The 57671-nt window shown below is 43.1% G+C and carries 60 protein-coding genes and 2 riboswitches; of the genes, 41 read left to right on the forward strand and 19 right to left on the reverse strand.

The genetic code is table 11. From position 1 onward, the window contains the following. The first annotated feature begins 141 nt into the window (after positions 1-141). The 3 genes from P855_RS0117840 to P855_RS0117850 are packed head-to-tail and all read left to right on the forward strand — an operon-like array spanning position 142 to position 3195. Positions 142-1245, forward strand: coding sequence for an MMPL family transporter (locus tag P855_RS0117840; protein WP_028784837.1), 1104 nt, complete (start codon positions 142-144; stop codon positions 1243-1245). After that, on the forward strand, positions 1235-2635 hold the full coding sequence (locus tag P855_RS0117845; protein WP_028784838.1) for an efflux RND transporter permease subunit: 1401 nt from the start codon (positions 1235-1237) through the stop codon (positions 2633-2635). The genes P855_RS0117840 and P855_RS0117845 overlap by 11 nt, the downstream gene beginning before the upstream one ends. Beyond that, the gene (locus tag P855_RS0117850) at positions 2632-3195 is read left to right on the forward strand and encodes a TetR/AcrR family transcriptional regulator (RefSeq protein WP_152526271.1); all 564 of its coding nucleotides are present in this window, start codon (positions 2632-2634) and stop codon (positions 3193-3195) included. The genes P855_RS0117845 and P855_RS0117850 overlap by 4 nt, the downstream gene beginning before the upstream one ends. A gap of 86 nt (positions 3196-3281) precedes the next feature. On the opposite strand, the gene P855_RS0117855 is transcribed toward P855_RS0117850, so the two are convergent. The 5 genes from P855_RS0117855 to ectA form a co-directional block, all read right to left on the reverse strand. After that, a complete protein-coding gene (locus tag P855_RS0117855) occupies positions 3282-4112 on the reverse strand; it encodes an STAS domain-containing protein (protein WP_028784840.1) in 831 nt (276 codons plus the stop codon). A 79-nt stretch (positions 4113-4191) separates the two neighbouring features. Then, the gene (gene pepT / locus P855_RS0117860) at positions 4192-5424 is read right to left on the reverse strand and encodes a peptidase T (protein WP_028784841.1); all 1233 of its coding nucleotides are present in this window, start codon (positions 5422-5424) and stop codon (positions 4192-4194) included. Between the two features lie 825 nt (positions 5425-6249). After that, on the reverse strand, positions 6250-6636 hold the full coding sequence (locus tag P855_RS0117870; RefSeq protein ID WP_028784842.1) for an ectoine synthase: 387 nt from the start codon (positions 6634-6636) through the stop codon (positions 6250-6252). A 28-nt stretch (positions 6637-6664) separates the two neighbouring features. Continuing rightward, a complete protein-coding gene (ectB, locus tag P855_RS0117875) occupies positions 6665-7942 on the reverse strand; it encodes a diaminobutyrate--2-oxoglutarate transaminase (protein WP_028784843.1) in 1278 nt (425 codons plus the stop codon). Between the two features lie 52 nt (positions 7943-7994). Next, positions 7995-8504: a diaminobutyrate acetyltransferase gene (gene ectA / locus P855_RS0117880; protein ID WP_028784844.1), complete on the reverse strand. Its 510-nt coding sequence runs from the start codon at positions 8502-8504 to the stop codon at positions 7995-7997. 445 nt (positions 8505-8949) lie between these two features. Here ectA and P855_RS0117885 point away from each other — a divergent pair, with 445 nt between their 5' ends. The 3 genes from P855_RS0117885 to P855_RS0117895 all read left to right on the forward strand — a co-directional run bounded on the left by P855_RS0117885 (position 8950) and on the right by P855_RS0117895 (position 11661). After that, a complete protein-coding gene (locus P855_RS0117885; RefSeq protein ID WP_028784845.1) occupies positions 8950-10290 on the forward strand; it encodes an MATE family efflux transporter in 1341 nt (446 codons plus the stop codon). 137 nt (positions 10291-10427) lie between these two features. Further along, the gene (locus tag P855_RS0117890) at positions 10428-11165 is read left to right on the forward strand and encodes a Cof-type HAD-IIB family hydrolase (RefSeq protein WP_037986462.1); all 738 of its coding nucleotides are present in this window, start codon (positions 10428-10430) and stop codon (positions 11163-11165) included. Positions 11166-11235: 70 nt separating this feature from the next. Beyond that, positions 11236-11661, forward strand: coding sequence for a universal stress protein (locus tag P855_RS0117895; protein ID WP_028784847.1), 426 nt, complete (start codon positions 11236-11238; stop codon positions 11659-11661). Positions 11662-11719: 58 nt separating this feature from the next. On the opposite strand, the gene P855_RS0117900 is transcribed toward P855_RS0117895, so the two are convergent. Continuing rightward, positions 11720-12211 carry a DinB family protein gene (locus P855_RS0117900; protein WP_419177285.1) on the reverse strand — a complete coding sequence of 164 codons (492 nt, stop codon included), beginning with the start codon at positions 12209-12211 and terminating at the stop codon, positions 11720-11722. Positions 12212-12329: 118 nt separating this feature from the next. Between P855_RS0117900 and P855_RS0117905 the strand changes: the two genes are divergently transcribed. Both P855_RS0117905 and P855_RS0117910 read left to right on the forward strand, forming a co-directional pair. Beyond that, a complete protein-coding gene (locus P855_RS0117905; protein ID WP_028784849.1) occupies positions 12330-13388 on the forward strand; it encodes a C45 family autoproteolytic acyltransferase/hydolase in 1059 nt (352 codons plus the stop codon). A 145-nt stretch (positions 13389-13533) separates the two neighbouring features. Further along, positions 13534-14841, forward strand: a complete 1308-nt coding sequence (locus tag P855_RS0117910; RefSeq protein ID WP_028784850.1) for a lysine N(6)-hydroxylase/L-ornithine N(5)-oxygenase family protein — start codon at positions 13534-13536, stop codon at positions 14839-14841. A gap of 121 nt (positions 14842-14962) precedes the next feature. On the opposite strand, the gene P855_RS0117915 is transcribed toward P855_RS0117910, so the two are convergent. Beyond that, the gene (locus P855_RS0117915; RefSeq protein ID WP_028784851.1) at positions 14963-16372 is read right to left on the reverse strand and encodes a Na+/H+ antiporter NhaC family protein; all 1410 of its coding nucleotides are present in this window, start codon (positions 16370-16372) and stop codon (positions 14963-14965) included. 143 nt (positions 16373-16515) lie between these two features. Continuing rightward, a riboswitch (SAM riboswitch) is annotated at positions 16516-16629 on the forward strand. Positions 16630-16833: 204 nt separating this feature from the next. Here P855_RS0117915 and msrA point away from each other — a divergent pair. The 4 genes from msrA to P855_RS0117935 all read left to right on the forward strand — a co-directional run bounded on the left by msrA (position 16834) and on the right by P855_RS0117935 (position 20742). Continuing rightward, positions 16834-17307, forward strand: a complete 474-nt coding sequence (msrA, locus tag P855_RS0117920) for a peptide-methionine (S)-S-oxide reductase MsrA (RefSeq protein WP_028784852.1) — start codon at positions 16834-16836, stop codon at positions 17305-17307. Between the two features lie 532 nt (positions 17308-17839). Next, positions 17840-18268: a hypothetical protein gene (locus tag P855_RS0117925; RefSeq protein WP_028784853.1), complete on the forward strand. Its 429-nt coding sequence runs from the start codon at positions 17840-17842 to the stop codon at positions 18266-18268. Between the two features lie 13 nt (positions 18269-18281). After that, entirely contained in the window at positions 18282-19193 is a 912-nt protein-coding gene (locus tag P855_RS0117930; RefSeq protein WP_028784854.1) for an HD-GYP domain-containing protein, read from the forward strand. Positions 19194-19320: 127 nt separating this feature from the next. Then, positions 19321-20742, forward strand: coding sequence for a hypothetical protein (locus tag P855_RS0117935; protein WP_028784855.1), 1422 nt, complete (start codon positions 19321-19323; stop codon positions 20740-20742). A 50-nt stretch (positions 20743-20792) separates the two neighbouring features. Here P855_RS0117935 and P855_RS0117940 read toward each other — a convergent pair whose 3' ends face one another. Then, positions 20793-21905 (reverse strand): methionine biosynthesis PLP-dependent protein, encoded by a 1113-nt coding sequence (locus P855_RS0117940; RefSeq protein ID WP_028784856.1) that lies wholly within the window; start codon positions 21903-21905, stop codon positions 20793-20795. A gap of 80 nt (positions 21906-21985) precedes the next feature. After that, a riboswitch (SAM riboswitch) is annotated at positions 21986-22094 on the reverse strand. A 113-nt stretch (positions 22095-22207) separates the two neighbouring features. Continuing rightward, positions 22208-22720, reverse strand: a complete 513-nt coding sequence (locus tag P855_RS0117945; protein ID WP_028784857.1) for a DUF3231 family protein — start codon at positions 22718-22720, stop codon at positions 22208-22210. 145 nt (positions 22721-22865) lie between these two features. On the opposite strand from P855_RS0117945, the gene P855_RS0117950 reads away from it, so the two are divergent. Both P855_RS0117950 and P855_RS0117955 read left to right on the forward strand, forming a co-directional pair. Further along, positions 22866-23336, forward strand: a complete 471-nt coding sequence (locus P855_RS0117950) for a DUF2188 domain-containing protein (RefSeq protein ID WP_028784858.1) — start codon at positions 22866-22868, stop codon at positions 23334-23336. Positions 23337-23533: 197 nt separating this feature from the next. Next, complete coding sequence (locus P855_RS0117955; protein ID WP_028784859.1) at positions 23534-24574, forward strand: M14 family metallopeptidase; 1041 nt, start codon at positions 23534-23536, stop codon at positions 24572-24574. 45 nt (positions 24575-24619) lie between these two features. Here P855_RS0117955 and P855_RS0117960 read toward each other — a convergent pair whose 3' ends face one another. Next, complete coding sequence (locus P855_RS0117960; RefSeq protein ID WP_037986466.1) at positions 24620-25606, reverse strand: acryloyl-CoA reductase; 987 nt, start codon at positions 25604-25606, stop codon at positions 24620-24622. A gap of 179 nt (positions 25607-25785) precedes the next feature. On the opposite strand from P855_RS0117960, the gene P855_RS21300 reads away from it, so the two are divergent. Genes P855_RS21300 through P855_RS0118020 form a run of 12 tightly spaced genes read left to right on the forward strand, consistent with a single transcriptional unit; the run spans position 25786 to position 35405 of the window. Then, entirely contained in the window at positions 25786-26040 is a 255-nt protein-coding gene (locus tag P855_RS21300; protein WP_235062684.1) for a hydrogenase maturation nickel metallochaperone HypA, read from the forward strand. Continuing rightward, a complete protein-coding gene (gene hypB, locus P855_RS0117970) occupies positions 26033-26716 on the forward strand; it encodes a hydrogenase nickel incorporation protein HypB (protein WP_235062678.1) in 684 nt (227 codons plus the stop codon). Before P855_RS21300 ends, hypB begins: the two co-directional genes overlap by 8 nt. After that, positions 26659-29001, forward strand: coding sequence for a carbamoyltransferase HypF (gene hypF / locus P855_RS21305; protein WP_161628834.1), 2343 nt, complete (start codon positions 26659-26661; stop codon positions 28999-29001). Before hypB ends, hypF begins: the two co-directional genes overlap by 58 nt. Continuing rightward, the gene (locus P855_RS0117980) at positions 28970-29188 is read left to right on the forward strand and encodes a HypC/HybG/HupF family hydrogenase formation chaperone (RefSeq protein WP_028784861.1); all 219 of its coding nucleotides are present in this window, start codon (positions 28970-28972) and stop codon (positions 29186-29188) included. Before hypF ends, P855_RS0117980 begins: the two co-directional genes overlap by 32 nt. After that, positions 29185-30303, forward strand: a complete 1119-nt coding sequence (gene hypD / locus P855_RS0117985; RefSeq protein WP_028784862.1) for a hydrogenase formation protein HypD — start codon at positions 29185-29187, stop codon at positions 30301-30303. Before P855_RS0117980 ends, hypD begins: the two co-directional genes overlap by 4 nt. Before the next feature lie 13 nt (positions 30304-30316). After that, the gene (hypE, locus tag P855_RS0117990; RefSeq protein ID WP_028784863.1) at positions 30317-31318 is read left to right on the forward strand and encodes a hydrogenase expression/formation protein HypE; all 1002 of its coding nucleotides are present in this window, start codon (positions 30317-30319) and stop codon (positions 31316-31318) included. A 22-nt stretch (positions 31319-31340) separates the two neighbouring features. After that, complete coding sequence (locus P855_RS0117995; protein ID WP_028784864.1) at positions 31341-31595, forward strand: hypothetical protein; 255 nt, start codon at positions 31341-31343, stop codon at positions 31593-31595. Positions 31596-31609: 14 nt separating this feature from the next. Next, positions 31610-32140: a cytochrome b5 domain-containing protein gene (locus P855_RS21905; protein ID WP_084315770.1), complete on the forward strand. Its 531-nt coding sequence runs from the start codon at positions 31610-31612 to the stop codon at positions 32138-32140. After that, positions 32137-33033 (forward strand): hydrogenase small subunit, encoded by an 897-nt coding sequence (locus P855_RS0118005; protein WP_028784866.1) that lies wholly within the window; start codon positions 32137-32139, stop codon positions 33031-33033. The genes P855_RS21905 and P855_RS0118005 overlap by 4 nt, the downstream gene beginning before the upstream one ends. A gap of 5 nt (positions 33034-33038) precedes the next feature. Continuing rightward, positions 33039-34448, forward strand: coding sequence for a nickel-dependent hydrogenase large subunit (locus P855_RS0118010; RefSeq protein WP_028784867.1), 1410 nt, complete (start codon positions 33039-33041; stop codon positions 34446-34448). Continuing rightward, the gene (locus P855_RS0118015) at positions 34448-34897 is read left to right on the forward strand and encodes a hydrogenase maturation protease (RefSeq protein WP_028784868.1); all 450 of its coding nucleotides are present in this window, start codon (positions 34448-34450) and stop codon (positions 34895-34897) included. Before P855_RS0118010 ends, P855_RS0118015 begins: the two co-directional genes overlap by 1 nt. A gap of 58 nt (positions 34898-34955) precedes the next feature. Then, positions 34956-35405: a ferritin-like domain-containing protein gene (locus P855_RS0118020; RefSeq protein ID WP_028784869.1), complete on the forward strand. Its 450-nt coding sequence runs from the start codon at positions 34956-34958 to the stop codon at positions 35403-35405. A gap of 112 nt (positions 35406-35517) precedes the next feature. Here the strand turns inward: P855_RS0118020 and P855_RS0118025 are convergent, their stop codons facing one another. Beyond that, on the reverse strand, positions 35518-36186 hold the full coding sequence (locus P855_RS0118025; RefSeq protein WP_028784870.1) for a peroxiredoxin: 669 nt from the start codon (positions 36184-36186) through the stop codon (positions 35518-35520). Between the two features lie 226 nt (positions 36187-36412). Here P855_RS0118025 and P855_RS0118030 point away from each other — a divergent pair, with 226 nt between their 5' ends. After that, a complete protein-coding gene (locus P855_RS0118030) occupies positions 36413-36613 on the forward strand; it encodes a YwbE family protein (protein ID WP_028784871.1) in 201 nt (66 codons plus the stop codon). A 146-nt stretch (positions 36614-36759) separates the two neighbouring features. Next, entirely contained in the window at positions 36760-37008 is a 249-nt protein-coding gene (locus tag P855_RS0118035) for a hypothetical protein (protein WP_028784872.1), read from the forward strand. Between the two features lie 478 nt (positions 37009-37486). Here P855_RS0118035 and P855_RS0118040 read toward each other — a convergent pair whose 3' ends face one another. Next, complete coding sequence (locus P855_RS0118040; RefSeq protein ID WP_028784873.1) at positions 37487-37720, reverse strand: hypothetical protein; 234 nt, start codon at positions 37718-37720, stop codon at positions 37487-37489. 472 nt (positions 37721-38192) lie between these two features. Between P855_RS0118040 and P855_RS0118045 the strand changes: the two genes are divergently transcribed. Continuing rightward, on the forward strand, positions 38193-38711 hold the full coding sequence (locus tag P855_RS0118045) for a GNAT family N-acetyltransferase (RefSeq protein ID WP_051353309.1): 519 nt from the start codon (positions 38193-38195) through the stop codon (positions 38709-38711). Between the two features lie 356 nt (positions 38712-39067). Here P855_RS0118045 and P855_RS0118050 read toward each other — a convergent pair whose 3' ends face one another. From P855_RS0118050 to P855_RS21910, 5 genes are all read right to left on the reverse strand, one after another. Continuing rightward, positions 39068-39982, reverse strand: a complete 915-nt coding sequence (locus P855_RS0118050; protein WP_028784875.1) for a ketopantoate reductase family protein — start codon at positions 39980-39982, stop codon at positions 39068-39070. A gap of 211 nt (positions 39983-40193) precedes the next feature. Next, positions 40194-41141, reverse strand: coding sequence for a D-alanyl-D-alanine carboxypeptidase family protein (locus P855_RS21610; protein WP_051353310.1), 948 nt, complete (start codon positions 41139-41141; stop codon positions 40194-40196). Positions 41142-41440: 299 nt separating this feature from the next. Further along, positions 41441-41746 (reverse strand): hypothetical protein, encoded by a 306-nt coding sequence (locus P855_RS0118060; RefSeq protein ID WP_028784876.1) that lies wholly within the window; start codon positions 41744-41746, stop codon positions 41441-41443. A gap of 163 nt (positions 41747-41909) precedes the next feature. After that, complete coding sequence (gene mreBH, locus P855_RS0118065; RefSeq protein WP_028784877.1) at positions 41910-42917, reverse strand: rod-share determining protein MreBH; 1008 nt, start codon at positions 42915-42917, stop codon at positions 41910-41912. A gap of 147 nt (positions 42918-43064) precedes the next feature. Next, entirely contained in the window at positions 43065-43196 is a 132-nt protein-coding gene (locus tag P855_RS21910) for a YflJ family protein (RefSeq protein ID WP_084315755.1), read from the reverse strand. A gap of 179 nt (positions 43197-43375) precedes the next feature. Here P855_RS21910 and P855_RS0118075 point away from each other — a divergent pair, with 179 nt between their 5' ends. The 9 genes from P855_RS0118075 (at position 43376) to P855_RS0118115 (ending at position 52107) form a co-directional block, all read left to right on the forward strand. Beyond that, positions 43376-44122 carry a YkgJ family cysteine cluster protein gene (locus tag P855_RS0118075; protein ID WP_028784878.1) on the forward strand — a complete coding sequence of 249 codons (747 nt, stop codon included), beginning with the start codon at positions 43376-43378 and terminating at the stop codon, positions 44120-44122. Further along, complete coding sequence (locus P855_RS0118080) at positions 44109-44747, forward strand: MOSC domain-containing protein (protein WP_028784879.1); 639 nt, start codon at positions 44109-44111, stop codon at positions 44745-44747. Before P855_RS0118075 ends, P855_RS0118080 begins: the two co-directional genes overlap by 14 nt. Positions 44748-45003: 256 nt before the next feature. Next, positions 45004-45774, forward strand: coding sequence for a CAP domain-containing protein (locus P855_RS0118085; RefSeq protein WP_028784880.1), 771 nt, complete (start codon positions 45004-45006; stop codon positions 45772-45774). A gap of 693 nt (positions 45775-46467) precedes the next feature. After that, positions 46468-46839, forward strand: a complete 372-nt coding sequence (locus P855_RS0118090; RefSeq protein WP_028784881.1) for a DUF1992 domain-containing protein — start codon at positions 46468-46470, stop codon at positions 46837-46839. A 119-nt stretch (positions 46840-46958) separates the two neighbouring features. Further along, positions 46959-47681, forward strand: a complete 723-nt coding sequence (locus P855_RS0118095) for an ABC transporter ATP-binding protein (RefSeq protein ID WP_028784882.1) — start codon at positions 46959-46961, stop codon at positions 47679-47681. Then, positions 47678-48700: an ABC transporter permease gene (locus P855_RS0118100; RefSeq protein ID WP_028784883.1), complete on the forward strand. Its 1023-nt coding sequence runs from the start codon at positions 47678-47680 to the stop codon at positions 48698-48700. Before P855_RS0118095 ends, P855_RS0118100 begins: the two co-directional genes overlap by 4 nt. 30 nt (positions 48701-48730) lie before the next feature. Further along, entirely contained in the window at positions 48731-49399 is a 669-nt protein-coding gene (locus P855_RS0118105; protein WP_028784884.1) for a TetR/AcrR family transcriptional regulator, read from the forward strand. 22 nt (positions 49400-49421) lie between these two features. Further along, complete coding sequence (locus P855_RS0118110) at positions 49422-50087, forward strand: SOS response-associated peptidase (RefSeq protein ID WP_028784885.1); 666 nt, start codon at positions 49422-49424, stop codon at positions 50085-50087. Between the two features lie 190 nt (positions 50088-50277). Continuing rightward, on the forward strand, positions 50278-52107 hold the full coding sequence (locus P855_RS0118115; protein WP_051353311.1) for a putative bifunctional diguanylate cyclase/phosphodiesterase: 1830 nt from the start codon (positions 50278-50280) through the stop codon (positions 52105-52107). A 50-nt stretch (positions 52108-52157) separates the two neighbouring features. Here P855_RS0118115 and P855_RS0118120 read toward each other — a convergent pair whose 3' ends face one another. Continuing rightward, the gene (locus P855_RS0118120) at positions 52158-53528 is read right to left on the reverse strand and encodes an alanine/glycine:cation symporter family protein (RefSeq protein WP_028784887.1); all 1371 of its coding nucleotides are present in this window, start codon (positions 53526-53528) and stop codon (positions 52158-52160) included. Positions 53529-53708: 180 nt separating this feature from the next. Between P855_RS0118120 and P855_RS0118125 the strand changes: the two genes are divergently transcribed. From P855_RS0118125 to P855_RS0118135, 3 genes are read left to right on the forward strand one after another with little or no spacing between them, the layout of a single operon-like run. After that, positions 53709-54188: a low molecular weight protein-tyrosine-phosphatase gene (locus P855_RS0118125; protein ID WP_028784888.1), complete on the forward strand. Its 480-nt coding sequence runs from the start codon at positions 53709-53711 to the stop codon at positions 54186-54188. A 6-nt stretch (positions 54189-54194) separates the two neighbouring features. Further along, positions 54195-54524 (forward strand): YtxH domain-containing protein, encoded by a 330-nt coding sequence (locus P855_RS0118130; protein ID WP_028784889.1) that lies wholly within the window; start codon positions 54195-54197, stop codon positions 54522-54524. Positions 54525-54556: 32 nt separating this feature from the next. Beyond that, the gene (locus tag P855_RS0118135; protein ID WP_028784890.1) at positions 54557-55384 is read left to right on the forward strand and encodes a YihY/virulence factor BrkB family protein; all 828 of its coding nucleotides are present in this window, start codon (positions 54557-54559) and stop codon (positions 55382-55384) included. 287 nt (positions 55385-55671) lie between these two features. On the opposite strand, the gene P855_RS0118145 is transcribed toward P855_RS0118135, so the two are convergent. Then, entirely contained in the window at positions 55672-57609 is a 1938-nt protein-coding gene (locus tag P855_RS0118145) for a heavy metal translocating P-type ATPase (RefSeq protein ID WP_028784891.1), read from the reverse strand. Positions 57610-57671 lie beyond the last annotated feature (62 nt).

The following is a 57671-nucleotide window of genomic DNA, read 5'->3' on the forward strand; positions in this document are numbered from 1 at the left end:
ATTTTTAATGTTTACAAAAATCGTGCGATGCTATAGAATGAATGTTAGTAACAACTAACATATGTTAGACCGGTGAACTAGCCGGTTATATTTTTTTGATTATATGTAAGTTATCACTAACATTCAAAAGGGGCGAGAATCATGAGGGTCTTGAAATTTTTTTCACAGTTAATCACACGTCATCCGATGCGGGTTATTTTCGTTGCATTAGCAATTATAGTTTTATTGGCAGTCGGGGCTCAACGTGTAAATATGGCTACCGGAAATGAAACATTAGTACGTGCCGATACGAAAGTGTATGAGGACAATCAAAAGCTGGAAGAGGAGTTTGGTGGTGAATCGATAACCGTTGTGTATGAAGGAGATAACTTGCTTACTCCTGAAAACCTCCACCATATGAAAGGCCTTGAAGACCAGCTCAAATATAATGATGCGATTTTCAGTATATTGAGTCCGGTCACGTTGGTCGAAGAGATATCCAGCAAGCAACAGGATAATTATAAGCAGGGTGTAGAGGAAATCATTGATGGGTTAGATGAAATGGGAGCCAATGGGTTGAACAATTTGGAACAAGGATTGAGCCAGCAAACCGGGCAATTGGAAAATTCCCAAGCTGAACAGGAACAACAGAGGGAAGAGATGGCAAACCTTATTTCTATCAGTGAGAACATGAAAATGATGATCGATTATTCTGATACGATACAGGCAGGTCTGCCCGAAAAACAATCGACACTGGACCATATGATTTATAATGATGACGATCAGCTTAGAAGCTCTTTTGAAGAATTTGTCATTGATGAAAAGTATATGCTGATGATTATCAAGTTCGAAGGAAATGTGGATGATGTCAAAAAAAGCGATACTATAGCAACAATCAATAATTATATAAAAGAAAATACGAATGAGGATGCAGAAATAATGGTGTCTGGAAAGCCTGTTTTAGATAAATCCATTCGTACTTCCATGAAAGAAAGCATGCAGAAAATGCTGATGCTTTCTGTAGCATTCATGATCATTGTTCTTTCTGTTGTTTTTAAAGTAAGTTGGCGCTTACTACCTTTAGTGGTCATTCTAGTGGCTGTTATCGGAACTGTCGGTCTGATGGGCTGGCTCAATATTCCGATTACGATGGTGTCCATGGCTGTATTCCCTATTTTAATCGGATTGGGTATTGACTATGCTATCCAGTTCCACAGCCGTTACACCGAAGAATTAGGAGAAGGGGAGGATATTTATGAGGAATAAATTTTTAACAAATACATCAGAAAGAAGTGTGCTGCACACCATTACAAAGATGGTTCCTGCAGTAATGACTGCTTTGATAGCGACAGCGTTAGGTTTCATATCACTTTATACTTCGCCGGTTCCTATGATTCAGGATTTCGGTAAAATGTTGACCATTGGTATGATCGTCAGTTTCTTTATGGGAATACTTTTGCTGATTCCCATTTTATACACACGCGATCGTTTTTTTGTGAGCAGGAAAAAAAAGAAATCCAGGAGTAAAAAGGAAGGAAAGTTTGATGGGGTTCTTGATAAATTAACGAGAAAATTAATTAAATTAAGATGGCTCATCCTCATCCTGGCTATTGTAACAGCGGCATTAGGAATATGGGTGGATAAAGATGCGGGTGTCGAAACCGATGTTGAGAACTTTATGCCCCAGGATGACCCGGCGCTTGCGGATATTCATAAGCTGAGAGCCATCATTGGCACAACCGATCAAGTGTCCATCGTTTACCAGGGAGAGGATGTAATAAGCCCCGACACGATGGAATGGGTTGATGGTGTCAGTGCCTCGTTGGATGAGGAATTTTCAGAAGTTGTAGATACAAAATCAATCACTACTGCTGTCAAGCAGATGAATGAAGGGAAACTCCCGAAAAATGGAGACTGGGTATCGCATTTGAAAGATATGCCAGAGGAGCAGGTCAAACTGCTGATCAATGAAGAGCATACTCAGGGTGTAATCAATATAGGAATCAAGCATATGGAATCCGAACCATTGCAGGAATTCTTAAATGACTTAAAAACTTATTTAGAGGAAAACGAAGCTGCTGATGTAGAAACTACGATTACGGGAAAATCCGTTCTTGATGTTGAGATGATTTCTGCCTTGACTTCAGGAAGATACCAAATGACCTTATTAGGAATGGGGCTTGTCTTCTTAGGACTCCTGCTGATCTATCGCCATCCGGTAAAAGCGTTCATCCCTTTGATTCCAATCATTCTGATTGTTGGATGGTCCGGGGCGGCGATGTACTTTTTGGAGATCGATTACACCCCGTTGACGGCAACTCTGGGTGCGTTGATCATTGGTATTGGAACAGAATTTACGGTCCTTATCATGGAACGTTATTATGAAGAACGAAAAAAGGGCAACAATAGCGAAGCGGCTATCCGAATTTCCAACCGGAAAATCGGGAAGGCGATTTTCACTTCGGCCTTGACCACAATAGGCGGTTTCAGTGCCTTGCTTATATCCGACTTTGTGATTTTAAGTAATTTTGGTTTGATGACCTTGATCAATATCTCCCTGGCGCTGTTCAGTACTGTCGTTGTCATGCCTGCTATCTTGATTATTCTGGACCGTTTTGTGAAAATAAAGGAGAATAAGGAAGTACAAATGGGGTGAAGGGTTTGAGAGATAAAACCGATCAAATAGTAAAAGCAGCAGTTGCTGTATTTGTCAAAAAAGGGCTGCAGGCAACCACACAGGAGATAGCTAAGGAAGCGGATGTAGCCGAAGTGACGTTGTACCGCAAATTTGCTACCAAGCAAAACCTATTTATTACTGTCATTAAGCATGTACTTGAAAATCAGTTCAATTCCCATGTCATGAAGCTTGCTGACGAAGGGGATACCGAATATTTCTTTCAATCAATCATTGAAAATCGACTGGAGGTACTTTCGAAAAACACCCCATTGGTAAAAATGTTGATTTCAGAAAGTCTAATGGGAAATCTTACGGAAGAGATCGACCTTCCGAATATTATATTTACGAGTTTGAAACATGGCCTGGACCATCACTTTGACGGAGAATATGTTGATACAGAACTATGCGCGCGGCAGTTAGGTGGAATATTCCTGAGTCACATTGTGCTCCCGAATGAACAGCCTTTCCATACGCTCGATAGAATGGAGAAGGATAAGCTTGTTGAAAAGTACGTTCAATCATTGATGGCCTTACTATGAAATAAAAAGTCAGTATGCTTAGACATACTGACTTTTTCAGGTATTGGAATGGATGAACCTGCCTGGCAGGTGATTTTGCCGTACCTTTATTTTTGCCCCATCGCATTTGCTAATGATGACTTGATGGAAACATCATCGAATGCAATACCAAGCTGTATAGCTGTCTGAGCGATTTCCGGGCGCATACCGGAAATCGTCGGTTTGATACCTAGCAGCTGCAGGGACTGGATCAAGTTTGAAATTTGATGGGCGACAAGTGTATCAATCGTCGCTACGCCAGACAAGTCAATATATAACTGACCGATTCCTAACCTCGAACATTGGTGGAGCGTGTTTTCAAGAATTACTCCGGCCCGTTCACTATCAATTTCACCGATAAGCGGAAGCAATGCCCGTTTCTCATCGAGAGCGATGACAGGGGCGCTCAACTGCTGGATAATATCTTCTTTTGCTTTTAAAAGTTCTTTGGAGTTTTTATTTGAACCTTCCACAAATTGAAGGATAGCGTTATCGAAACCACGGATAATTAATTCGTTCCAATTATCAATTTCCTGTTGAGTGATATGTCCATCATATTCCTCGATGAATTTTTTCATATAAGCAATGTACTGCATCCGTACCCTCATGAATTCACGTATGACATAGTGGCTTGGTGTGGTTATGTGGTTTTCATCGCTTGATATGTCAGATGCCCACTCTTGAAAGGTTTCTTTCCACTGTTCTTCATCAAGGATGAAAATCTGGGTGAAGAACGGGTGGAACTGAAAATTTTGCTCTTTCAATTTTTCGGCGACTTCAGGTGTTCTTACAGCATAAATAGATGCTGGATCGTTTTCTTCTAATGTTTCGTACCATTCATCAGTCATTTGCTGTGCATGGTCAAGAAAATAGTCGCGTAATGCTTCATTTTTTGTCAATTTACACTCCCCCAAAAATCAATAATCTCCTTCTAGTTAATACCCGTTAGAGGAAAGCTTCACACTTGAATTTATCTCCTCAAGCCTGCTTTTCAAATAAGCCAGCTATTTCCACGATGACCTGAGTCGCTTTTTCCATATTTTCTACAGAAATGTATTCGTATTTCCCATGGAAATTTTCCCCGCCAGTAAAAATATTAGGTGTCGGAAGTCCCATATAGGAGAGCTGGGAGCCGTCGGTACCTCCCCGGATCGGTTTGACAAGCGGTTCTATTTCAAGATTTTTCATCGCTTGATAAGCAGTATCTACAATTTCTTTTACAGGTTTTATTTTTTCGCCCATATTATAATATTGGTCTTCCATCTCCAAAATAATTCGTTCTTTTCCATATTTATCCTTCATCTTTGCTGCAATACCCCGCAGTTTCTCTTTCTTGGCAACGAATTCTTCTTTATCAAAATCCCGGATAATATAAATCAGTTCTGTTTCTTCGACATTACCGTTCATAGAAATAAGGTGGTAGAATCCTTCATATTCTTCGGTAAACTCTGGGGCTTGCTCTGTTGGTAGGTGGTCATTGAACTCCATTGCCATTTTAGCGGAATTGACCATTTTTCCCTTTGCTGTACCAGGGTGTACGCTATTTCCTTTAAAAGTTAGACGGGCTCCTGCCGCGTTGAAGCTTTCATATTGAAGTTCACCGAGGGGCCCTCCATCTACTGTATAAGCGAAATCGGCATTAAACCGCCCCACATCAAACTTGTGGGGGCCACGGCCAATTTCTTCATCAGGTGTAAAAGCGACCCGGATATCACCGTGTTTGATTTCAGGGTGATTAAGCAGATATTCCATTGCTGTCATGATTTCGGTCACGCCCGCTTTATTATCAGCCCCAAGCAGTGTAGTACCGTCCGTGGTTATAAGCGTATGACCTGTATATCCAGTTAGTTCCGGAAATTCCTCCGGTGATAAAACGGTGTTATGTGCAGCATTCAAGGTTACTTCTTTGCCATCATAATTTTCTATAACCTGAGGGTTGACGTTTTTCCCTGTGAAATCAGTAGCTGTATCGATATGGGCAAGGAATCCAATAGCAGGGACCTGTTTATCGGTGTTCGAAGGCAGCGAGGCCATCACATAACCGTGTTCATCAATGGATACTTCGTGCATGCCGATTTCCTTCAAATCATCGACTAGCATGTTAGCGAGGCTAAGCTGCCCGGGAGTAGACGGGCACTCAGGGTTATTTTCATCTGATTGCGTATCTATTTTGACGTATCTCGTGAATCGATCGATTAGTATATCTTTCATTATGTAAGCCTCCATTGCTTTTTCATTCATTATATAGCATGAAAGTCATAGATATCCAGACAGAGCTTAAGACTGCCGAGAGTTCACCTTTTCAGTTAAAGCTCCCAATAGCTGAAGACTCAGTTTCAAGATACATTGTTTCCGTTACGATAGTAACGGTTTGGAGGGCCGGGAAATCACTCGCTTTCCATGGGCACGGTGAGCTTCCTCAGGCTCTGCCTTGCGGGATCTCACCATGTCCTATCCTCCCATTGGAGTCTCGCAATTTCCCGGCCCTCCTTACGTCTATAAGAGAAACGAAAACATTGGCAGGCAGAGTCATCCAAACATACTAATAGGTACAAAGAGGCCTTGTTTGGCGGTGAATTTGGAAGACATCTTCATGTATGGCAGGGGTTCGTTTCTCCCATCCTTCGGATGGGGTGGTAGGGAAACTGCGAGACTCCCGCGGGAGAAGGAGCTAGGCAAGATCCCACAGGGCGATAGCCCGAGGAAGCTTGCCAGGTCCCCCGCAGGAAAGAAATGAATGCATAATCGCCTTGGGAGACACGACACGCATAAGCAGAACAGCAAAAGGGAAGGGTTCTTTCTTCCCGTTGATGGACTGCTTATGTCGCGAGTGTCTAGGCGATGAAGCTGGAAAGCGAGTAGTTTCCAAACCACCCCTGACGCTTTTATGATAAAGAACCCCTTATCTTGAAACCAAGTCTTCCATAATCCGGCCATATTGTTGAATAAACCTTTTGAGAAAAAAGGTGGCTTCAATTCTGGAGATAAAATGAAAAAAGCTCCCAAGCTAGGTTGGGAGCTTTGATTTTCGAGCCATTAATCTTCTACTAGTGGGTAAACACCATTTTCGTCATGTGTTTCTTGTCCTGTGATCGGAGGGTTGAAGACGCATACCATGCGCATATCGGTTTTGGCACGAAGGTAATGTTCGTCATTTTGGTCCAACACATAGATGGTATCCTTCTCGATTGGCCAAACCTTTCCGTCTTTTATTGTTTCTACTTCGCCTTCGCCTTCAATGCAGTAGACAGATTCTAAATGGTTCTGGTACCAGATGTGTGTTTCTGTACCAGCTTTGATGATTGTATCATGGACGGAATAACCCATGTTGTCTTTTTTCAATACCAAGCGTCTGCTTTCCCAAGTATCTGCTTTTACGTGATTTTCTGAATCGATTACGTCTTGTAGTTTGACTGTTTTCATGTCTAATTCCTCCTGGCTTGTTGAAAGTTTAGTTAGTTACTGGTTCACTTACTAGTGCTTTTACACTTTCTTCTATGATGTCAAAGCCTTTTTGAAGACCTTCATCATCAATGTTCAATGGTGGGAACAATTTGAATACTTCGCTTTTCGGTCCGGAAGTTTCCATAATCAGACCGCGGTTGAAAGCTTCAGCTGCGACTTCATCGGCAAGACCTTCTTTTGCGCATTCGATACCGACCATCAGTCCACGACCGCAGAAAGTACCTTGCAGCTCTGGATATTTTTCCGTTAGTCCAACAAGGAAATCTTTGACTTTCTCCGATTTTTGCTGGATACCTTTCTCGAATTGCTCATCTTTCCAATAATCCAGCGCGGCAGAAGCTGTGATGAATGCATGGTTGAAGCCGCGGAATGTTCCGTTGTGTTCACCTGGAGCCCAGATATCAAGGTCAGGACGGAACAATGTGATAGCAAATGGAAGCCCGTAGCCGCTCAAAGATTTGGACAGGCATACGATGTCAGGTTTGATACCTGCTGGCTCGAAACTGAAGAAAGTTCCTGTACGACCGATACCTGCCTGCACATCATCGATGATCAACAGGATGTCCCATTTCTTACAGATTTCATCAACTTTTTTCAGCCATTCCATACGGGCAGCATTGATGCCGCCTTCGCCCTGGACAGTTTCAAGAATCATTGCAGCTGGTAAATCAACACCACTTCCGTTATCTTCCAGGAAGCGCTCTAAATAGTCAAGCGTATCCATGCTTTCGTCAACAAAGTTGTCGTATGGCATAGTAACCGTGTTATTCAATGGAATTCCGGCACCTTTACGCTTCATGGCATTGCCAGTAACGGATAGAGAACCAATTGTCATACCATGGAAACCGTTCGTGAAGCTGATGACATCTGTACGTCCAGTCACTTTACGAGCCAGTTTCAGCGCACTTTCTACCGTATTAGTCCCAGTTGGCCCAGGGAACATGATTTTGTAATCGAGGTCGCGTGGTTTCAAAATGACCTCATTGAACTTTTTCAGGAAGTTCGCTTTTTCAGTTGTAGCCATATCCAACGTATGGGTAGGACCGTCGCTCTTGATGTAATCCACCAGCTTATCCTGCATATGGTCATCATTGTGTCCGTAGTTTAGTGCACCGGCTCCGGAGAAGAAATCAATATATTCTTTTCCGTCTTCGTCCCACATCTTGTAACCCTTCGCTTTAGAAAAAACAGTAGGGAAGCCGCGGCAATAGCTGCGTACCTCAGATTCGTATTTTTCAAAGATATTCATATCAGTTTTAGTCATTGTTTTCCTCCTTGTTTTAGCATCAGTCTACTTGGTGATTATTTATGAAAAATTACTTTTTAAATGGGCCAATTCGGAAATTCAGTTCTTCTTCGTGACCGTCACCCGGGAACATTTCTTCGGTAAAACGCTCTGTCACTTTGCATTCGGTGTCGTGATCACGTGCTAGTCTTCGGAATAATGATTGAGATGCTTCATTTGATGGGGTGACTGTCGCTTCTAGGTAGCGTACTTCCCGGCATGCTTCCCGTGCTACGAGTTCATTGAGAAGTTTGGAAGCGACTCCTTTGCCACGCTGGGAGGAATCGACGCCAATCTGCCAGACAAACACCACATCAGGATGTTCAGGGGGGATAAACGCGGTAACAAATCCAACTAATTTTTCGTTTTCCTTGGCTATTACACAAGTATCAGAAAAAAACTCACTCATCATGAGATATTTATACGCTGAATTTTGATCAAGACTGGAATTATCTACTAATTCCCACATTGCTTTTCCATCATCTAGAGTTGGTTCGCTGAATGAAAGGGTAACTGTTCGTTCTTTGGTCGTTTGAGTGATGGTGGATTCTCCTTTCCATTTTTTATAATGGTGACCTTACATACTTGATAATATTAAATCGAGCATATTTTTTTATCAAACTAGCTTAATCATGCTGAATGATGTTTATTGTCGCTGAGTTATACTGAGCGTCACTTAAGCGTTAATTCTTTGAAAAATGCTTTAGTATTCTATAATTTTCTAAAAGTTTTAAAAAAAGCGAAAGTTGAACCCTTGATATGATAAGGTTTTCAAAGGTGGGAGAAAACTACTTTTTATTTTGATGTTTTTCTGGTCATCAAGCTCCTTCTCTGTATGAAAAACCTTTGATCATGCTGGTTATTAAGGCATTTCACCTAATGATGCATACAGACACACCAATGTTAAACCTTTCATACAACTGAAAAACTACAAACAGCAAATATTCAGAAACGATGATAAAGTAATAGTTGAAAGGAAGTTAGTTATGAAAAATCATCATAATTTCACGAATGGAAGTATAGGGAGACAGCTGGTTGCCTTTTCTGGTCCGATTATGTTGACCAATCTGCTGCAGGTATCCTATCAATTCATCGATAGCATGTGGGTCGGAAACCTTCTTGGCGGAAATGCATTGGGCGCCGTTGCTGTTGCAAGTACCGTGATATTTACCATGCTTTCATTCATCATAGGCCTTAATAATGCGACGCTGACGGTTTTATCCCAACAAAAGGGGAAGGATGACACGGAGGGGCTGAAGCAATATTTAAATGCTTTTGTAGTAGTTTTATTATTCATATCCACTGCCCTTGGTCTGCTTGGATTTATCCTGGCTGAACGTATCTTGTTGCTGCTTGGAACTCCCGATGCAATGATCCCTGGAGCAAAAGCTTACTTGCAGATCAATTCGATCGGCATTTTTTTCTTAATGGGGTATAACTTCATAGGGACAGTCATGCGAGCAATAGGGGACAGCAAGACCCCGCTGAGGTTTGTCATGGTGGCCGTTCTATTGAACGCTGTTCTTGACCCCATATTCATTTCCGTTTTCAACCTTGGTATTGACGGAGCGGCCTATGCTACTGTTGTTTCACAGGGAATATCTTTCTTATATGGCGTTTACATTGTTCTGAAACAGCAATTGGCTCCATTCACTGTTCCAACTATTCCAAATAAACAGGAGGTATCTGTAATCCTGCAATTAGGGATTCCTTCCGGTCTTCAAATGGCGGTTATATCAGCAGGGGTGGCTGCCATCATGAGTGTGGTTACAGCATTTGGGGAGGATATAGTAGCAGGTTTCAGTGCAGCTCAGCGTTTGGATAGTGTATTAATGTTGCCGCCAATGGCTTTGGCCACAGCTGTAAACAGTATGGCCGGACAGAATATTGGGGTGCAGAATTGGGATAGGGTACATAAAATAGCCCGCTATGGATTGTTATACACGTTGATAATTATGATAATTGTGGCTCTGGCATTAGTGTTGTTCGGAGAATATGGAATCAGATTATTCGTACAGGAAGAAGATTCTGTGGCGTTCGGCGGTAAATACCTCCGTATCGTAGCGTTCTTTTATCCGTTCCTCGGAATAAATTTTATTTTGAATGGAATCGTCCGGGCATCAGGTGCGATGTACCAGGTACTGGTGCTTAATATCATTTCATTCTGGGTTCTTCGTTACCCGTTGACCGCCCTATTTTCAAAGTTGTTTGGAGAGTCGGGAATTGCGCTGGGTATGGGGGTAAGCTTTATCGTCAGCAGTGTGGTGGCCATTCTTTATTATATTTACGGAAAATGGAGCAGTAAGCAGTTATTTGAGCAAGGATGAATTCTCTCGAAGAGGGGGATTCATCTTTTTTTTTAAAAGGTATTCTGGGGTGAATCCATCCTTCCTTTTCTGTTACTCTGTAAAAAGTTATGAAGTTATATTAAAATGAGGTCAGCAAATGAGAGGACGTGTTAGCTATGGATATAAAATTAATCGCACTAGATATGGATGGAACCCTGGTTAATGATGAAGGGCACGTATCAAAGGAGAATGAAAAAGCTATTCAGCGCGCTAAGGAACAAGGCATTCATGTTGTATTAAGCACTGGCCGGTCACTTCCGAACTGTCGCAGTATTGCTGAAGAACTTGGCCGCTCTTCCTATATTGTCACAGTTAATGGCGGGGAGATTTATGACCATAATTTTGACTTGGTTGATCGTCAGCCCCTCGATGCCAGCCTGGTTAAGCGGCTTTGGGAGTTAAAAGAGCAGCACGACACTATTTTCTGGTCGACCACCTCTGAAGGGATGTTCAATTCAGGACAGCCGTTCGATAGAGATATTGAAACATATGAATGGTTGAAGTTCGGTTTTGATATCGAAGACGATGAAGTGCGGCAGGTGATTTTTGATGAATTGATAAAGAATGAAGCATTGGAAGTAACCAACTCCAGCTTGACGAATATCGAGGTTAATGCTTCTGGTGTCAACAAAGCTGCTGCATTGAGGAAGGTCAGTAAATGGCTTGATCTGTCCATGCACGAGATGATGGCGGTGGGTGACAGTTTAAATGATATCGCAATGATCCGCGAGGCGGGCTTCGGTGTAGCGATGGGAAACGCTCAGGACATCGTCAAAGAAGAGGCGGATTGGGTGACATTGGCGAATACCGAGCATGGGGTCGCCCATGCAATTGAGCGAATTTTGAACGATTGACCAGAAAGCACGTTCATCCCTGGGAATGTGATATAATAAAAGTAGATTCCCAGGAAAGGGAGGGGTAAAAATGGTCAAGAAATACGTCGTTCCGGTAGATGGTTCCGAGCATTCTCTGCGTGCCCTTGATTATGCAGCTAAACTCGCCCGACAGAATGGTAATCGAATCCTACTCGTCAATGTACAACCGCTATTCGACACATATAACACCCATCGAGTGTTTACAAATGAAGAAATTGAAGCTCAGCAGGAAAAAGCTGCTAATGAAGCTATTGCTTTGGCGGATGACCATCTGAAAAGCGTTTCTGTCTCCGTAGAAACGAGAAAGATGGTCGGGAAAATAGCTCCAGCTATATGTGAAGCAGCGGATGAGGAAGAGGTCGAAGGAATCATCATGGGATCACGAGGAAGAGGCGCGTTGAGAGGTGCAATCCTGGGCAGTATCAGCTACAGCGTGCTCCATTCAGCAAAAGTTCCGGTAACTATAGTGCCATAATTTAAAATATAGAAGCTTAAGCCAGCCCTCTTTTGGGTTGGCTTTTTTTGTGGTGCGCCTATAGAACGTTTTTCACTTCTTTCATTTGTTGGAGATGACGGAGCTCATGATAGCCGATGAACTCGACCCATTGCTCCAAATTCATTTTTCCAAAACCAGGGTGCGGGAGGGCTCTTTTTCGAAGTTGTTCCTGGTCATAGTTTCGGATGAGAAATAATAACGAATCTCTTGTTTTGGCAAGGCTGTCGGTGGCTTCTTCGATAGATTCGAACTGGCCTTTCGGGCGCAGGAACTCTGGGGCATCCACTTTATGAGAGCGATCTACAGTACGTTCAACCGGCTTTTCCCTGACTTCTTGAATTTCTTCTTTTGCTAACGCTTCTTTTAATTGCTGCGTGACCCAACCTTCTATCAAGTACAAATGTTCAAGTGTTTCGAGAATCGACCATGTATTTTCATCAGGTTTTGTACGTGCATCTTCATCGTTCAAACCATTAACAAAGTCCAGGACTTGCTGGCGCTTCTCTTCTATTTGATACAATGGATTCACCCTTCCGTTTAAATTGAATTACTTCTTCCATCTTAAAATAATTCCATTCATTTGAAAAACGATGACGATTACAGGTAGGATTATGACATTGCATACTTTGACAAAAAGAGGGATCATTTTGAAGAAAATACATAGTGACATACTACAATTCAGAGGCACACATTATGATTTTGGCTATAAGCAGGGAGAGTTATTACGGGATTCGTTGACGGTGAAAAATCGTGAAAAGCAATGGAAGGTGCGGATCCCGCGTTTCACGGTCGAAGAAGCAGAAGTAAAAGCGGCCATTACAAAATTCGCTCCAGGAGTCTGGGCTGAGCTGGAAGGGCTGCGGGATTCACTTGATTGGCCGATGGAGCGGGTCATGAAGGAATTTGGCGGCTATCGCGTTAATTATCAAAAGTCTGGTTGTTCAATTTTGACGGGCGATAATTACTTTGTTCGTAATTATGATTATCAGCCGAAAACGTATGAGGGCCGGTATGTATTTTTTCAGCCGACGGATCAGGGTTACGCAATTGCCGGTCCATCTCAGCGGATTACAGGACGTATGGACGGAATGAATGAAAAAGGACTTGTGATGGGATACAATTTCATGCATCGCAAAAAGCCGGGCTTAGGTTTCATATGCTGCATGATTGGCCGCCTCGTGTTGGAGAGTTGTGCTGATGTGGCAGAAGCGATAGCGATGTTGAAGGAAATCCCTCATCGTCACTCATTCAGCTATATTGTTTATGACCGAAGCGGAGAGGCATACGTTATCGAGGCATCTCCCCGTGGAGTAGAGGTTCGTAAATCAGCGATGTGTACGAATCATTTTGAGATTATGAAGCATGAAAATCGAAACCACCTTGCCGACTCTTATAAGCGGATGGCTGCAATGGAACAGGGTGGGACAAAAGAAGCTTATGATGCTTTCCGGTTGATGAATGATACCGATAAAGGTGTTTTTTCAAAGAAATATAAAAGCTGGGCTGGTACCATCCATACGTCTGCTTACTTTCCTCACGATAGGATAGCCTGGTTTGCATTGGGCGGAGACCAGGAGCCGGTCGAATTGGATTTCGATAAATGGCTGACAGGCGAAGACATACCACTGGATCAATTAAAAGGAGAGGTCGATACAGACATTCCCTTTGTCCATAGTGAGGAAGGGGCACACTTCAGTTCTAAATAGAATAGATTAGTTCGAAATGGAGGACGATAAGTGTAACTGCTTATCGTCTTCTTTTTGTAATAAAAAGTGTTTACATAATTATATGGTACGATAGAAGGCAGGTAAGACTAACCGAGAAATTCAACGGACATGGGAAGTGAAGCATATGGGTACAGATAAACTATACGATTTAGTCGGAGTCGGCGTAGGACCGTTCAACTTGAGCCTTGCCGCATTGCTGGATGATCAGCCCGATGTGGATGCACTTTTTTTCGAGCAGAAAGAGAAGTTCGAGTGGCATCCAGGTATGTTGATTGAAGGAACGAAACTCCAGGTTCCATTCCTGGCTGATTTAGTTACGATGGCCGACCCACGCAGCAAGTATACTTTTTTGAACTATATCAATGAACATGACCGTATGTATCAATTTTATTTTTTACAGCGCCTTGATATTCCGCGCCGGGAATATAATGATTATTGCCAGTGGGTAGCTAAACAGCTGGAAAGCTGCCAGTTTGGACACAGGGTAACGAATCTTCGGCATGTAAAAGATAATGAAAGCTATTTCGAAGTGGAAGTCCTGAATTTGGGCACGAATGAAAAAGGTGCTTTCCGCACTAAAAATCTGGTGTTAGGAACGGGAAGTGTGCCTGCAGTACCACCCTCCTTCCAAGGACTTCCTGAGGAAGATGTTTTTCATACAGCAGAATTCTTACACCATCAGGACCGTTGTAAAAAAGCGAAGTCGATTACTGTCATTGGTTCCGGCCAAAGTGCTGCTGAGGCATTCCGTGAATTATTAAAAGAACAAAAGGAATACGGCTACAGACTCGACTGGATCACACGGTCGCCTGGCTTCGATTCGATGGAAGAGTCGAAACTGAGTCTCGAGCATTTTTCTCCGGACTACGTCAATTATTTTTACCAGCTGCCACAGGAGAAGAAGGATGAAATTTTTCCTACGCAGGGACTTTATTATAAGGGAATAAGCAATCACACGGTGACGGACATCTATAATCTGTTGTATGAACATTCCGTCGGCCAGGAAGAATTGGATGTCGGGCTTCAAGTACTGTCAGAAGTGGAGAATATCGAGGCAGATGTAAATGGGAATGGATATCGCATCAATTGTAAGCACATAGAAACCGAAGAAATATTCACTCATAACAGTGAAGTGGTCATCACAGCCACAGGCTACAAACCGCTTGTCCCTGAATTCATTGATAGTCTTAAATCAATCATCGAATGGGACGAGAAGGGACGCTATAAGGTGGCAGGGGATTACCGTTTACAAACGACAGATGCAGGGAACGAAATTTATGTACACAGCGGGATTTCTCATACCCATGGTGTCGGGTCTACCAATCTTGGTCTGGCGATTCATCGAAATAAAGTGATTATCAATCATTTACTCGACAGCGAAATATATAAGCTCCCGAAGAAAAACGTTTTTCAAAATTTCAGCGCACAATAAGAAACGGCCAGCTCTTTGTCATCAGAAGAGCTGGCCGTTATTATACCGAGTATTTATAAAAGCGGAAAAAGAGAGCCAACTCCTGTGTTTTTTATGCCGGCTCTCAGAAACATACGGTTGTTTACATGAAAAAGGACAAGGCAAAGTATATGACAGCAGCAACTCCGGCGGCAATCAGTGCGGGTTTGAGCTTGAATTTCGCGTATTTCACAGGATTTAATTTCAATATTCCAGCTGTAGTGTTTGTGTCGTCGCTTAAAGGAGAAGCAAACGCCCCGAATGTGCCGCTTGCGAATACAGCTCCGATAACAATGGGCAAAGAGCTGCCCGCAGTGACGGCAATAGACAATCCGACTGGCATAAGTATCCCCCATGTTCCCCATGAAGAACCGATGAAATAAGACAACCCGCAGCCCACTACAAATAATACAACAGCAACGAAACCGGGGGGAATCCATGCAAACGATGAAGAAACCGTATCTGCAAATTTCAATTCCTCCGATCCTTTACTCAGTCCCCATACCATGGCAAGCAGGACGATGACCCCCATCATTTCGTTTCCTTCGTTGATCAGCGTGTTCATCATCTGTCTTAAGGGCTGGTTGACAATCCTTAGATAAATCATCAGAAATAAAATAGTTAATACTACCGCCAATACCATCGCATCCAGTACATTGGCATTGATCAACGCCTGAAGGCCTTCTTTATCTTTTTTCAACCCCAACACATACATGAGTAAGAAAGTCAGGATGATGACGCTGAAAAGAGGCAAAATCAGTGTCCATGGCCGGGATGGCAGGTCTTTAGCAACAGCAGGGTGGCAGTCTTCCCATTGATCATCCTCATCAGCGGTTTTGTTTGTACCATCTTCCGCGTCGGTTGCTGATTTTTTATTACGATGAAAAAAACTCAGATAAAAGCCGATTCCAAGCATAGCGAAAGCAAAGAAGTTAAAAGGGATGCTTTGTAAATAAAGCATATAGGGATCTCCTTTTGTACCTGCCTGATGCAGTGACATTTCAATGACCGAGCTCATATAGCCTACAAAAGCAGTAGCGACAGGAATCAGGACTACAAGAGGAGAAGCAGTTGTCTCAATGACGAAACCCAGCTCCTGCTTGGTCATCGGAAGTTTTTTTCTCATCGCTTTCATGACGGGGGCTATCGTTACGATACGGAAGCTGGGCGCACTGAAAGTTCCAAGAGATGAAAGCCATGTGAGCATGAATGCTCCACGTTTGGTATTGACTTTTTCAGTTGCTGATCGGACGAAGCCTTTAATTCCTCCAGCGAATTTGATTAACCCGATCAACGATGAGAAAGCATATAGAAAGATGATGATTTTTAAATTGTTTTCATCCTGTAAGCCTTGGATAATAAATCCCAGTGAAGTGGTCATTCCCCCGAGCCAGTCGGGTTCTGCCAGGTAACCCGCAACCACAACAGCCAACAAGAGACTTGGTACTACTTGTTTGGTCCAGATAGCAGCAATGACAACAGCAATAAATGGTATGACGGACAGCCAACCCATATGTACACCTCTTTCCCTGAACATGCTCCATATAGGTTGTGAAAAATGAAAGGAAAGTATTCGAAAAAAATGGTTTTATCTCTTTACTTCGGCATAGAATCTATTGTAAGATAAGAATTACAAATTTAAATACTATCGTTAACTTCTTATCCAGAGAGGCGGAGGGACTGGCCCTTTGATGCCCGGCAACCATCGGATTATAGTATGACCCGAACGGTGCCAATTCCTGCAGGATGAATGATCCTGAAAGATGAGAGGACGTATGCATAAACGTACGGATCCCTTTCTTTTGGATAAGAAAGGGATTTTTTTGTACTTTAATTTTGTTAAAAGATTAGAGTATAAGGAACACTTAGGCTTTCGCTATAAAACTTAGCGAGAAGCCAGGTGTTTCTGAACGTACAAAGGCTCGTCAATCTCTTGCGAAAGAAGTTACGTGAGTGGAAAGGAAGCGATGAGTGATGGCAACAGCAGTATTTGCAGCAGGATGTTTTTGGGGAGTAGAGGCATGGTTTGAAAGAATAAATGGAGTAGAACAGACAAGAGTAGGTTACAGTGGAGGCAATGTCGAAAAACCTTCGTATGAATTAGTGAAGACAGGCACAACCGGTCATGCGGAATCAGTGAAGGTAGAGTTTGACTCTGAAAAAATCTCTTATGGGGAACTGGTGGATGCTTTTTTTGAATGCCACAATCCGACAACACGTAATCGTCAGGGAGAAGATGTCGGTTCTCAATACCGTTCCATCATTTTTTACACGAATGAGACCCAACGGAAGGCAGCTGAACAAAAGCTGACCGAATGGAACCAAAAAGGCGTTTTTCAAACGGAAATTGTTACAGAGATTGAAGAAGCTGGACCTTTTTATGATGCAGAAGAGTACCATCAAAAATACTTACAAAAGAATGGAACTGCTTCTTGTGGAATCGTGTGAGTCAATCACACGATTTTTTTTTGCAAGCTAGGAAATTATAAAATGTTCTCTATGTGAATAACTTTAGGCGGTGGGTGTCATCCAGCTCCGACGCACGGGACGTGCTAGTGCCGGTGACGCCACAGGACGTGGCGTTTTCACCGGCCAGCGCCTACCCCCTCGAGGTCTTAAGTCAATCCTTTCTGTGATTAGAAAAACTTGGCTTATCGCCAAGGGTGTATGGCGAAAGTCTTAGTTTTACTTATACTTTAAACCTTTATTAAACTTGATTTGACTTAAAGTACAAAGAACGTCACCGCAAGGCTTGTCTTAAGCTTGTCGGGGGTCAAGGCGCTTGCGCTTTTGTGCCAATTTTTTCTGTTCCAGTAATGATCGGAGCAGCAGTATGTTTAAGATTTTTGTCATAAATTCCAGGATAATGTTAAGTTTGCAAAAAAATTTCCGATATAAAAGCTGATTGGACCCTTTTTAAAGTAGAGTGGCAACTTAGATGACAAAAAAGCAGAAAACAAATAAACAGGAGGCTCTTAAAATGATGAAAAAGTTAGTTGGAATGATGCTCTTATCTATTGTTTTAACATTATCCATGGGGGTTAATGTATCCGCTGCAGATTCCCAGGACGAAAAAATGGAAACAGCCTTAAAGCTGGTGGATGAAACCAACAGCCAGATTAATTGGTTGATTGAAAAAGCCCAGGTGGCAGGAGACATGCTTCGTGAAGATTATCTCAAGGATATGGAAACAATCGAAAACGAAGAGGAAGCAGCATCACGTACAGAAAAATATAATCAAGATCTGGATGCACTGATTGCTTTATTGGATCAGACAACCCGAACATTGACGCAAACCACGATTGCCGCTGTCGGAGAACTTGGAGTAACTGCTGAGTGTGAATGGGTGCTTGTCGAAATCGCAGACAGGCAGGTATGGATCGACCCTGTGCGAGTAGTAGGCTTTTAAAAGGTGGGTAAATGTGAGAGGCTTAAATGTATTTAATAAGCAGTCCTTTTTGGATAATTTAAAATACACAACAAATGAACTTCGTTTATTGGAGCGTGGTGACGGCGTCGAAATCATGCTTCAAACTATTTACAAAGACAACATCTTTTACATATATCCAAGTGATAATACAAATATAATGGAATTTTTCTATATCCTCAATGGTACGTTAGAATGTGATATAGAAGCGCAAAGAGTGCAATTAACGCAAAATGATTATTACTCAGTTAAAAACCTTAACGGTCCTGTCCACTTTAAAGCTTTGACTGATGTAAATTATCTATGGATCATTACTGAACCTACTTTCTATTATATGAGTGAATATATGAGAGGATTGCGGGATCTAGTGTACAAAGTAGAAGAAAAAGATCGTTATACTTCTCTTCACAGTAGGAGAGTTACTAATTATGCTGTGAAAGTCGCTCAAAAACTTGAACTCGGAAAAGAAAAACTGGAGAAAGTGCACTTAGCAGCGGAACTCCATGACATTGGAAAAATAAATATTCCGGAAGAAATTCTGAATAAACCTGGTAAACTTACAACAGAAGAATTCGAACTCATTAAAAGGCATCCAGGCGAGGGCGCGGATATGGTGGCCAAAACCTATTATAAAGATCTCGCGCCAATCATCATCCAGCATCATGAACGACTGGATGGGTCGGGGTATCCATACGGTCTGACCGGGGAGCAGATTAGTTTTGAAGCTAAGATCATTGCAGTCTGCGATACCTTTGATGCAATGACTGAAGATCGTACTTATCGAAAAGCTTACAAAGCAGAATACGCGATCGAAGAGATTAAAAGTCTTGCAGGCATTCATTATGAGTCTGAAATAGTATCTGTATTTGAAGAGGTATTGAAAGAGGAAGGAAATTATTATAAATAAAAGGCATCCCGAATCCGGGGAGCCTTTTATTTTCGCCAGCGAATAATTCGGAGGGCATACACGCTTATGGGCGTATGCACATATGATACTCCAAACTCGGGTTATGAACTCGAAAGGAGACATCAATATGGTTTTGACCGCAGCTCATTGGGTTTATGCAATTGTGACGCTTGCTGTCATTTTGACCATGATATTCAGAAAGGGAGTTGTACTACCGACATTACTCGGTACTTTTCTGGTGGCATGGGTGTATAATGGCAGTCTTGTCAGCGGTTTTACGTCTGTATTTAATGCAAACTTGACCGCTGCAAAAGAGTTATTCAGTATCTTCCTTATCATTACATTCATGGTAGCTTTATTGCATGCATTAAAAGATTTAGGTGCCGATCGTCAAATGATTGCACCGATTCAAAAAGTGATGACAAATGGCCATATCGCCTTTGTAATGCTGAGTATGGTTACGTTTGTCATCTCGTTATTTTTCTGGCCCACACCGGCTGTACCTTTGATATGTGCGCTGCTTGTGCCCGCAGCTGTCAGAGCGGGACTCCCGGTGATGGGGGCGGCGATGATTGTTGCCATATCCGGGCAAGGTATGGCCTTGTCTTCTGACTATGTCATTCAGGTAGCTCCCATGCTCAGTGCCAAATCAGCTGGTATCGAAACAGCGGCAGTCGCTGATAAAGCATTGCTTCTTTCGGTCATTACTGGAGCGGTTGCGATTGGTATCGCATATATGATGATCCGAAAGCAAATACGTAAACCGAATGATCCCCAGAATGAAAAGGAATGGAATACTCTCCCTGGTGGTCATACAAAAACAGCTGCTTCTGCTAGCTTAAACTCCCGTTGGGGAAAGATATTTGCTATAGTTGTTCCACTTTCCATGCTCCTTGTTATGTTATATATGGTTTACACGAAATTCAGCAGTGGGAGGATGGGCGGTTTTGAAGGAGGGGATGGCGCTGCATTTATTGGAGGTGTGGCCGTATTATTGCTATCTTTCGCCACACTCGCATTTGGAAAGAGTAAAGCGCTGGACCGCATTTCCGAACACATTACAGAAGGGTTCGTTTTTGCTTTCAAGGCGATGGGCCCTGTTATTCCGATAGCAGGCTTCTTCTTCCTTGGAAGCGGTGATTTTGCCGGAAGCATTATGTCATTAGGTGAGAAAGCTAGTCCGGCATTTCTGTTCGACCTTGTGCAGGCAGGGCAGAATGTGATACCAGAAAATATGGTGCTTTCCGCGTTCGGGATCTTGATTATTGGAATGATCACAGGGCTGGATGGTTCTGGTTTTTCAGGGCTGCCTTTGACAGGTGCCTTATCCGGAGCACTGGCTTCAGGCAATGTCGATCCTGCCACCCTGGCAGCAATCGGACAGATGGGTTCGATTTGGGTTGGTGGAGGTACCTTGATCGCATGGTCATCCCTGGTAGCTGTTGCCGGTTTTTGCGGGGTTTCCGTAATGGAACTTGTCCGAAAAAACTTCCTGCCGGTCATCATTGGGCTGATGGTATCCACTACTCTGGCTTTATTGATTTGGTGATAATAGCCCCCTTACGTTCTTCATGTAAGGGGGCATTTCCATGAAAAAAATCATACATGCTGGTAAGATTTTTCTAATGCTTGCTGAAGGTCCTGAGTTAAATCTTGTACATTTTCGATTCCTACCGACATGCGCAGGAGCCTGTTACATACTCCATAGCTGCTGCGAATTTCTTCTGGTATATCATAATGCGTCTGGGTAGCTGGATAGGTGATGAACGTTTCTGTTCCTCCCAGGCTCTCAGCAAATGTAATTAGCTTTAGTTGTTCGAGCAGATGTGGGACGGCTGCTTCGTCCTGAACACGAAAGGAAACCATACCGCCTTTGCCGGGATATAAAACGTCAGCAATAAAAGGACTTTGTTCCAGGAACTCGACCAGCTGTTTGGCGTTTTCTTCATGCTGCCGCATTCTCAATCCTAACGTCTTCATTCCTCGCATCAATAACCAGCTGTCAAATGGAGATAATACCGCTCCGGAAGAGTTTTGCTCCAGGCGAAGCTCTTCAACATATTTATCATCTTTAGCAACGACCAGACCTGCCAGGACATCATTATGACCTCCTAAATATTTGGTACCACTGTGAATGACAATATCTGCTCCTTGTTCAAGAGGCCGTTGCAAATAGGGGGTATAAAACGTATTATCCACAATCAAAACAATCCCATTTCGCTGGGCAATTTGAGCAAGCGATTCAATATTAACCTGGGTCATCAAAGGATTTGTCGGTGTTTCAATAAATAACCCTTTGGTGCGGTCAGTAATAGCTTGTTCAAAATCGGCTGGGTCCGAGCTATTTACATAACGGAATTGTAAACCGAATTTTTTAAAATGAGTTTCAAAAATACGGTAGGAGCCCCCGTAAACATCCTTGGTAACAATGAACTCATCTCCCGGTTCAAAAATGGAAAAAGTAGCCTGGATGGCAGCCATTCCCGAGCTGAAAGCAATACCACCAGCTCCGCTTTCTAAATTAGCGATCGCCTTTTCTAATAAGTCCCTGGTAGGGTTGCCGGTTCGTGAATAGTCGTACCCGGTAGATTTTCCTATCCCTTCATGGCGATAAGCAGTAGAAAAATATACGGGAGGATTCACCGCTCCAGTCGTAGTTTCGCTTCGGTTTCCTGTTTGTGCTAATGTAGTGTCAAGATGATAAGTGCCCATGATTCCGTCTCCTTTATCGTGAAATAAAAAAATCAGCTCTCAAGAAGAAGAGCTGATTTTATTCGTAAATTAGCCACTTCTTCTTATTTTTCAAACGGCTTACCCGCTCGCTGGATGTAGCACCTCACCGAAATCGGCAGGTTGCTGAAGCTTCAACGGTCCAGTTCCCTCAGCTTCTCTTCATAAGAATAGTGAATATTCAATTGATTTAATTTCCAACATACAGGAATTTTTTAAATTATGCAATGATTTTTTTGAAAAAATAAGGCAGACCATTTATGTTTAGTGGTCTGCCATGCTGGTTAAACTGGTTCTGGCACTTTGGTGTGCAACGGTGGTGTCACTAACCAGCCTTTTTCTTTATTCAGTCGAAGCGCTTTTGCAGCTGTCTGGGCTTTATTCATATGGAACTGCCCAAACATCATAGCAATATCTTCCCGTGTACATTGCCCGATAACAGTACTGCAAGCAACCAAACCCGCTGATAAATCGGTAGAGACTTGCGCGCTGATTTCAGGGTCATTGAATCGTGCACCGACCGGGATATCTTCAAGGGTTGCGTTTGAACGTTCAGGAGCCGAAGGGGGAAGAGCTATTCCGTTGGTTTTTAAAATTTCTTCAACACTTTCTGATTCATGCTTGATCCCTTCAATCAGTTCCTCCAGCAACTTCATCAATTCTTTATCACCAGTATGGTTCATAAACGTTTGGTAACGTGTGTAATTACCTTTGGCAACTGATAAATAGGACCACATTCCGAACACTTCTCCGTAGTGAAGGGGCTGTTCTTTAGGATCACCGGTTAAAATACCCATTGGACACACTCCTTTTTTATTTGTGGTACACAAGTAGTATTCATACGTAGTAAGAAACGTATACCTTCCTAAAACAGGCAAGGGATGTTTATAAAGGCAGCCAACGCGGAACATAATAAATAAATATGACGTGGAGGTGAGCGCAATGCCTTGGGATAAGAATGATTATCCAAGCTCATTAAAAAACTTGAACACTGCAGTGAGGAATAAAGCGATTGATATTGCGAATGCTATGGTAGATGAAGGTTATGATGAAAACCGTGCGATTCCTATTGCTACCAGTCAGGCGAAAGAATGGTATGATAATGCTTCCAATAAAGAAATCAATGAAATGAAGGACGCTGACGATAAAGAGTTAAAGGATCGTGACGAAGAAGATAAACAATATGACAATCGCCCTGAATTATTGGACCGCGGCGAGCATGTGGTCGCCCATGATGACGGCTGGGCTGTCCAGGCGAATGGCGCCAAAAAGCCAGACCAGGTATTCGACAATAAAGACGAAGCGATCAGGCGCGCAAAAGAAGTTGCTGAAAATAAAGGAACCAAAGCAGTCATCCATAAGAAAAACGGTGACATTCAGAACGAACACAATTACGAGAATAGTAATAAATGAGCAAACAGACCTTCACCTGAGGGTCTGTTTTTTTCTTGAGAGGGGCTTGGTGGGTAGACAGGGAGCAGGCATAGGTCCAAGGCATCCTTTTGTTAGGGCAATGTTCCTGACTTTAGTTTTCTTGACAGGATTCATCGAAAATCGTCTAGAAAGCTCAAAAGGAACCCCGAATAAAATGATGAAAGGATGGATGGATCTTGAGAAGAAAAGCATTGAATATCGCATTATCCGGAGTGTTGCTAAGTTCTGGAGTGGTGCTAGGAACAGGTGTCAACACCGTAAGTGCCGATGGACCGAACTACAATGGGAATGAAACGATTCAGAATGAACGGCTGCATTCCTATAGCGAAATGGTGAAGCTGCTTGAAAGGGTCGATCAACAGTCCGAAAATCTTAAATTAGAAGTTTATGGGAAATCCGTACAGGATAGAAATTTGTATCTTGCTAAATTCGGGGAACAGGAAGATAACCCAACGATTTTATTTTTGACCCAGCAGCATGGGAATGAAACATTGACCACAGAAGCTGCATTGAAAATGATTAAATACTTAAGTACGAACAGCAAGGAAGTGCAAAATATCCTCGATAATGTCAATGTTTTGATTGCTCCTCGCCTCAACGTAGATGGAGCGGAAGGGGATGTGAAATTCTCCCTTGATGATTACGTCGCCGGTACACATACCCGTTACAACGCAAATGGCGTCGATTTAAACCGTGATCACGTTGACCGTAAACAGCCTGAAACGAAAGCCTTGCATAAAAATGTCCTGCAAAAATACAGCCCTGACTACATGATTGACCTTCATCATCAAGGAACACAGACCTTAAAAGGCGAAGATGGTCCACTTGTTTCTGGTTCCATTCTTTATCCAACCAATGAAAATGTCGATCCTGAGGTGCTGGAAGGTTCCAAGAAGCTTGGTGCAGTTGTTTATAACGCTGTAGAGTCGAAAGGGTACGGGACATTATCCAAATATGTTGGCGGTACAGCTAATACAATCAGCCGTAACGGACTGGCCAATGAATATGGCATATCCACATTATTATTTGAAATGAGAGGGATGGCCGATCATTACTATGAACCATATGTTTTAGGACAGAAAAGTAATGGTTATTTGATCAATCAGGGTGTAGTAACTATGACAGCGGCTCTAAAGGCGATCGCAGATGGTTCAATTGAAAATGCAGACACTAGTTTCTGGGATAACCTGGAAGAAAGTGCCTACCCAGGAGAATAAATGATTAAAAGGAGCGCCCGTATAATCAGGCGCTCCTTTTGATTGTTAAAGTTTTACGATATTCCTTCCACGGGCTTTTCCTTCGAGGAGAGTATTGATCGTTTCCGGCAACTCTTCCAAGGTTACTTCATTTTTCATTTGCTCAAATAGTCCTTCTGGCTTCAGATCAGTCGCCATACGGTTCCAGATTTGCCTGCGTATCGTCATCGGGCATTGGACAGAATCGACACCGAGCAGGCTGACCCCGCGTAAGATGAATGGGAAGACAGTAGTCGGAACATCCGTACCTGCTGTCAGTCCGCTTACTGCAACTGCACCGCTGTATTGGAGTTTGCTTAAGATGGCTGCCAGGTTATTGCCTCCGGTGGCATCGATTGCTCCGGCCCATAGCTGCTTATCCAATGGCTTGACTTTGCCATTATAGACAGCTTCCCGGGAGACGACCTCTTTTGCCCCTAGTTCCTTCAAATAGCTATGTTCGCTTTCTTTTCCGGTACTGGCAACTACGCTATAACCTAGCTTAGCCAGCATAGCGATAGCCATACTTCCGACGCCGCCGGTAGCACCAGTGACAAGCACCGGGCCATTTTCAGGTCGGATTCCTGCTTCTTCCAGTCGATGGATGGATAATGCCGCTGTGAATCCTGCTGTGCCGTAGATCATCGATTCCTCCAGCGTCATTCCTTCCGGTAGTTCGACGATCCATTCTGATGGGATGCGGGCATATTCACTGTAGCCGCCATCTTTAGCGACTCCGATGTCATAACTGGTTGCAACCACTTTATCTCCTTCACGGAATTGTTCGGAATGGGATTCCACTACCTCTCCGGCAAGGTCAATTCCTGGCGTCAACGGGTATTTCTGTGCGATTTTACTATTTTTTACACTAGCCATAGCATCTTTAAAGTTGACACTGGAATAATGAACTTTGATCACTACGTCGCCTTCAGATAAATCCTCCAGCTCCAGTTCTTCTATTCCTGATGAAAATTCCTCTTCTTGCTGATTGACTCGAAAAGCTTTGAATGTCATTTGCAACTCCCCTTTCCTTATCTATCAGTCTAGCATTTGTTTACCCTGCTTACAGTTCTCGCACACTGAACCGTAAGTCGGATTTTATTCGGGATTAGGCTGATAATCTGCTTTATACAGCACAAGTGATAATGAGAATGCCATTTACATACGATGTACTATGGTGGAATTAGGTGATCATGATGCATGAAGTCAGTTTGATCTATGAAGTGTTATTACATGTGGAACAAGCATCAAGACAGGGAGGAATGAATAAGGTTACGATTATCAAATTAACCATTGGTGAACAAATGATGGTCATGCCTGAGGCATTGCAGTTTGCCTTTGATACGTTGCGTAAGGGACCGGCAGCTGAAGCAGAGCTGAAATGGGAAATTATCGAAGGAATTTATTTTTATATCGATTATATTGAAGGAGAGGAATCAAGTGACTAAACATATCCCCATGAAACATGATGTACTTCAAACCAATAAGACCTATGCAGAGCAGAATCGTACCCGCTTCTATGATGAAAACACCTTTACTATTAATTTGATCAGCAGCCCAGGTTCAGGGAAAACCTCTGTACTGGAAAAAACCATCAAAAACTTAAAAACAATCATGAATATCGGTGTGATTGAAGGGGATGTGGCAACTGATTTAGATGCGGCACGTATTGCGAAACACAACGTAAAAGCGGTGCAGATCAATACGCACGGAGCCTGCCACCTGGATGCAAAAATGGTAGCAGGGGTGCTTTCCCTTTTTCCATTGAAAGAGATTGATCTGATGGTGATTGAAAACGTCGGCAATCTTGTCTGTCCAGCAGCGTTCGATTTGGGGGAACATGTGAATGTCGCGCTGCTAAGTACAACGGAAGGGGCGGATAAGGTTGTTAAATATCCGACTGTTTTTGAAAATGCAGATGTTGTTCTTTTGAATAAAATAGATTTACTGCCTTATACAGGGTTTGATTTGAAGCAATTCAGGGATGATGTCCACCAGCTCAATCCTGATGCCCCGATTTTTGAATTATCCGCACACAGTGGAGAAGGGATCGGGAGGTGGACCAAGTGGTTAAAGGAAAGCTGGGTGTCGCAAACACAGGCAAAAGACTTCGACTGGACGTGACAGGTGTCGTTCAGGGGGTAGGTTTTCGGCCATACATTTATCGGCTGGCACAGAAAAATCACCTGACTGGGTTTGTCCTTAATAATGCTGGAAAAGTATCCATTGAAGTAGAAGGAAGGAAAGGGGACATTGATGCTTTCTATCATGCTTTGAAAACAGAGACAGTTGAGCCGGCCCGAATCGATGCTCTCAAAGGTACCGTTCTGTTTCCATCCGGAGATGCAAATTTCTCAATCAAGCCAAGTGAAAAGAATGATCAAGCTGCCACCGCTTTTCCCGCCGACCTGGCTGTTTGTGAGGAATGTCTTAAAGATATTCATGATGAGACAAGCCGTTATTATCAGTATCCGTTTACCAGTTGTACATACTGCGGCCCAAGGTATACGGTGATTGAGGAACTTCCCTACGACCGGAAAACTACCTCCATGAGCACGTTTGTATTATGTGAAGATTGCCAGCAAGAATATGATGACCCGAATAACAGGCGTTTTCATGCTCAGACGATCGCTTGCCCTGTCTGTGGGCCGCAGATGAAGTTACTCGATGAAAGGGGAAAGGAACAGGCAAGCGATTGGCTCCAGGGAGCTGTCTTTTACCTTAGTACAAATAAAATCCTTGCAGTAAAAGGGATTGGCGGGTTTCATCTGATGTGCAACGCATTTAGCCCACAAACTATTGAACGCTTGCGACAAAGGAAGAACCGACCGAGCAAACCGCTTGCTTTAATGGCAGGTGATATCCGGGTAATCGAACAGTATTTTAATCTTAGTGAAACAGAACGAAAAGCACTGCAATCCCCACAAGCTCCGATTGTATTGCTGACTCCTAAACCAAAAGCGAAAGATGTCCTGCCATTGGATGCCATTGCCCCTGGTTTGTACCGTGTCGGAGTTATGCTGGCTTATACACCGCTCCACCACTTGCTATTCACCCAAGGTCCTGAGTTGATGATAGCGACGAGTGGCAACCAGAGCGGCTTGCCGATTGCTAAAACAAATGAGGAGGCATTGACCCAGTTGAAGGGGATCGTTGAAGGCTTTTTGATACATGATCGTGCTATTGTCACCCGTATTGATGATTCAGTGGGCCAAAGCATGAACGGACAATTTTCTCTGATCAGAAGAGCGAGAGGATTCGTCCCTGACTCGATTTCCATTCCGACAAGTGGGGAAGCACCTGCTGTTCTGGGGGCAGGAGCGGAAATGAAGAACACTTTTTGCGTTTTAGACAAGGATAAAGCATTGCTCAGTCAGCACATCGGAGACATCGATAGTTTAGAAAGTCTGGCAAGCTATCAGGAGTGCTTGGATCATGTGCTGCATCTGTCAGAAAAAAATCCGGAAGTGGTCGCTTACGATCCACATCCTGCTTATATGATTTCAAAGCAGTTGACTGCAGGTATGGAAAATCCTATACCTGTTTATCACCACCATGCCCACATGGCTGCCTGTATGGCTGAACACCAGCTGGAAACACCTGTCATTGGGTGCATTCTTGACGGAACCGGATATGGAACAGACGGCACGATGTGGGGATTTGAAATACTAACTGGAGACTATAGCAATTTTGAGCGCAATGTCCATCTGCAGCCCGTTACACTTCCAGGAGGAGAAGCAGCAATCCGCCATCCGTGGATGATGGCAGTTTCACTAATTTATGAAGCTATAGAGGATAAAGAAATGGCGAGTAAAACTGCGGCGGACCTTTTTCCGGAAAATGAGGTCCCTTTAGCGGCTGCTCAATTACAAGGGAGTAAGGGGAGCCGGGTGAGCAGTGCGGGAAGATTGTTTGACGCGGTAGCTGCGATGCTTGGTTTATGTAAAAAAAGTTCGTATGAAGGGGAAGCAGCTGTTTTGTTGAGTGAAATGATGGAGAAGCAAACCTTAGAATCCGGGACTTCAGACAGCTATGAGTTTACGGTCGTTCAAGGAGAATGGAAGATTGACGGAATGATTAAAGGAATTCTGGCAGATATCCATCATGGCATAGCAAAAGAGACAATTGCAGCAAAATTTCATCATACCATTGCTGAAATGGTTGGCGCGGGAGTTTGTCTCGCTGCAAGGGTAACAGGTAAACTTCCGGTTGTATTGAGTGGCGGGGTGTGGCAGAACCGCTATCTCGTAAAAGTTACGAAGCATCTGCTTGAACATAATGGATATTCCGTACTCATTCATCGGCAGGTGCCAGCAGGAGATGGCAACATCGCTTTGGGACAAGCAGCTGTAGCAAAATGGAGGTGTAGCAAAAATAATGTGTCTATCGATGCCGGCAAGGGTCGTTGAAATAGGGGAGGAAAAATGTACCGCTATTGTTGATTATTTAGGAAGCAGGATCATGGTTGGTGTGGAGTTGCTTGAAGCGGTTGAAACAGGGCAATATGTGCTGGTACATGCAGGGGAAGCAATCCAGGTCATTGACGAAGAACAGGCCATACAATCATTAGATTTATGGAAGGAGCTGTTGGAATGAACCTGTTGGCTTATCGTAACGGGCCATTGTTTAAGCGGCTTTTCCGCAAGGCGGCACCTCTGATGAAAGAACAGCACGAACGCGTGGGGAGAAAGCTCAATTTCATGGAAGTGTGCGGTACGCACACGGTCGCTTTTTCAAAAACCGGAGTCAGAGATTTGCTGGCTCCTTATGTCAATCTGATCAGCGGCCCCGGTTGCCCTGTCTGTGTTACGGATCAAAGCGATATTGATCAAATGATTGCCTATGCGAAATGTGAGGACGTCATCGTAACGACTTTTGGAGATATGATGAAGGTGCCGGGGACAAAGTCGAACCTGTATCAGGAACGAGCGAATGGTGCGGATATCCGCATCGTACATGCTCCCTCACAAGCGTTGGAAATCTCAAAAGATAACCCTGGTAAACGGGTCGTTTTTTTAGGGGTAGGATTTGAAACGACTGCTCCAAGTATCGCGTTGACGTTGAAAAAAGCAAAAGATCAGGAAGTAGATAACTATTATGTCTATGCCGCCCATAAGCTTACACCTCCCGCTGTGGAATCTCTGCTGCAAGATAATGACCATAAAATTGACGGATTTGTGCTGCCTGGTCACGTGTCTGTGATTATCGGCCGTGATGGCTGGCGAGGGCTGGAAAAGTACAATGTGCCGGCTGTTATCAGTGGATTCGAGCCGATTGATTTATTGACATCGGTCGTATTATTGCTGAAGGAAATGGAGAAGCCGATGCGTGTCATCCAAAATAATTATCAACGAAATGTAAGGGAATTCGGTAATGAACGGGCTAAGAATTTACTTGGTGAAGTGTTTGAAGTCTATTCTCCCTCCTGGCGGGGGTTTGGAAAGCTTCCGGAAAGTGGGCTGACCATCCATTCTGATTATGAAGAGTTTGATGCCAGGAAAAACATTCTCGCTGTCAAGCCGAAGTCGAGGGTCGTGAAAGGGTGCCGTTGCGGAGAAATAGTGAAAGGAAAAGAGGGGCCGTTTGATTGCAAGCTGTTCGCTACCGCCTGTACGCCGGACAATCCTCTTGGACCATGCATGGTATCTTCCGAAGGCACCTGCTCAACCTACTATCAATATGAACGGCAAAAGCATTCGTTGTCCAAATGAAGGAGCGGTTATGATGAAGAAAATTTTATTGTCCCACGGTGATGGTGGGAGCCAGACGCACCAGCTGATAAGGGAAGTTTTTCAAACTGCATTCGGTGATGCTGAACTGGAACAAGAACATGATGCGGCAGTTCTGCCATTTCAGAGCGGGGAGCTGGTCGTCAGCACGGATTCATTTGTCATCAATCCAGTAGAATTCCCAGGCGGGGATATCGGAAAGCTTGCAGTGACCGGTACAATCAATGACCTGGCTGTCAGTGGTGCCCGGCCTGCTTACATGTCTGTTGGGTTTATATTAGAAGAAGGACTGGAAATAAAGCTTTTAAAGAAAATTGTCCAGTCGTTTGCTGCGACAGCAAAGGAAGCAGGAATCCGGATTGTAACAGGTGATACTAAAGTCGTGGAAAGAGGGAAGTGCGACCAGTTGTATATCAATACCACAGGTATCGGGTATCGAGAGCAGGGTGTCCAGCTGGCTTATCATCATATTCAGCCGGGGGATCGAGTAATTATAAATGGAGGCATAGGCGAGCATGCTGCAGCCGTATTAGGAGAACGGATGGGAATTCCTTTTACAGCTCCGATTACGAGTGACTGCCAGCTGCTTCATGCGGTGATAAAAAAGATTATGGAGGAATTTAAAACGGTACGTTTCATGCGTGATCCGACGAGAGGAGGAATAGCAACAACTTTAAAAGAAATCGCCTTGAAAACAACCCTGAATATTGTACTTGAAGAAGAGCGGATACCGGTCAAGCCAGAGGTGAGGGGCACGCTGGAATTGATGGGACTGGATGCTGCCTACATGGCGAATGAGGGAAAAGTGCTGTTGATTGCAGGTTCGCAAGAAGCGGAAGCACTTGTCCAATTTTTGCAGGATATCCCGGGGCATGAAATGGCTGCAGAGATAGGGGAAGTGACAGAAGGCAGTGGTCAGGTGCTATTAAAAACGGAGTTTGGAGGTACCCGCGTATTAGATATGTTGTCCGGAGAACCTTTGCCCCGGATTTGTTAACACAAGGAAAAGGAGTGGTTGGATGTGCCAGGAAAAATTGAACCGTCAGGAGGCGCAGCTGGCATTCAGGCAGCTGCAGGAATCGATTGCAAGTGCTCATACGTATATTGAACTTTGGAAACAGCTGGTGGCAGATAAAGAGGGGAGAAAGTGCCGCCTGGATTTTGAGGAAGCAGAACGTTCCACCGAGCAATTGATCGGCCAACTGCGGCAAATTGAACTGAACTATCTTTCTGGCGGGCAGATGGAGGAGGGCGTAACCATAACAGAATATTGACGGGGCAAGGCAGCATGAACTTCATCTTTGGAAAGGAAGGTGCCCTGGTGATAGATGTGGATATGATACAAAGGCAGATAGACTTGACGTTTGCTGAAATCAACTATTTGATCCGCCTAATGTATGCAACAGAGGATGAACATACGAAAAACCTTACATTGAATCAGATGTGGAATAAGATTGCCCACCTGCAATTCTTGAACCAGCTGCTTGTTGCGGCGAGTTTCCCACAGGAGCAAGTAGCCATACCAATACCAAACTCTCCACAAACCACTCTTCCAGATTCTACAAACACTCCTGTTGACAATAACCAAAGGGAGTTCACTCGTGAACAGCTGGCTCAATTCACTGGTATGAATGGTCAGCCTGCCTATGTGGCGGTAAATGGCGTCGTTTATGATGTTACCAATAACGCCGCCTGGTCGGTTGCTACTCATTTCGGTTTGTCAGCAGGCAGGGATTTGACTCAGGAGTTCGCCTCCTGCCACACCGGCCAGCAATGGATTCTCGACACACTTGTACCGGTAGGGAGGCTGATAGCATGAGTGAGCATCCTGTATTGCCACCAGAGTCTACAGATAACGAATCAGTGGCAGCAAGGCTGGCAAGGGAAGCAAAACGGCAAGTGGACCAAAGTACTTTGAAAAAAAAGAAATTAGTCTATCTGGAGCTGAACGGTTGTTCAGGTAATATCATCTCTCTTCTGAACGGGTCGAATCCTGACTTCGAATATATGATTACCTCAATGGTGGATCTCTTGTACAGCAACAGTCTGATGGCAGCCGAAGGGGAACAGGCAGTGCAGCGGCTGTTTGATCTTGCTGACAGCGAGGAAGAATTCATCCTGGCTGTCGAGGGGGCCGTGGCTTTAAAAAATAAGGGCATGTATCATCTGGTCGGAAAAATTGGCGACAGACCTGTGACTGGGCTGGAAATGGCTGAACTGCTTGGGAAAAAAGCTACTCATGTCATCTCTGTCGGCGCGTGTTCTGTCGATGGCGGGCCTTCGGCAGCACGTCCGAATCTTTCACAATCGGTTGGTCTGCAAAGGGTACTGGATCGGCACATTATTAAGCTTCCAGGCTGCCCCGTCAATCCCGACTGGTTTCTTGGGACACTAGCACACCTGTTAATGTTCGGGGAACCGAAGCTTGATGATATGAACAGACCGCTAATGTTTTACAGTACCCTTATCCATGACCGCTGTCCAAGAAGACCATTTTTTGACCAGGGAATTTTTGCAGAAAAGTTGGGGGAGCCATATTGTTTGTTCAAGGTCGGATGCCGTGGTCCAGTAACACGTACGGATTGCCCTACCAGGAAGTGGAACGATCATGTCAACTGGCCAATCGGAGCAAGCACCTGTATCGGCTGTGCGCAATTCGGATTTCCGGACCGGATGGCCCCATTCATTTCGTATGATACAACAAAGGAGTAATTCGTATGGCGCGAAAAATCATTATTAACCCAGTTACCAGAATCAGCGGATTTTTGGAACTGGATGTCACGGTAGAAAATGGAGTAGTAAGCGAAGCGCGAACGAGAGGCATGATGTTCCGTGGTTTTGAACAAATGATGAAAGGGAGGAAGCCGTTTGATGTCATTTATTTGACTCAGCGGATTTGCGGGATTTGTTCGACTGCTCATTCTGTAGGCTCATCCCTTGCTTTGGAAGACGCTTTGAATGTGACTGTGGAGGAACAGGGACGTTATTTGAGAGACATTATCCACGGCTGTGAATTTTTACAGAATCATATCCGCCACTTCTACCAGTACTCCGTTCCAGACTACGTAAAAATGCCTCCAGATCATCCACTTTTCACTTCGTATGATGGGGACGCGAGGCTGCCAAAAAAAGACAATGACACCATTGTAAATCATTATTTTGAATCGCTTGCTATCAGCAGGCTCGCTCATCAAATGTTGGCTTTATTTGGCGGAAAGGCTCCACATAACCACGGAGTATATGTCGGCGGCTACACGACGCCTGCGACCGCAGTGAAAATCATTGAAGCCAAGTCGATGCTGCAGAAAATAAGGAACTTCATCGTCGATAGGATGATTCCTGATACGTATACCATCAGCCGCTATTATCCAGAGTTATTCCAAATGGGGAAAGGACCGGGAAATCTCATGTCTTGTGGCGCTTTCCACGGGTATGAGGCGCTCGGCACTTTATACACAGAACCTCTTGTTTTTAACAGTAAGACAAATAAAACTTCCCCATTTGATGCGGATTTGATTACCGAGAATATCAATTACTCCTGGTATCAAGGGAAAAAGACATATAAGCCATTTGAAACAATGCCTGAACCCGACATGGAGAAAGAAGACGCCTATACCTGGGTCAAGGCCCCACGCTATGATGGAATGGCAGTAGAGGTAGGTCCTTTGGCAAGGCTTTGGTTGAGCGGTGATTACCGCAATGGGATATCCGCTATGGACCGGACGATAGCCAGGTCACTGGAAGCGGCGAAGGTTGCTGGTATTATAGCTACGTTACTCGACCAGGTCGTACCTGATTACATGGTGCAGAAAGAGTGGGAACTTCCCTCATCGGCTCAGGGAGCCGGGTTAGTGGAAACCACGCGAGGCACCTTGGGTCATTGGCTGAAAATAGAAGATGGAATGATTTCTTTTTATCAAATCATTACCCCTTCTGCCTGGGATTATTCCGCTTCGGACGAGAACAGCCTGGGGACTGCTGAGCAGGCTGTTATGGGGACAACTATCGCTGATCCGGAACAGCCGGTAGAGCTTGGAAGGATACTCCGATCCTTTGACCCCTGCATGTCATGTGCCACCCATGTCTCAAGTCCAGGTCAAGAAACGAAAACGATCCAGGTGTTTTAATGCAAAAAATAGTGGTGCTTGGAATTGGAAATACATTAATGAGGGACGATGGGATAGGGGTATATGTGGTGGAAAGTTTAAAAGGGTTGGAGCAGGTGAATGTCACGTATATTATCGGGGAGACAGACCTGGATTATTGTCTCGACGCAGCTGAAGATGCCTCTTTTCTATTTGTGGTTGACGCTACTTCGACCGGAAAACCACCAGGGGCCATCAGCTGGTATGAACTGAAGAGAATGCCAGTGATGGAGTTAGGGATATCCGCTCATAACCTGCATCTTTTCCATATGCTTCATGACAGCAATGTTAAGGGTTACTTGATCGGCATTGAGGCTGCCATCATTGATTTCCACTTGGGATTGAGCGAGGTCTTGGAGCGGAAGTTTTTGAAAATAGTAGAGGATGTCAGGAAGACCATGGAAGACAAGATTGAAAAAGTAGGAAAATAGTGTGAACCATAACCATATAGTTTAGAAGGAGAGGGAAATATATAAGAGGGGGTTTCAAATGTATTATCCATATTATTATCCGTATTATCAGCCGATGAATCGGCAAAATCAACAGCAATTGATCAGTAACATCGCTCAGGCAATCAATGGGGAATACAGTGCGGTTGAATGCTACGCTAAGCTTATTGAATTGGCACCGACCAATGAAGAAAAACGTCAAATAAGAGAAATTCGTCGGGATGAAGAAAAACATCTGAGGCAGTTCAGCCGCATATACCGGAGTTTGACAGGGAGACAACCGGATCCGCAGCAGATTGAAGAGTGCCCGAGGAACTATCGCCAGGGTCTGGAAGTCTCGTTTAAAGATGAACAGGAAGCTGCTGATTTTTACCAGGATATTGCCGAGCAAGCCACTGATCCTTTCATTCAGCAAACGTTCCGCCGTGCTTCCGCAGACGAACAAAACCATGCTGTCTGGTTCTTATATTTTATGACAAAAAGACGCTAGAATATGAGATAAGAGCTGAGGAGCGCTTAATTAATTTTTTCTCCCTGATGAAACACCTGATTAAGGGGATAGAAATAAAATGCCGATCCGGCTGGATCGGCATTTTACTGTTTTACAAATCTTTTTTACATAAGTACCAGTCGACACATTCCATACCTTCGTCGGCTTCCCGCTCTTTGGCACCTTTCGTAGTTGTGGAAGGAGGAACAATGACTTTGTCACCTTCCTGCCAGTTGGCGGGAGTAGCATATCCATACTTATCTGTTGTCTGTAAGGCTTTAACAGCACGTACGATTTCATCCATGTTACGGCCAGTAGAAAGTGGATAGTAGATGATTGAGCGAACTTTACCTTTATCATCTATGATAAAGACAGCCCGGGAGGTTTCGGTCGAGCTTTCATCCGGCATGATCATGCCATACTTCTGGGCGACGTCTTTATTCAAGTCGGCTATGACTGGGAATTCGATTTCTACATGGAAGTTCTTTTCTATGTTCCGGATCCAGGCGATGTGTGAATGGACACTATCGATACTAAGTCCAAGCAATTCTGTATCCATTTCACGCAATTGCGGATAAATCTCCTGAAATGCTACGAATTCTGTAGTACAAACAGGAGTGAAATCAGCAGGATGAGAAAAAAGTACAAGCCATTTTCCTTCGTAATCCTTTAAACGTAATGTGCCGTGGGTAGTAGTAGCTTCAAATTCAGGGGCTTTTGAGTTGATTCTTGGCAGAGACCATACCTGTTTTTCTTCATGGTTTGCATGCAGGTCACTCATAATCACAACATCCTCTCCTGAAAATTAAGTAGATTACTTAATAAATGTTCCCTCCAAGTATGCGCATAAACACTCCAGAATTAAAATGAGTAGACGTGCATAGGATTATGCATGTATATGGAAAAATTATCAATCGATACTCCTGGTCGTATACTAAGCTTGCAGGAATGAGAAATTAGCGTCAGAATGAAAGAAGTAAATATGCAAGGGAAGGTATGTGAAAACAATGAGCAAAAACGGTCAAAACCGTAAAGATATTCAGCGAGGAGCAGAAGTGGCTATCGTTTTGAAGCAGGATCAACGCACTGGAAAACTGACCAGAGGAGTAGTCAAGGACATTCTGACGAAGTCAGCTCAGCATCCCCACGGAATTAAAGTCCGTCTGGAGGATGGCCAGGTTGGCAGAGTGAAAGAAATAATGGAGTAGCATGGAATAAAGCTCAAGCTGTATCAGTCAGCTTGAGCCTTTTTATTCTTTATCATTCTTTATAAAGAACAAAATTCTTTATTATTTTGTGTTAATACCTTAAAATGAAAGTTAAGTTCTTTAAATAGAACAAAGGAGGGCTTAATTTGCTACGTCTATTAAATGGTACTTATTTAGCCATCGTTAATGGAAAGCATGTTACGTTGAAATTTTTGGGAAATAATCGTTGCGAGGTTTTCATAAACGGTAATTACAAAGGAATCGGTCTGTTTGAGTATATCAAGAAACAAATCAATTTTCTTGAAAAGCTGGAGCCACAAACCAGAATTGAATATATCGAAGACTCCGTACTTTTCCAGGAGCTTAACGGGAAGAAGGTCGATGTGAAAATATGAAACCATTGGAAAAGCGGATCCGACAATCAGTCAGACCCGCTTTGTAGTTCAAACGTTTGGAAATGCTTTATTATGTTGCACACTTTTTTTGTTATACTTTAGTTTAACTTTGAAGGATTAAAGTATAAGAAAATACTAAGGCTTTCGCTATAAATACTTGGCGACAAGCCAAGTTTTTCTAATGTGTGTCTATTTGCCGCGGTTATAATTCCGTTTGGTAGTTTTCTAACTTAGACGACGCAAGCCCTACCTCTCTTGCATCCTTACGGCTCCGAAGCCGATCCAGTGTGAATAAGTGTTTCAAAAACTTAGCACAGAATGCCAGTTTAGTTTCGTCAAAAGTTCGATCATACTACACTCTCGACGTGTCTATACATTTCTACGTTCCATTCGCTATATAGCTACAAACAACAATATTACACGATATCCGGCATCATGTCAACAAATAGTTTTTGAAAATCAAACTCCAAACAAGCGGCTACTTATAATCTGTCTTATATTTTTCTTCTGAACCTGAATCTTTCTTTGTTTTATCTTTTTTCTTTTCTTCCTTCATTTCTTTATTCAAATCATCCATTGGAATTGGATCAGTCAGCTGCTCATCTTTATGCTTGTCCAACAAGCTTTCGTTATCTGACTTGATTTGTTCAGGCTGATTCCTTCTTGCCATACTCTTTTGCTGACGGTCTTTTTTGTTCTGGTTTTCAGCCATTTTAAGTCACCTCATTCATCAGCGTTATATGGGATGTATACCTCCTGCAATAAAATCCTAAACCTTATCCATTTTTCAATTTCTTTACAAAAGTTTGCCTCCATTTTGTATGATAGAGAACAGCAAGTACTGTGCTAGTGATATGTACGTGCAAAATAACATTGGTTCTCATTAGTATCACTACAATCGTTTGACCTATTCCTGTCGCTGATTCGGTTTCTGTTCTGCCGAAAATAGTAATGGCAGTGAGGGCACCATTCATAGCTTTCACATTGCTTTAAACTGGTATTATCTATCGCGAGAAAGAGGACAAATGCCGTTGTCCCAGCGACAAAGCCTGAATATGGCTTGTTAAATATTTAATGAAATTCTTACTGGTATTTATCTGAATTATGCTAAAATTATAGAAACATAGATTTACTGGAAAGAACATACTTTATATCACATCTAAAAATTATAAAGGGGAAGAGCAATGGCGGACACAATATTGGCGGAAGAGCATCAGACGGAAGAAATCTTTCATCTTTACCAGGCTTGTGCAGAGGTGCTGGCAGCTCAAGCGATTTCTCAATGGGACGAAAATTATCCAGGCAGAGATTTTATTGACCGGGCGATAAGGAACAAGGAACTGTATGTAATGATGGAGGATAAGAGTATTATCGGAGCGGTAATATTGAATGAAGAGGAGACACTGGAATGGGAAGCGATCGAATGGCGGGATGTAATCGGCAAGCCGCTTGTTTTACATGGTCTGTGTATTTCCCCGACCCATCAGAGGAAAGGTTACGGACGTCGGTTGATCGAGTGGTGTGACAACTATGCAAAAGAACAAGATTACACAAGCATCCGCCTGGACACTTTCGACGGGAACCCTGTTTCCAACCAGTTATACCTCCATAATGATTTTCAATTACGAGGGTTTGTAGAGTTTACCCATCGGCCGAGTGATGCCCAACGTTATAATTGCTATGAAAAGTGGATTACAATTTGAACTTAGGACAAAAACAGCCAAGAGGAAATTAGAGCAAATGAAAAAACTGAAGATTTATGAAAGGAAGAATTCAAAAAAAGTGGTCTGTGGGAAATTTAATTTCCATACAGACCACTTTTCTTCTTTTTAGATTCGCCCCTGTTGTTTCTACGATGAGCGTTCGGTGGTGACGCCTGCGGGAACAGCGCGAGCCGAAGATCCACTTGGTCAAGTGATCTTCTTGACCAAGTTAGCTGAGGCCGTGCCAACGGCAAGCATCCACCGACAAGCGATTCGTGAGAATCAACAATAAACTTTAATAGCTCCTCTAGATTGAAAAGGATTTTTTTGGATCGAGAAAATGGGCTGTTTTTACATCAGGCATTTTCGAAAGGTTTAATAATTCCGTAAATCGTTTCTATATAAGGAAGTTTCAGGTCTACAGCTTCTCCTAACCGAAGTGCCCCACCATGTAAATGCTCCACTTCCAATGTCAGTCCTTTGCGACGATCCTGATGCATAGAAGAAGTAGCTTCATCATCTAAATTATCAATGCTTTCAAACGCCTTGTCTATATGTTTATCGGTTAATTCGAGACCATGACTGTTGGCCAAATGTTTCATCTCTTCTAAAATCTTCCGTGCGATGTGATAGGTTTCAGGATGTTTGCGAACATCACCAATTGGCAGATTGACTGCTGTTGTAATTCCTGAAAAAGCTGTAATGAACATATACTTTTTCCATAACTCTTTTAAAATATCGGTGCTTAACCTTCCGTCAAAATTAGCTTGCTCGCAGGCCAGGCCTAATTCATCTACCAGCTCCTGCTGGGACTGGTGGAGAGCACCAAATACAAGGTCATGTACCCTAGCTGAATGGACGACATGACCTTGTTCATCCAATGTGGCAATGATGAAGGATAGTCCCCCGATTACCGTTTCTTCGCCAAGTTCTTTTTGTAATGTAGGGATGTGTTCGACACCATTGAGAACCGGAAGGACTTTCGCTCCTTTTGCAGTCAGTGTCTTCAAGTCTTCTATTGTACCTGGAAGGTGGTACCCTTTTACCGACAAAAAGACGAGGTCTGCGTCTCCCGCTTCGTCTGCCTGGCGGATAATAGCTGGATTGTCCATTTTATAATCGCCATGGGGGCTATGTATTTTGATTCCATTCTCCTCGATCTGTTTAGCCCGACGTTCACGAACTAAGAATGTAACTTCATGTCCTGCCTCTTGCCAGCGCCCACCGAAATATGCGCCTAAGGCTCCTGCACCGATAACAACAATCTTCATTTTTACACCTCCAAATCATATACTCTTATCTTAGCATGTAGCTTATCATTTATCATTGCAGACCTATTGAGAGAAGGTTAGGGTCAGAACTTGTGATAGCAGAGTTTCTGGCATCTTTTTAAACCTCAATTGGTCTGAAAGTACCAAAGACTTCACGACGAGGCTTGGCTTAAGCTTGTCGGGGGTGAGTAAGGCGCTTGCGCTTTAGTTCTTACGGAATGTTAATGACAGAACCGACAGGAAGAGATTCAGGGGCTGTTATTGAATTGACGTCCATCAGCAGCTTGGCAGATACACCTGGGTAATTTTCAGCTATAGCTGAGAGAGTGTCTCCTGCCTTGATTTTATAAATATCCTGCCCGGGTAACTGCAGCCTGGTTCCGATTGACAGAGCATGAGTCTTTATATCATGGTTTAAAGCCAATAAGTTTTCCACAGTGGTGCTATTATTTTCAGCTAAACGATATAATGTGTCTCCAGCGCTCACTTTATGTTCACCTGGGAGCTTACTTATATCATACGAAAGATAGGTTTCTAATGTAATATCATTTTTCATGATAGCCTGGGCATGGTCTTTACCTATAAATCTGAGGTGCCAAGGTTCATAGGCATATCCTGTGATTGGTTCTTTTCCATCCGGATACCTGATGATAAATCCATATTTTGCTGCATGCTTTTCAATCCATTGACCAGCCTCTGTATCACCAAATGATTGTTTAAGCTTGAAGTTAACATCCTTATTAGTTACATCCATCGTCAAACCTGTCTGATGCTCACTTTCGCCAGGCTTGGCACTGACACGGCTTGCCTGCTCTTCTCCATATTGGCTCACCCAAAATTGAAAGAGGTTCTTCTGATATTCATAGGAACGATACCCAGAAGCAGCATACAACTGTACGCCATCGTTTTCAGCAGCTTTGAACATGGATTCTAAAGCTGTGGCAGCTTTGGGCTGCAGTTGTTCTTCCTCTCCGGAAAAAGCTACATCAGGGGTTACGAGTTCATTAGGCACGTAATCTTCTGAAAGAGCATGTTGTTTGTTGGCTAGCATTATATCATTCTTGTCATGAGCTGAGGATGTTACAGGCCACGATAATAACAAGGGGAAAATAAAAGCTGCCAATAGATAGACGATTCTTTTAGTTGGCATAATAGGCATAAATGTTCCTCCTTCTATGTAATATCTACAAGATTATCATTTTTAGGAAATATTAAGAATACTTATAGAAAAATACATATAAATTAAGTCCATATTCATAATCAGGTAGAGGGCAGAGGAAACATTATTATGCAAAAAAACGGAAAACTCCATATCGCACTATGAAAAAGGTATCAGGAAATAAATAGGGGAGTTAAGGTGGAAAGGGGCGATTGAAGTTGTCTGGTGAATCTTGCTCCCATTAAACATGCCATGAAGAAAGCTTATTCCGGTAATTTGGAATAAGCCTTTACAAACGGTTATTTTGCTTTGTTCATCGCTTTTGATGAAATGGAAGCGTCAATGATCAACACGATTGCTGTAATGGTGTGCATCAACCAGCCGATTCCCGGGATGATGCCGACCACACTGGTGATCAGGCCAAGCACACTTCCGACGCTGAAGCGATTGTCTTTAACGGAAAAGATTAGGGTGATCAAGTGAAGGACAAACATGAATATCAATGGCTGCCACCCAGATCCGAGGATAAATAATCCACCGGCGATAGGGATGGCCAGCAGTCCTTCTAATATCCCTGTTACCCATTTTAAGGTTGTTGATATCATTGCGTTTCACTCCTGTCCTATATAAATGCTTTTAGTAGACCTATTTCATCAGTTTTCCTTTCCCGCAGAATATATAAACTATTTTTCATAAAAAAGCAGAGCAACATTTTCGTTGCTCTGCTTCATCTGATTGAATGCTTGTTCTTAGAAAAGACCGCTAAGCCTATTTAGCTGCTTTTTGTAGTTTTTGGATCATCTTGATGGAACGTCCTGTTCCGATAGCGACTGATTCTAGTGGGTTAGGAGCCAGGTGGACAGGAACGACGATTACTTCTGAAAGCCATTCCTGCATGCCTTTCAGCAAAGCGCCGCCACCGGTCAGGATGACACCGTGGTCGACAATATCTCCGCTTAGTTCAGGCGGGCAGTCTTCCAGGGTAGCACGGATTGTTTCTAAAATTTGTTCAAGGGATTCGCGCAGCGCTCCTTGTACTTCTTTAGACCCTAGTTCGATCGTTTTTGGCAGCCCTGTGACCATATCACGGCCGCGGACTTCCATTTTTTCTTCTTTATGGTCAACCAGTGCATGGCCGATTTCCATTTTGATTTGTTCAGCTGTTCGTTCACCGATAAGAATATTGTATTCTTTACGGACATACTGGATAATTTCTTCATCCATTTTATCCCCGCCAGTGCGGATCGAACGGCAGGAAACGACCCCACCGAATGAAATGATAGCAACTTCACTCGTACCGCCACCGATATCGACGATTACGTTGGCAACCGGTTCTTCTACTGGCAGATCTGCACCGATGGCAGCAGCAATCGGTTCTTCAATCAAGTGCACGTTTTTTGCACCATAACTTTTAACCGCATTGTGGATAGCGCGACGCTCGACTGAAGTTGAGCCAGATGGCGTACAGACGACCACAGTAGGCTTACGCATGGAAGCACCAGCTTCTTTGCTCGCCTTTTTCAATAATTCTTTCAGCATTTGTGCGGTCATATCGTAATCAGCGATAACCCCGTCTTTCAGCGGGCGGACAGGGATTACATTTTTGGGTGTTTTACCGACCATTTCTTTTGCTTCTTTACCAACAGCTACGACTTCTTTCGTATCTGTGTTATAAGCTACTACCGAAGGTTCATTCAAAATGATTCCTTTCGACTTAGAATAAATCAATATATTGGCAGTTCCTAAATCAATTCCGATCTCAGCAGTTGCAAACATGTAAGACGTACCTCCAATGATGACAGATTTCTTCTAATATTGATTCGACATAATTTTTGTAATTACGGGGGTGGATGATGGGAAATCTATCAAAGATTTTTGTTATGAAAAAAGGACAGGGAGCAAGCCCCCTGTCCTAGTATAAACTTAATCTTCTTTTTCGGCTAATAGGTTTGCAAGAATGTGCTTTTTATACTTTTCTACTTTTCTTCCTTGAATCGTATTTACACCATGTTCTTTCAATTTTTCTACGTACCAGCCTTTGCTTCCTACGTGCATCCCTATCATCCTTTCTGAGTATTTTTTCATGTGCTTTGAATGCGTGTGCCATTGTAACATCTGAGATATAAGAACGAAAGAGGAATCAGGAAATTCGTCATATATTTCAATAGGTAGTCTAATAAGTATTGCTGGATGTATAATGGAAGAAACCGATTGTTTTAGAAAAGGAGTATATCATGACGGAATATTTAAAACACCAGGAAATAATCGATAAATGCGAGCGGCTGAATAACAATTACGAAGTTGATCCAGTATTTTTCGATAACATCATAGATGAACTGCTTGATAGTGAAATGGATACACAAACTGTTATCCTGAATGGTTTCAAACGCCTTTTGAGCGAAGTCGATCATGAAATAGGACGGATGGAAGACTATGCCGGCATGAAGGCCAGCTGTTTCAAAGGTTGTGCCTTTTGCTGCTATTTCCCGATTATCATTACGAAAATGGAAGCAAAAATGATGCTGAAGGAAATCGAGCAGTTTCCAGCAGAGAGGAAAGAAAAAATCTATCAGCACTGGAATTCCTATTTTGATGAACATGCAGTGAAGCTGGATACAGCATTGAATATGGAACTGCAGGCAGACGATACAAAGTTGAATTACAAACGTTTGGACTTACCTTGCCCGATGCTGGATCCGGAAACAAAAACATGTATGGCTTATGAAATTCGTCCGATTCCTTGCCGTACCTATCTGAATTATGCTAATCCGAAAGTCTGTGCGGAGAATCATATGCCTGATGAACCGTTCAGCTATGAATTTTTATATGAATATTATATGGGCGCATTAAACGAAATCATGCAGGCTTTATATGAAAATGGAGAAGAGCTGTTCGTCGATTATCCAAGTGATGTATGGAGTTATGATTATTTGCCTGCCTGGATTAAGCGAAGGAGTGAGGTAGAGATTGACACATTTTAATGTGGAAGCGATCAGTGTCGGGAAACCTGTCATTTTAAAGACGGATAAGGGTCCTTTGAAAACAGCGATCCAAAAACAGAGAGTTGAGGAACCGATTCGGTTAAGTAGACTTAACTTCACGGGGGATTACCAGGCGGATCAAAAACACCATGGTGGTCCTGACAAAGCCGTATGCTTATATCCTGCTCAGCACTATCGTCACTGGGAAGAGGAGTACCAGCGTGAATTCCCTTATCCATCATTTGGAGAAAATATAACGGTTAATGGAGTGGACGAACGGGAAACAGCTATAGGAGATCAATTCATATTAGGTGAGACGGAACTCGAAGTAACAGAACCCAGGAAGCCCTGTTATATCATTGCCAGGAAACACGGACTCTTAGATTTTCCAGAGAAAATGATCGATAAAGGACTGTCAGGGCTTTACTTACGTGTGATTAAGGAAGGGATTGTATCTCCAAAAGACAAGTTGATACTAAAACATAAGGATCCCCGCCAAGTAACCATAGACGATGTAAATGATGTTTTTTTCCGTGATAAAAATAATAAAGCGAAAGTTTCACGAATATTAGAAGTCCCTGCCTTAGCTGCAGGTGTAAGAGCCTCTTTACAGAAGAAATTGTAACAGAATAGTAATATAACGTAACAAAAAAGTGCCGTTTTGACGTCTGTCAACGGCTTTTTTTATGAAAAATCTAGCAACCTATTTGATTTTTTCCAGTTTGTTTTTTGTATAATCTAGTTCAATTTCCTTATTTGAAAGGTTTTATGTAATGATAGCGCTTTCTTTGTTAGTCAATGGAAAACCTTGGTGCCTATGTTACAGAAAAGCGATGCTATGATGATATTGTACAAAAAACACCAAAGGAGAGGATTAACGCATGTTTAAGAAAGTAAGTACTGCATTCGCATTATCAACAGCATTGCTTCTAGGTGGTGCTTTTACAGCAGACGCACACGCTGGAGGCGAGCAACAAGCACCTTCTATTAAAGCATTCTATAAAATACAATCCTATGGAGGTTCATTCTCCCAGGATGATGTAAATAAATGGCTACAGGATATTCTGAAAAACTATAATGTACAGTGGAATCAAGTAGAAGCTCCACAACAAGAGCAACCTAAGCAAGAAGAGCCAAAACAAGAGCAGCCAGCTAAAAAAGAGCAGGCACCTGCTCCAGCACCAGAGAAACAGGAAGCTCCAGCACCACAACCTGCTCCAGAGCAAACACAACAAGCTCCAGCTGAACAACCAGCTGCTGAGCAGAACAGCCAGTTGAATCAATTCGAACAGCAAGTAGTAGAATTGACTAACCAGGAACGTCAAAAGCAAGGTCTTGCACCGCTTAAAGCTGATGCAGAACTAAGCAAGGTAGCACGTGATAAGTCCCAGGATATGGCATCTAACGGGTATTTTTCTCATAACAGTCCGAATTACGGTTCTCCATTTGATATGATGAAATCTTATGGCATCGACTACCGTACAGCTGGGGAAAACATTGCTAAAGGACAACGCAGCCCGCAGGAAGTTGTCAATGCGTGGATGAACAGTGAAGGACACCGTAAAAACATCATGAACCCTGACTTCACTCACATCGGCGTAGGCTATGTTGAGAATGGCAATGTATGGACACAAATGTTCATCGGAAAATAATAGTACAACCAAGAGCCTGGCCAACGCCAGGCTCTTTTTTGAGTTCATTTTTTACTAGGGAGACTTATTCAACAATATGACCGGATTATGGAAGACTTGGTTTCAAGATAAGGGGTTCTTTATCATAAAAGCGTCAGGGGTGGTTTGGAAACTACTCGCTTTCCTGCGGGGGACCTGGCGAGCTTCCTCGGGCTATCGCCCTGTGGGATCTCGCCTCGATCCTTCTCCCGCGGGAGTCTCGCAGTTTCCCAACCACCCATCCGAAGGATGGGCGTGACGAACCCCTGCGATAGATGAAGATGTCTTCCACAACTCATATGTAATCATGGCGCAGGTTATAAGCACGTTTTTATGAGGAACTCCATCAATAGTTGTACGGCATACCAATGTTTCCGTTAGTCTTACAAATGCAAGGAGGGCCGGGAAATTGCGAGACTCCAATGGGAGGATAGGACATGGTGAGATCCCGCAAGGCGGAGCCTGAGGAAGCTCACCGTCCGCCCATGGAAAGCGAGTGATTTCCCGGCCCTCCAGAGATTATCTACCGTAACGGAAACAGTTTCTCTCGAAACTGAGTCTTCAGGTATTGGGAGCTTATCTGTAAAACCAAAAAGCAGAGCCTTCTTCTAAATTAAGCACAAAAATCATGCTATACTATATACATAGATTTCCTTTTGAAAAGGAGGAAACCGTATGGACTTCACTTCGATTGTAGAAGAAAAAATCAAGCAATCAATCCGTAATGGAGACTTTGACAATTTGCCTGGTAAAGGGAAGCCATTGCCAAAGGACGACATGGATCATGTACCAGCCGATCTCCGAAACAGTTATAAGATTCTAAAAAACGCCAATATGATTCCGGAAGAGATGCAGCTGAAAAAAGAGATAGTCTCCTTAGAAGAATTGATTGACTGCTGTCGCAATCCGGAAGAAAAAGAAATCTATAAACAGCGGCTGAGTGAAAAGCAACTTCGTTTCCAATTGATGATGGAACAGAGAAAAATTAAGAGTTCCGGTGCATTTAACCGTTACCGGAGTCAAATCAATAAGAGGATGGGCTTTTAGGTCTGACCTCTTTTTTTAAGAATTTGGAATGAGTAAGTGCTCACTTTACATATTATTTAAAAAAACTATGCTAAAAGTGAGTAACCACTCATTTATGGTTATAGAAAGGGAGTGCTTTTATGGCAACGGTAATCGAGCTGGATCATATCGCTCATTCTTTTGGAAGTGAATCAGTTATCAAGGGTATAAATATGACAGTTGATAAAGGGGAAATATTTGGTTTGCTTGGTCCTTCCGGAGCGGGAAAGACAACCCTGGTAAAAATCATCGTAGGTATTTTGAAACCATCCGAAGGAAGTGCTATTGTCCTTGGCACCCCCATGCCTTCTTTAGAACAAATGAAAAAAATAGGCTTCATGGCGCAGTCCGATGCTTTATACTCCGAACTTTCCGGGAGAGAGAACTTAGATTTTTTCGCTACTATATACGGCCTTTCTAAATTACAACGTAAGCAAAGGATTCAGGAGGTTTTGCAAGTAGTTGATCTGACATCTGAGATTGATAAGCCGGTAGAAAAGTTTTCAGGGGGAATGAAAAGGAGGTTGTCCCTAGCTGCTTCTATCCTCCACCAGCCTGAAGTATTAATACTGGATGAACCTACGGTTGGTATAGATCCTGTGCTCCGTCAATCGATATGGGAAGAGTTGAACGTTTTGAAAGAAAAAGGTGCGACTATCATATTGACCACTCACGTAATGGATGAAGCTGAAAAATGTGATCGTCTTGCCTTATTACGAGATGGATATGTGATCGCCCAGGGCACACCGAAGTCTTTGAAACAAGGAATAGGTGTTACCACTATTGAAGAGGCATTTCTTCACTATGGTGGTGCCGTGCAATGAGAACAATGGCTATTATCAAACGAATTTTGCGTCAACTTCGTAGAGACAAAAGAAGTATGGCTCTTATGATTGTTGCTCCGTTATTCATTTTGACTCTGATGTGGCTTGTATTAGATGGAGACACTTATGTACCGGAAATTGCGGTGGTCGACTTGCCATCATCAATTGTTAAGTCATTGGATGAGCAGGAGGCTGAGATCCGACACATACCTGAACAGGAAGCCCGGGAAAAACTCCAAAATAAAGAATTAGATGCGATGATTACATGGGAGGAATCAAAACCAGAGGTATTGCTTGAAGGAAGTGATCCCACTGCCAACGGCGCCGTTCAGAAAGTTCTTCAGCAGGCTATGAAGGAAAAAGCAGCTAAACCTGTCCCGGAGCCTGAGTTGAAATTTCTTCATGGTTCTGAAGAGCTGAATTTATTTGATAATACCGGTCCTGTACTGATAGGGTTTTTTGTCTTCTTCTTTGTATTTATTGTGGGCGGTGTCTCATTCCTGCGTGAGCGTACACAGGGGACGCTGGAACGTTTATTGTCGACTCCCCTCAAAAGATGGGAAATCGTATTTGGCTATTTAGGAGGATTTGGACTATTTACTATCGTCCAATCCATCATTATTGCGGCCTTTTCTATCTATGTATTGAATATGTACATGAGTGGTGAATTCTGGTATGTCATGCTGATCACATTTTTGCTGGCGATGGCAGCTTTGAGCCTCGGGACACTGCTGTCGGCATACGCAAACAATGAATTTCAGATGATGCAATTCATTCCACTTGTCATTGTCCCTCAGGTGTTCTTTTCAGGGATATTCAACTTAGAAACGATGGAACCTTGGCTGAGGGCAATTGGTAAAGTGATGCCTTTGACTTATGGGGGTGAAGCGCTGAGGGATATCATGATACGTGGGAAAGGGTTTGCTGTATTTTCAAATGAGGTCTATATCCTCATCGGTTTCACTATTCTCTTCATAACCCTGAACATATTGGCATTGAAGCGTCATCGAACGCTATAATGAAAAGTAACTAGAGGGGGACAGACAGCGATGAATGCAAAAGACTACTTGGAGCAATTGGTAAAAGTGGGAGAAAAAGAAGATGAGCTGACCCCGAAACAAGCGAAGATACTTGAAACTGCAATCGAAATTTTTGCGGAAAAAGGCTATGCTTCTACGTCGACGAGTGAAATCGCTAAAAAAGCTGGTGTAGCTGAAGGGACCATTTTCCGCCATTTCAAAACCAAGAAAGAACTGCTATTTTCAATAGTGAGCCCTGTAATCACAAAATTTGCGGTCCCATTCTTTGCCACACACTTTGTCAATCAAGTATTCCAGGAAAAAACTCCTGATTACGAACAGCTGTTGCGAAAATTAATTATGAACCGCTTTGAATTTGTAAAGAATAATATTCCGTTACTGAAAATTCTGCTTCAGGAAATGGCCTTCCATCCAGAAATCCAGCAATCATTCCAGGAAGTGTTCCGGCGTGAAGTTTTCCCGAAGTTTGATGAAGCGGTCAAATATTATCAGAAGAATGGCAAGTTGATTGCATATCCATCAGGGACTATCATCAGGTTTACCATGACTACGATTATTGGTTTTTTAATCACAAGGTTTATAGTTATGCCTGATGAGGGTTGGAAGGATGACGAGGAAATTGATCGAACGATCCACTTTTTGATGTATGGGTTATCGATAGAAAAGAGTAAAGATTAATCAAGGAAAGGAGGCCGTTTAAATGTGCGGACGTTATACACTGTTAGCAGAAGAGGTAGAAATCCTGAAGGAATTTGGGCTTGATCACAAGATACCGAATTATGAACCAAGGTATAATATCGCCCCTGGCCAGAAAGTGCTTGCCATTATCCAAGATGGCAAAGAAAAACGGGCAGGCTTCCTGAAATGGGGATTGGTGCCATTTTGGGCGAAGGATCCGAAAATCGGCTATAAGATGATCAATGCGCGTAGCGAAACAGCACATGAAAAGCCCAGTTTCAAGCAGTTGATGACTAAAAAGCGATGCTTGATTGTAGCGGACAGTTTTTATGAATGGCAGCGTACCGATGAGGGCAAGCAGGCAAAGCGGATTTCCCCGAAGGACAGAAAATTGTTCGCCTTTGCGGGCTTATGGGATAAGTGGGGAAAAGATGAAGAGGAAATGTTCACGTGCACTATTTTGACTAAGGAAGCAAACGAGTTCATGTCACCTATTCATGACCGGATGCCGGTTATCCTCCCGCGTGACAAACAGGATGAATGGATTGAGCCGGTGAAATGGGGAGCAGATGAGGCTGCGGGTTTTATCCGTATGCTTCTTACAGATGAGCTGGACGCTTATGATGTCAGTGATATTGTCAACTCACCTAAGAATGAAGGTCCTGAATGTATCAAGCCGATTGCTTAATATGAAAAAATAAAAGAAGTTATATAGGTCTAAATCTAGATTTTGCGTAATTGAAATTAAATTATGGTGGTTATAAGACTTGTTAAAAGCCTCTTCCTTATTGGCAGCAGGCTTTTTTTAATGGGTAGTATCGTTTATACTAAAGAAAAGTTTGTCGAATTATTTCGAATATTGGGTAAGGATGGTTACCATGAATATTTTGGATCTGGATTCTTCAAATGATCGTAGAACATTTAATCGTTTGTTTGAAATATTAAACGAACACAGCAAAGGGGATCAAGTAAGAGAAACGATTGATGAATTAGAAATGCTGGTGCATGGTTATCTGAATAAATACCACGATCTTAAATATGCCATGGAACAGGCCCTTACAGTCACAGTTACTGATGTGGAAGGAAGAATCATTTATGCAGATGATCAGTTTTGTGCTCTTTCCCAATATAATCGTAAGGAGTTAATCGGGAGGACCCATCGATTACTGAAAACTGACCATCACCCACCTGCTTTTTATAAAAGCTTATGGTCTGAAATATTAAACGGTAATGTATGGAATGGGGAGATATGCAACCAGAAAAAGACTGGAGAGATTTTTTGGGTGAATACAACGATTGTACCTTTGCTGACAACAGAAAGGAATCCTCATTCCTTCATTGCTTTTTATTCAGAAATTATTACCGTACATCCAGAAGCAGAATTACTTATCAATCACATGGCTTATCACGATCCATTGACCGATTTACCCAACAGGAGAAAAGTGCAAGAGGATTTAGAAGCTAAGATTTTTCGTGTAAGAAAGCAGGAGGCGCCTCTTACTATCTTCTTATGTGATTTGGATCGCTTCAAATATGTGAATGATGCACTGGGACATACGACTGGAGATGAGGTCATCCAGCTGATGGGGCATCGCATCTGGGAAGCCGCCAAAGGAAGTGGAGAACTGTACCGTCTTGGAGGAGATGAGTTTTTTATCATCTCAGATAAGATTACATCCAAAAAAGAGGCGCGTGAGCTCGGTAATAACATTCTGGAGCAGATCAGTAAACCGATTCGATTGAATGGGAAAGAGTTTTTCATCACCTCCAGTATTGGGGTTGCTCAGTATTCTGGTGGAAGTATGTCTGCGGGCAAAATGATAGGAAATGCTGACATTGCCATGCATTATTGTAAGTTGAATGGACGCCAGAGTTTGCGTTTTTATAATCCTTCCATGAATGCCTATTACAATGAACTGGTTTCATTGGAAGGGGACTTACGGGAGGCTATCAGTAAAAAAGAATTAATGTTATATTACCAGCCTAAAATAGATGTTCGTTCAGGGGTGATCAGCGGAATGGAAGCTTTGGTACGTTGGAACCATCCTGAAAAAGGGTTTATTTCTCCTGCGAAATTTATACCTATTGCCGAAGAGACCGGGCTTATTATACGGTTAGGGGAGTGGGTACTGTACGAGGCTTGCCGCCAGAATCAGGAGTGGATCGAACAAGGTTATGCTCCGGAGCGTGTAGCAGTCAATGTGGCAGCGGAAGAAATCCAGCGCCATGACTTTGCTGGTCGTGTTCAGACAGTATTAGAGAAGACAGGAATGCCTGCTGAATTCTTGGAAATTGAAATCACCGAAAATAGTATCATGCAGAATACAGAAGCGTGCATCAGAACAATGCAGGAATTGAGAAGGTTGGGAATCGCTCTGTCGATTGATGACTTCGGAACTGGTTACTCCTCCCTGGGCTATTTACGCAAATTCCCGATCAACTACTTGAAAATCGATCAATCCTTCATCAAAGGTATAGGAACAGATCCAGGTGATGCTGAAATTGTAAAGGCTATGATCCAGCTTGGACATACGTTTAAGCTGGAGGTGGTTGGAGAGGGTGTAGAAAAACCTGCAATCCTTGAGTTTCTAGAGCATAATGGCTGTGACCATTACCAGGGCTATCATTTCAGCAAACCACTCCCGCCAGCTGAATTTGAAAGTTTATTGACAAAAAGAAATACTTATAGTTATAAAAGGATAAAATAAAGCAACGCCACTAAGGCGTTGCTTTATTTAAAAATGGAACAACACTCTAATTATGAATAGGAAGATTGTTTCTCTTGCTGCTTTTCTTCTTTGGCGACCTTCATGAAACGCTTCGTTTCGGCTGCCACTACCCCGGACAGGAGCAGGAGACCGATTAAGTTAGGGAATGCCATCAATCCGTTCATGATATCTGCGAATGTCCAAACGATACCCAACTCTTGAACGGCGCCGACAAAAACGAATAAAACGAACGCAATTTTATATAATGGCAGTGCGCGATCCTTCGTCAGGAAGCCGAAGCATTTTTCACCATAATAAGACCAGCCGACAATGGTAGAAAAGGCGAAGAACACAAGGCCTAGTGAAACGATATAACCACCCCAATCCCCCAGGAAAATGGAGAAGGATGCTGTAGTCAAATCAGCTCCATCCAGCTCGCCATTGCTGTATTGTCCAGCCATGACGATAGTCAAGCCAGTCATGGTACACACAATGATGGTATCAATCAAAACCTGTGTCATGGAGACTAGCGCCTGGCGGCCAGGGTAATCGGTTTTTGCTGCAGCAGCAGCTATCGGAGCGGAACCTAGACCTGCTTCATTCGAGAACACGCCACGTGCGACACCGAAACGGATAGCTGTACCTAATAACCCGCCTCCTACTGCGCTTCCAGTGAATGCATCATTGAATATAGTTCCAAATGCAGCGGGAACAAGTTGGAAATTAGTAAAAATAATAATAAGTGCACCAATAACATAAAATATCGCCATGATCGGTACAAAGAATGCGGTTACTCTGCCAATACTTTTAATTCCGCCAAGTAGTACCAGGCCGGCCAGTATAGTCAGAATCAACCCGGTAACCCAGGTAGGGACGGAGAAAGTTGTTTGAAGCGCATCAGAAACGGAATTGGATTGCACCATGTTTCCAATACCGAATGCCGCGATGGCACCGAAAATAGCAAATAGTATACCGAGTGTTTTACCGAGTCCTTTCATTTTAAGGCCGCGGTCCAGGTAATACATCGGCCCCCCGGACATGTTACCGTATTTATCAGTAGTACGATATTTGACTGCCAGTACTGCCTCTGCATATTTTGTCGCCATCCCAAAAATGGCTGTTATCCACATCCAGAAAACGGCGCCGGGACCACCTAATACGACTGCAGTTGCAACCCCTGCGATGTTACCGGTTCCGATAGTAGCCGCCATGGCTGTTGTCAAGGCTTGGTAATGGGAAATATCCCCTTTTGATTTCTTGTCCTGTTTACCAGGGCTGAATGCGAGCTTTAACGCATAAGGCAGTGCTGAAAACTGTAAGAATCCAAGCCGAAGTGTCAGATAGATACCAGTACCGACAAGTAAAATCAAAAGTACTGGCCCCCACACTATGCCTGAGATGTTGCTTAAGACATCTTGCATGATTGTTAACCCCCTTTTTTCTTATATATAAAATATTCCGAAAACTTTGAAGAAATGTCAAGCTATTTTGGGTATAATAGGAGGTGGAAAGGCAGTTTTTTTTCTGTGAAATAAGGGAATCGGCCGCTACATACAAATTTTGTGTGCTATAAAATGAAACAAATTGGGGGAGAAGATATAATGATAAAAGTTTTATTCGTCTGTTTAGGTAACATTTGCCGTTCACCGATGGCAGAAGCGATTTTTCGTGATCTTGTGAAAAAAGAAGATTTAGAAAAAGAAATAACCGTTGATTCAGCAGGTGTAGGACACTGGCATGTCGGGGACCTGCCGCATGAAGGGACCAGAGGTGTTTTAGACCGGTATGATATTTCCTATGAAGGGATGGCTGCCAGACAGATCCATGAAAAGGATTGGGATGAGTTTGATTATCTAATTGCGATGGATGCCAAAAATATCACCGATATGGCAGGTATACGTAAAAGTGATGAAGTAACCGTAGCCCGTTTGCTGGACTTTATTCCGGACTCGGAAGTGAAAGATGTCCCCGATCCATTCTTTACAGGAAATTTTGAGTATGTGTATGAACTCATTTCAACAGGGTGTCGCGAGCTTTTATTTAAAATAAAACAAGAGCAACATTTATCTAAGGAGGAATAGTGGATTATGAAAGAGCATAAGTTTTGGAAAGGGATGATCATTGGCGCTGTTGTTGGGGGAGCTGTGACATTATTGGACAAGGACACAAGGAATTATGTATGGAACGGGACGAAACAAGCGGGAAGGTCTGCTAAAAGTTATACGTCCAACCCATCAGAAGCCATCCGACAGCTGCGACTCCAATATAATCACTTGACTAACCGTGTTGCTGATGGAGCGAAAGATGTACTTGAAGTTTTGAATAAAGTAGAAGCGCTGCTTGATAAGGTAAGCGAGTGGGAAAAAGAAATAGAGAAGGATGTTGAAAAAATAGCGGATCACCGTGACGTATCATAACAGACTGTTTAAGGTTAGGAAAGAGGGATATCATGAAGGATCTGATTAGTTTGATTAAAGAGGTGGGGGCCAGCTTCAACAAGGACGACATCAGCGGGATGGCCGCCCAGCTTTCCTACTTCTTTTTATTATCATTATTTCCTTTTATGATTTTCCTCGTTACTCTTTTGGGATATTTGCGTTTGTCGCAGGAGAGGTTACTGGCCTTTATTCATACATACGCCCCCCCGGAAACCTACACCTTGATCCAGGAAAACCTGACAGAACTCATGGAAAACCAGAATGGTGGTTTGCTGTCTATTGGTATAATTGGTACGTTATGGTCTGCATCTAACGGCGTAAATTCCATTATGCGGGCATTCAATCGTGCTTATGAAGTTGAAGAAAGCCGTTCGCCAATAGTGGGGAGGGTCATTGCCATTGTATTGACTGTATCAATGATCGGAGTAATTGCTGTCGCATTCTTACTTCCTGTTTTCGGTAAAATGATTGGCGTTTATTTGTTTTCTATCTTCGGACTCTCGGCAGGTTTTCTCGAACTTTGGAATGCGCTGCGCTGGGTAATATCATCCATCATCTTTTTTGTTGTATTGATGTTTTTATATATGCTGGCACCGAACAAGTATATCAAGCTAAAGCACGCTTTCCCGGGGGCGGTTTTTGCTACCATCGGGTGGCAGATCGTTTCCTTGTTATTTTCTTTTTATGTCTCCAGTATGGGGAATTATTCAGCCACTTATGGAAGTCTTGGCGGATTTATCGTACTGATGATCTGGTTTTATCTCTCAGGTATCATTATTATTTTAGGTGGGGAGGTCAATGCGATAATACGTCGGAGAAAACTTGGCATTCCTTCCTGAGATAGCCAGGAATAGTTGCTGCCGCTCGTGTGGAAACTAAGAGCAAATTCAGCAAAGGAGTGGCAGTGATGAGTGATAATAAACAAAACCATAATAATAAGAATAATAAAAAACAAAAGAGTGATGCACCCAAGCACAAAACAAGCAGTTCCGCAAATAAGCAGAATAAATTTCATTAAAAGAAGGGCTTCCCCGGCGGAAGCCCTTTGTCATGCGATGCAACTGGGGTAATCCAGGAAGTATCTTTGGTTCCTTGGCGTTCGTATTTCAAAATGGTTAGCAGGAATTTAAGATTTTAACAAACGCAAGCCATTCAGGATGACGAGTATTGTACTCCCCTCATGGCCGATGACACCCAAAGGAAGGTCCAATACTTGCAGGAAATTGGAAATAATAAGCACCATAATCACAAGGATTGAAAAAACAACATTTTGTCTCACGATCTTGTTCATGCGTTCGGAAAGATTAATCGCATTTGCAATTTTCGGCAAGTCATTTTTCATCAAAACGATGTCAGCTGTTTCTAATGCCACATCGGTACCCTCACCCATGGCGATTCCAACGTTCGCTGTCGCTAAAGCAGGAGCATCATTTATTCCATCTCCGACCATCCCGACATTTTCGAAGGTATTACGCAATATCTTCACTTGTTCGACTTTTTCTTCCGGCATACATTCCGCGACGTAATTATCGAGGCCGGCTTCTTCAGCAATTGCTTTAGCGGTCGTTTCATTATCTCCTGTCAGCATGACAGTGTATACCCCGTGATTCTGTAATACCTTGATAGCATCCTTGGTTTCTTTACGGACAGTATCCTTCAAAGCGACAATCCCGGCGATTCCTTCCTCATCTCCGATAAACACTACCGTTTTTCCTTGCTGTGCCAATGTTTCCAGCACACCATTATGGAAGGTTTCTGCCGCCTCTTTTCCTAAAAATCCAGGTTTTCCGATTTTCCAGGTAACTCCGTTTACTTCAGCTGTTACACCGCTGCCGGCCAGGTCCTGCATATTTGAAATTTCCATTCTTTCCAAATCAGGAATGGTATTGGTGTAGTTGACGATTGCCTGAGCCAACGGGTGGTTGGATTCGCGTTCGATGGATGCTAAAACAGAAAGCACCTGAGCGGATTCCTCATCTGAACGGAAATAGACATCGGTCACTTCCGGCTTTCCTTTCGTCAGTGTTCCGGTCTTGTCAAAGGCGACCGCTTTTAAATGCGAGAGGTTTTCCAAATGTACGCCGCCTTTGAACAATACACCATTTCTCGCTCCGTTGGAAATAGCGGATAACGTGGCGGGCATGATAGAGGCGACCAGTGCGCATGGGGAAGCAACCACTAACAGAATCATGGCCCGGTAAATCGTGTCTGTCCAGCTCCACCCAAACAGAAAGTGTGGTAAAAACATCATTAATGCCACTACAATCAAAACAATTTTCACATAAGTACCTTCGAATCGTTCGATGAATAACTGGGAAGGTGACTTTTCGCTTTGCGCCGATTGGACAAGCTGGATAATTTTTTGAAATAGTGTTTCATCCGACGGTTTGGTGATTTCTACGGTAATACTGCCATTAATATTCACCGTACCGGCGAAAACTTCCCCGTCTGTTTCTTTGGTTACTGGTACAGATTCACCTGTGATTGCACTCTCATCCAGGCTTGTTCTGCCTTTGATGATTTTGCCATCGGACGGAACCCGTTCACCAGCCTTAATAAGGATATGGTCCCCTAGTTGAAGTTCTTTTACAGAAACTATTTCTTCTCTGCCGTTACGGAGGCGCAAGGCTTCTTCAGGCTGCAAATCCATCAGGGAAGATATTTCCCGCTGGCTTTTATTCATCGTATAGGTTTCCAAGGCACCGCTTAAGGCAAAAATGAAAATCAAAATAGCGCCTTCTGTCCAATAGCCGATCATAGCGGAACCGGCTGCAGCGAAAATCATCAGCATTTCCACATTGAGTTCTTTGTTTTCAATCGTTTCTTCAATACCTTCTTTTGCCTTTGCGAACCCCCCGATGATGAACGCTGACAGATGGAGCGATACAAAGAATCCATAGCTCATGGAACCTTCAAAAATCCAGGCGGTAAGAATAAGGATTCCACTGACGATAGCTGCTATCAATTCGATATGTTCTTTAAATTTCGTCCACCATATCAAGGGCTCCGGTTTATGTGAGGTTTGTGTTTGCTTCGTGCTGACCGCACGCGCTTCTGAACTCATAGTTCTCAACTCCTTTTCTCTAATTGAGAATAGTAATCATCATCATTTGGACTATATAAATG

It is taken from the genome of Thalassobacillus devorans MSP14 (assembly GCF_000496835.1).
Classification (GTDB): domain Bacteria; phylum Bacillota; class Bacilli; order Bacillales; family Halobacillaceae; genus Thalassobacillus; species Thalassobacillus devorans_B.

Coding starts and splice junctions, on each gene's coding strand:
- P855_RS0117840 (WP_028784837.1), top strand. CDS start 142: ATGAGGGTCTTGAAATTTTTTTCACAGTTAATCACACGTCATCCGATG.
- P855_RS0117845 (WP_028784838.1), top strand. CDS start 1,235: ATGAGGAATAAATTTTTAACAAATACATCAGAAAGAAGTGTGCTGCAC.
- pepT (WP_028784841.1), bottom strand. CDS start 5,424: ATGAAAGATATACTAATCGATCGATTCACGAGATACGTCAAAATAGAT.
- P855_RS0117870 (WP_028784842.1), bottom strand. CDS start 6,636: ATGAAAACAGTCAAACTACAAGACGTAATCGATTCAGAAAATCACGTA.
- ectB (WP_028784843.1), bottom strand. CDS start 7,942: ATGACTAAAACTGATATGAATATCTTTGAAAAATACGAATCTGAGGTA.
- P855_RS0117885 (WP_028784845.1), top strand. CDS start 8,950: ATGAAAAATCATCATAATTTCACGAATGGAAGTATAGGGAGACAGCTG.
- P855_RS0117890 (WP_037986462.1), top strand. CDS start 10,428: ATGGATATAAAATTAATCGCACTAGATATGGATGGAACCCTGGTTAAT.
- P855_RS0117895 (WP_028784847.1), top strand. CDS start 11,236: ATGGTCAAGAAATACGTCGTTCCGGTAGATGGTTCCGAGCATTCTCTG.
- P855_RS0117910 (WP_028784850.1), top strand. CDS start 13,534: ATGGGTACAGATAAACTATACGATTTAGTCGGAGTCGGCGTAGGACCG.
- P855_RS0117915 (WP_028784851.1), bottom strand. CDS start 16,372: ATGGGTTGGCTGTCCGTCATACCATTTATTGCTGTTGTCATTGCTGCT.
- msrA (WP_028784852.1), top strand. CDS start 16,834: ATGGCAACAGCAGTATTTGCAGCAGGATGTTTTTGGGGAGTAGAGGCA.
- P855_RS0117925 (WP_028784853.1), top strand. CDS start 17,840: ATGATGAAAAAGTTAGTTGGAATGATGCTCTTATCTATTGTTTTAACA.
- P855_RS0117935 (WP_028784855.1), top strand. CDS start 19,321: ATGGTTTTGACCGCAGCTCATTGGGTTTATGCAATTGTGACGCTTGCT.
- P855_RS0117940 (WP_028784856.1), bottom strand. CDS start 21,905: ATGGGCACTTATCATCTTGACACTACATTAGCACAAACAGGAAACCGA.
- P855_RS0117945 (WP_028784857.1), bottom strand. CDS start 22,720: ATGGGTATTTTAACCGGTGATCCTAAAGAACAGCCCCTTCACTACGGA.
- P855_RS0117950 (WP_028784858.1), top strand. CDS start 22,866: ATGCCTTGGGATAAGAATGATTATCCAAGCTCATTAAAAAACTTGAAC.
- P855_RS0117960 (WP_037986466.1), bottom strand. CDS start 25,606: ATGACATTCAAAGCTTTTCGAGTCAATCAGCAAGAAGAGGAATTTTCA.
- P855_RS21300 (WP_235062684.1), top strand. CDS start 25,786: ATGATGCATGAAGTCAGTTTGATCTATGAAGTGTTATTACATGTGGAA.
- P855_RS0117980 (WP_028784861.1), top strand. CDS start 28,970: ATGTGTCTATCGATGCCGGCAAGGGTCGTTGAAATAGGGGAGGAAAAA.
- hypD (WP_028784862.1), top strand. CDS start 29,185: ATGAACCTGTTGGCTTATCGTAACGGGCCATTGTTTAAGCGGCTTTTC.
- hypE (WP_028784863.1), top strand. CDS start 30,317: ATGAAGAAAATTTTATTGTCCCACGGTGATGGTGGGAGCCAGACGCAC.
- P855_RS0117995 (WP_028784864.1), top strand. CDS start 31,341: ATGTGCCAGGAAAAATTGAACCGTCAGGAGGCGCAGCTGGCATTCAGG.
- P855_RS21905 (WP_084315770.1), top strand. CDS start 31,610: ATGAACTTCATCTTTGGAAAGGAAGGTGCCCTGGTGATAGATGTGGAT.
- P855_RS0118005 (WP_028784866.1), top strand. CDS start 32,137: ATGAGTGAGCATCCTGTATTGCCACCAGAGTCTACAGATAACGAATCA.
- P855_RS0118010 (WP_028784867.1), top strand. CDS start 33,039: ATGGCGCGAAAAATCATTATTAACCCAGTTACCAGAATCAGCGGATTT.
- P855_RS0118015 (WP_028784868.1), top strand. CDS start 34,448: ATGCAAAAAATAGTGGTGCTTGGAATTGGAAATACATTAATGAGGGAC.
- P855_RS0118020 (WP_028784869.1), top strand. CDS start 34,956: ATGTATTATCCATATTATTATCCGTATTATCAGCCGATGAATCGGCAA.
- P855_RS0118025 (WP_028784870.1), bottom strand. CDS start 36,186: ATGAGTGACCTGCATGCAAACCATGAAGAAAAACAGGTATGGTCTCTG.
- P855_RS0118030 (WP_028784871.1), top strand. CDS start 36,413: ATGAGCAAAAACGGTCAAAACCGTAAAGATATTCAGCGAGGAGCAGAA.
- P855_RS0118040 (WP_028784873.1), bottom strand. CDS start 37,720: ATGGCTGAAAACCAGAACAAAAAAGACCGTCAGCAAAAGAGTATGGCA.
- P855_RS0118045 (WP_051353309.1), top strand. CDS start 38,193: ATGGCGGACACAATATTGGCGGAAGAGCATCAGACGGAAGAAATCTTT.
- P855_RS0118050 (WP_028784875.1), bottom strand. CDS start 39,982: ATGAAGATTGTTGTTATCGGTGCAGGAGCCTTAGGCGCATATTTCGGT.
- P855_RS21610 (WP_051353310.1), bottom strand. CDS start 41,141: ATGCCTATTATGCCAACTAAAAGAATCGTCTATCTATTGGCAGCTTTT.
- P855_RS0118060 (WP_028784876.1), bottom strand. CDS start 41,746: ATGATATCAACAACCTTAAAATGGGTAACAGGGATATTAGAAGGACTG.
- mreBH (WP_028784877.1), bottom strand. CDS start 42,917: ATGTTTGCAACTGCTGAGATCGGAATTGATTTAGGAACTGCCAATATA.
- P855_RS21910 (WP_084315755.1), bottom strand. CDS start 43,196: ATGCACGTAGGAAGCAAAGGCTGGTACGTAGAAAAATTGAAAGAACAT.
- P855_RS0118075 (WP_028784878.1), top strand. CDS start 43,376: ATGACGGAATATTTAAAACACCAGGAAATAATCGATAAATGCGAGCGG.
- P855_RS0118085 (WP_028784880.1), top strand. CDS start 45,004: ATGTTTAAGAAAGTAAGTACTGCATTCGCATTATCAACAGCATTGCTT.
- P855_RS0118090 (WP_028784881.1), top strand. CDS start 46,468: ATGGACTTCACTTCGATTGTAGAAGAAAAAATCAAGCAATCAATCCGT.
- P855_RS0118095 (WP_028784882.1), top strand. CDS start 46,959: ATGGCAACGGTAATCGAGCTGGATCATATCGCTCATTCTTTTGGAAGT.
- P855_RS0118100 (WP_028784883.1), top strand. CDS start 47,678: ATGAGAACAATGGCTATTATCAAACGAATTTTGCGTCAACTTCGTAGA.
- P855_RS0118105 (WP_028784884.1), top strand. CDS start 48,731: ATGAATGCAAAAGACTACTTGGAGCAATTGGTAAAAGTGGGAGAAAAA.
- P855_RS0118110 (WP_028784885.1), top strand. CDS start 49,422: ATGTGCGGACGTTATACACTGTTAGCAGAAGAGGTAGAAATCCTGAAG.
- P855_RS0118115 (WP_051353311.1), top strand. CDS start 50,278: ATGAATATTTTGGATCTGGATTCTTCAAATGATCGTAGAACATTTAAT.
- P855_RS0118120 (WP_028784887.1), bottom strand. CDS start 53,528: ATGCAAGATGTCTTAAGCAACATCTCAGGCATAGTGTGGGGGCCAGTA.
- P855_RS0118125 (WP_028784888.1), top strand. CDS start 53,709: ATGATAAAAGTTTTATTCGTCTGTTTAGGTAACATTTGCCGTTCACCG.
- P855_RS0118130 (WP_028784889.1), top strand. CDS start 54,195: ATGAAAGAGCATAAGTTTTGGAAAGGGATGATCATTGGCGCTGTTGTT.
- P855_RS0118135 (WP_028784890.1), top strand. CDS start 54,557: ATGAAGGATCTGATTAGTTTGATTAAAGAGGTGGGGGCCAGCTTCAAC.
- P855_RS0118145 (WP_028784891.1), bottom strand. CDS start 57,609: ATGAGTTCAGAAGCGCGTGCGGTCAGCACGAAGCAAACACAAACCTCA.